We start from the raw sequence: 57,512 nt of genomic DNA, 5'->3' as shown, positions 1-57,512 counted from the left end.
AGCCCGCCCTCATCCGGCTCGGGAAGTGGTCGTACGCCTTCTACCTGGTGCACTTCACGATCCTGGCGGTCCTGTTTCACGTGTGGAGCGGGGGCGGGTACGTGGCGCCGATCAGCTTGGCTCTGGCCACGACCTTGCTCGTATCGGCCGCCATCTACCGCTTCGTCGAGTACCCCTGCTGTCGAACCACAGGCGCTGCCGAGGCTCGATGAAACGGCCGAGGCGGAGGTCGCGGTCAACTTTGCCGAGGAGATCCCGCAGCTGAAAGCAGTACTTGTCCCCGTCCAAGTGCTGCTGGTCCTCTTCGCCGCCCGTGACCAGGGGGGACTACCGAAGGGCGACTCGCTGCGGTCCGCGCCGCCCTTGCCGATCCACGTGCACACCTGCACGGTCCGCGGTCCGTCCGCGGTCGTGATCGTGCCGACCGCCAGCGTTCGCGGGGACTCGACGCTCGTGACCCCGTCGACCAGTGCGGCAATCCTCCGGATGAGCGCCAGGCTTGGGGGTCAGCCGGACGGCGACGTCCGGCGAGGGCGAGGGCGAGGGCGAGGGCGAGACGCCTCGCCACACCGCGGCCATCGTGCCACCGGCTACCGGTTCGAAGCCGTAGCCCGACGGCTGCCAGGTCTGCATTGCGTACGCCAGCGTGTCGCTCAGCAGCCGCTCGCTCTCCTCGGCCGACACAGCCGTCCATTCCTCCTGCCGCCTACCGCGGCGTCTTGGCCGGGGCCCGTGGGCCGTGCTGACCGTGTCCGTACAGGGCCGGCCAGAACGCCAGCCCTGCCATGGGCCAGGATGCCAGCACCGCGGCAACCCGCCGATCGTCCCGCGCTGTCCGGCCACCGCTGCAACACCGGACCGCGGCATCCGAGATGTGTTGCACCCATGGCCTGCCGAGTCAGGCCGATGGGGCGAGCCGCCATCACCGTGGCAGCCCGCTCTTCGCCAAGGGCTCCGTCAGTTGGCCAAGGGCACGCTGCAGTCGGCGCAGATGACTGCTCCATCGGCCAGCCCCACGTACCGCTGCATCTGCGCGTACGGGAGGTGCTGCTCACGCTCTACCCGCCGCAGCTCAACGGCCCGGACCAGGAACCGCGCGGGAGGGGCACCGGGGCGAGCATGTGGGGGAGCGGAATTGTCCAGTTCTCCCCTCGCGTGACGAACACGCGCCGGTCACCGGGGAGCTCGGTGACCGGCTGGTGATGGCGATCGTGGATCACCTCGTTGGCCGCCGCTTCCGACAGACCGAGCAGGTGCGCCCGCTCGGTCTCGTGGGCAGTCTTCCGCTGCTGCCAGATCATGGCCCCTGTGGAGACCCCCGCGCTGACCACTGCTCCCATGAGGCCCGCCAGCGTCTCTGCCGGCACTGTTACACCCCCCGATACTCAACTGCTCTGCCGAGCGTCATGTCGCGCCTCCCGTCTCCTCTCTACTAAAGCGTGTTGCAGAAGGCTGCGTAGCGGGCATTTCCCCTGTATGCGTGGGGTGTTGAGGTTTCAGCCGTTGTGGGTGGAGACGTTCACGGGACTGCGGATGCGGCAGTTCGAGCGCCTGCTGAAGGTAGTCCGTCAACGGGGTGGAGACGGGCCCGGTGGCGGCCGTCCATGGTGTCTGCCGCTGGCCGACCGCGTGCTGCTGGTGGCCGTGTACTACCGCACGAACCTCACCATGCGGCAGCTCGCCCCACTGTTTGGATGCTCGCCTGCGACGGTGTGCCGAGTCATCCAACGGCTGCGGCCGCTGCTGGCCATCGAGCCGGCAGATGCGGTGGAGCGGTTGTGGATCGTGGACGGCACCCTCATCCCGGTGCGTGACCGGAAGACCGGGGCGTCATCACGCAACTACCGGTTTTCGGCGAACGTGCAGGTCATCATCGATGCCGACACCAGGCTGGTCGTCGCCGCGGCCTGCCCGGTCCCCCGCAACACCCCGGACGCGAAGGCATGGCGCGACTCCGGTTTGGCCGCGCACTGCGAAGGGGTGACCGTCCTCGGCGACGGCGCGTACATCAACACCGGGCTCGTCGTCCCGCACCGCAAACGTCCCGGACGGGCCCTGCTGCCCGGCGAGGAGGAGGACAACGCAGAGCACCGCAAAGTCCGAGCCCGCGTTGAACACGCCTTCGCCCGCATGAAGCACTACAAGGTCCTCCGCGAGTGCCGCCAGCGCGGCAACGGCCTCCACCACGCAGTGCAAGCCGTCGCCCACATGCACAACCTCACCCTCGCAGCATGATCAGACCGCTCCCAGAGCGGCCCTAACCTGCCCGGACACGACCTTCTGCAACACGCTTTAAAGCGTGTTGCAGAACGGCGATCACGACAGGATCCGGCCACCCACGGCAAGGTCGACTGCCCGGTTGTGCGCCGATTTCTACCGTCCTGGCAGCGCCCTCGAAGCACCTTTTGCAAGATCGGTCCGCGTTCTGCAACACGCTTTAGGGTCCGTCTTCAAACGGATCTTGCCCAGAGCAGGACTGATGCGAGAGTGACCGCCGCTTCGTAGGAGGTGGCGGTCTTTTCGTATCGGGTGGCGATACCGCGGAAGCCTTTGAGTCGGTTGAAGCATCGTTCGATGACGTTGCGTTGGCGGTAGATCTGCCGGTCGAACGTTGGCGGTCGCCCGCCGCGGCGGCCGCGGTTGTGCCGGTGTCGCTGCTGGTCGGTCTTCTCTGGGATGGTGTGCGCGATGCCGCGTTTGCGCAGGTAGGCGCGGAAGCCGCGGGAGCTGTAAGCCTTGTCTGCGATGACCTGGTCGGGCCGGCAGCGGGGTCGGCCCGGGCCGGTGCGCGGGACACGGATGCGCTCCAGAAGAGGTCGCGCGCAGATGCCGTCGTTGCGTTGGCCGGGTGTCACCAGGATCGCGAGGGGGCGGCCCTTGCCGTCGCAGGCGAGGTGGATTTTGGTGGTCAGTCCGCCTCGGGATCGGCCGAGGGCGTGATCGTCCGGTTCGTCCGGGCTGTTGATCCCCTTTTTCGGCCGGTGGTGGCGGCGTGCTGGTGGGCGCGGACGATGGTGGAGTCGATCTGGACGAGCCAGTCGATGTCGCCGGCCGCGTCCGCGCCAGCTTGGATCTGCTGCAGGGCCCGGGTGAACACGCCGTCCAGGGCGTATCGGCGGAAGCGGGTGTAGACGGTCTGCCAGGGGCCGTAGCGTTCTGGCAGGTCACGCCAGGAGATCCCGGTCCGGATCTTGTAGACCATCCCGTTGATGACCTGCCGGTCCGACACCCGCGGCCGGCCTGTCGCAGCCCGCGGTATCAGTGGAGCGAGTAACTCCCACTCCTGATCGGTGAGTTCATGGCGGCGTATCACACCACCATGATCCACCACCCGGTGATCTTTGGAGACGGACCCGTGCCGTAACGGGCGGCACCGCCCGTCTATCCGGCCGCTCGGCGCTCCAGTCTCTTGCAGCGCAGCCTGAAGTGGAGCTGGTGCCCAAGTCTCGTTCCGCCGCATCTCTCCGGACCAGCTCATCGAGCACTCAGCGCTGCTGCGAGACGCCCACCGATTGGTGAGTAGTTTCATCCGACGAACGGGTTCGAACTGCACTCTTTCGGGGACATGTTTGCCCGGGCCTCCACGCATATCCTTGCACGATCGACGGCTCTGATTCCCATATGGGAACCACGTGCATCAGGGCTAGGTCAGCACTACCAGAATGGGCGAGGATGGCAATGGCGATCACGAACGGCGTTCCGGCAGACGAGATCACGGGGGTCACCTGGTTAAAAGCGCGGGCGAGCATCGGAGCCGGCGAGTGCATCGAAGTGGCGAAGCTGCGGGAGGGCGGTGTCGCCATGCGGAACTCAAGGCATCCTGACGGCCCCGCCCTGATCTTCACGGAGGCGGAAGTGCGCGCCTTCCTCGACGGTGCGAAGGGATCGGAGTTCGACCACCTCGCCGCTTAATGGCGCGACCGTGAGTCATGCTTAGGTCATAGTTTGTGGCGGCGGGCGTACGCAAGGCATTCTGGGGTCAATTTGTGTTACCTCTGAAGCTTCGGAGTGTGTGTATGCCCGCCGCTCGTAAGTCCCAGCGCGAGTCCGACGCATCGGTCGTCCGCATGCAAGCATCTGACGAGCAGCGTCCCGCCGGGCGACTTCTGGGCGATGAACTGCGCTTCCACCGTGAGCGCCTTGGGTACACCCTTTCCGACGCGGCTCAGGTAATCCGGGCCTCCACGTCCAAGGTGAGTCGCCTGGAGCGCGGGGAGAGCCCGGCCAAGCCGCGTGACGTCCATGACCTTGCCGTCTTCTACGGTCTTTCCCGGGAACAGCAGAGTCAGCTGGACCAGCTCCTGGCCCAGGCGGGCAACGCGGATCTCTATGCGCGTTTCGCTGACGTGACTCCCAACTTCCTGAAGCGCCTGATCCGTCTGGAGGCGACCGCGGAGACCATCTCCGTCTTCGAGCCGCGTGTAGTGCCCGGCCTGCTGCAGACCGAGGCGTACGCGCGGGCGCTTGTCCGGATGATGGAGGTCGGCCTGTCAGACGTAGGAATTGACCGTATTGTCGCGCTGCGGATGCAGCGGCAGGTCATGCTGGACAAAGGTGTTCCCACCCTGGCCGCTCTCATCAGCGAGGAAGTTCTCTACCGTCCGTACGGCATGGCGGGCGTCATGGCCGAGCAGGTGGGGTTCCTCCTGAAGGCAACGCTGACGAATCGAGTCAATGTCCGCATAGTCCGCAAGGAGGCCATGGTTCCGCCGTATCCGATCTTCCACTTGAAATTCACCGACGGCGACTGCCAGGAGTTGGCCTACGTGGAGCACCTCGACGGAGCCAACTACGTCACGCAAAAGCGCCAGCTCGACAAGTACCGCCACCTGCTGGACAACGTGCGCGCGAACACGTACGAGCGGGAGGACAGCACGGCCTCACTGAAGCGTGCGCTCGAACACTGGGAGCGGCGAGCCGCCGCAGAAGAGTCGGGCTAAGGACCGCAACTCCGGCTCTCCCGCGGCGACGTGGCCGCTGCGGCTACCCGAGGACGCGGCCGACGCCGCCCCACTCGACCCAGTCCGTGGGGCGTAGGTGTTTCGGTGGCGGCACGGAGTCGGGGCGCCAGTCGATCACGTCAACCAACCCGGGCGGTGATTCGATCTCCAGTGAGTCGAAGTACCGGCGGACCTCGTGGGGTTCGCGTACTCGTCCCCAGTTGCCGTGTGTGGCGTCTGCCATCAGTTGGGTGACGCCATCTCGTACGGAGGGATCGTCACTGACGAGCTGGCAGATGACCATGTAGCTGCCCGGGACGAGCTGGTCGGCTAGAGCTTTTACTACCGCTGCGGGATCGTGTTCGTCGTCGGTGTCAGGCAGGCAGTGGAGTACGGATACGAACAGTGCCGCGATCGGCTGGCTCCAGTCGAGGAATCCGTCGGTGGCTTGCCGGATGTCGTGTGTGTGCCGCATATCGCAGTCGACAACCATGGTGTTCGTGTTGTCGTCCAGGGATGTGCGTGCGTGGGCGAGAACCATGGGGTCGTTGTCGACGTAGGCCACTCTCGCGCCAGGATGGACACGCTGTGCAACCTCGTGGACATTGTCCTGGGTGGGCAGGCCGGAACCATGGTCGAGGAACTGATCGATGTGCTTCTCAGCAGCCAGATTGCGTACCACGCGCCTGAGGAAGTCCCTGTTGCTGCGAGCCAGCTGTTGAGTGCTAGGAGCGATCTTCAGAAGTTCACTGCAGGCTACGCGGTCGACCTCATAGTTTTCCGTTCCCCCTAGGAGCCAGTCGTACATACGTGCGGCACTGGCGTTGCTGGTGTCGATGAAGTGAGTTTGGGGTTTCTCCCCGTAGGCCATGCGCGCTCCCGTGAGCCCCGGCGCGGGCTGGTGATCTGAATGTAGGGGCTCATCCTAGGAGTACGGGAAGCGGGCGGCTAGTCGCTCAATGGGGCGTAAACCACGGGGCTGTTACGCTCCTGGGTTGTGCTTCCCCGCCGGTGCACGCCGGCTGCTTCTGGGGCAGGGCGTCGTTGTCACCCTCAGTTGGAGCCCGGTAGATTGTGGAGATCACGCTCGGCCCCACGTAGGAGGGCTCGGGCGTCGGGGCCTGCAAGGCCCATGAAGCCGGCGGCGTCATCGACGGGCAGCCTGAGGCGATGGTGCAAGAGCATGATGTCGGCCTGGTCATCCCGCAGGACGGCATGGAATTTCCCTGCCTGCTTCGCTGCACTGATCGTGTGACGGTCGGCCTCGGCGCGGAGATCTTCCCAGGCTCGGGCAGCGGGGCTCGCACTGCCCAGCGTTGCGATCCAGCGTGTTCCCAGGGCGCCGAGTACAGCATCCACGCAACGCCTTGCATCCGTCTGATCCCCCAGGCGCACTTGAGCGTAGCGAAGGTAGGTGTCGCGATTGGCCTCGCAGAAGGCTGCGAACTCCAGTCGAAACAGCTGTGGGCAGGGTGAGCGGCGGTCGTGCCCGGTCACTGTCAATGTTCTCCTGTCCGGATGGGACGCTGCGCAGCTCGTGTGGCCATCCACAACGATGCGAAGCGGGAGGGGTCCGCGCCCAGCCTCACGAGGAAGCCGCTCAGCAGCGGCCAGTCCGGCGCCGCTTCGCCAGCGAGTGCCGCGCAGGCTTCAGCCACGCTCAGGCCCGGCGGACAGCTTGCGGCGATATCCGGGAGCCCCGCCGCAAGCTGGGCGCCACGCAGCGCCGCTCCCAGACGTCCGGGGCCGGTCAGTGTCTCGGTGGGCCGCGGAACGCCCCGGGCGCAGTGCCACAAGAGCTGCAAGTCCTGCGGGTCGCCCCCCAGCGCGTGAGACAGCACGTAGGTCTCCGGCCAGGAGAGGACCCTGCAGCCGTCAAACATGGCGGTGATGACTGGCAGCGACAGGCCAGTGGTGTCCGAGACGAACTGGAGACTGACGCCTGAACGCGCATGAAGCGTACGCAGGGCAGTGCCAAGTTCCTGCACCGCACTGTCCTTCGACGCCGCAGCGGAGGGCGCGCCAGCCTGGTTGGAGGCTGCTGCCAGCGGGAGACTCCGGTCTGTCGGCTCTGACATGGACAGCGATGCCCGCTCGGAGACCAGGCGCTGAACACGTACACCGCCCCACCTGGCCCGCGCGGCTGCTGCGCTCAGCCCGGCCGCAGTGGCAACCTCTGTCCACGTCCATCCATTACGACGCGCGCTATCGACCGCCACAGCGGCCAGGCACTCTGCATCCTGACGGAGAAGGGCAGTCAGGTCCAGCGCTGTTGCCAGGTCCAGCTGATCACTGCCGGCAGCCAGCAGTTGCTGGGTGCGGACGAACAGATCACCGGTGATTACCTGCCACTCGGTATGCGACGGTTTGGCCGCGCGTCGTTCACGGTCACGCTGACGCTGTGCGCGACGCCGGCACACCGGGTCGCAGTAGTCCTTGGGACGCCCGCCCCGGCATGGTTGCCCGACCTCCTTGCCGCAGAAGGCGCACTGCGATCCTGGTGATGGCTTCGCCACCGAAGACTCCCTTCCCCGACCCAGCACTTGATTGCCCGCGCTAGCGGGCAGGAACAGTCCCGGGTGGGCGCCATACAGAGGCGCCCACCCAGGAGCCGGAGTCAGGCCCGGCGGAAGCGAATGACGCGGAGGTAGCTACGGCGGGACAGACCCAGCAGACCCAGAACCAGGGACACCAGGCACGGCCACAAGCCAGGGACCTCCTCCACGGCGGGCCACGCCACGATCAGCAGGACAATGACCGCCAACAGGGTGAGGACGGCGATCAGCAGGCTTGAGCACAGCCGAACATCGACCAGTGTGGTGATACAGGTTTCACCACCACCCAAGGCAGGGATAATTCCGAGGGGAACATCCGGGGGAGTAAAGGCCAGCTCCCGGTTTTCTCCGTGGGTCACGTTCAATCCTTTCTGCGGTTGTCGATGGCCTGACAGGTGGCCCTGGGATGCACCCCCGGGGCCACCGCTATGACAGCCCGCCATCGGTCGGCTGCCATGCGGTCACGACACCATATCGTCCTATCGGGACGATTCACTGGGCAGTCCGACCGGCTTCCCCTTATGCAAGCCGCTCCCGTCCTGCAACTCTGCCGCAGGGTGACAAGGATCGTTCATTCGCGCTCCATTTCTGACCTAATCACTTCGTCTGCCTGATGGCTATGGGCTGAAAAACTGCCCAGACGCCTCCAGAAAAGACTCAATGGTTGATAACTTCCCAGATGAGGGGGCATGTCTAAGGTGTCGCGGGAGGCGTCGCGAAAATCCACAAGAGGAACTCGGGCGTCCGCACTCATAAGCCCGTGCAGATGGGAAAATAGCAAAGGCGCGAAGGTGAATTTCCCTCTCGCAGGTGCGGCCGATCACGACCGAGATGCCTCAAGACATGCCGACGAGCAGGCAGGATTCCGCCCCCCTGCTCTGCCCATCGTCTTCACTCGGCAAAGATTCAGATTGATGCGCGGCACGTGAAGACATCGCACCCGTAAGTGACGCGGCGCTCGATTCGATCTCATGTTCTGCTTCATCTGCACATCGGCCTGAGGGTGGGTCTCCTCCTGCGACAGTGCCTTTTCATCATCCGCAGCCCGTGCTGCCCTCACGAGCTTGACGGCGTAGCCGCCGGCAGTGAACCGGGGAAGCTGGCGTTCGAAGCGGTCGAGGCCGTCGTAGCCTGTCGTGGTTCGGGCAAGGCTAAGGACTACGCGATAGCAGTGAGGTGTTGGGCGAGGCGGCTGGGATCGTCGTGCCACGGCACCCGTGCCAGGTTGGGGATCACGCTCTGTCGGGCCAAGCAGGTCGACCTCGCGTACCAAGGGGAGGCGGGCGCCGTGGTGCAGGAATGGGCGTGCGGTCAGGTCCGGGCGGAGGCGATGTACCCCGTCACCCAGTTCGAGAACTCGCATGCCAGGTGCCACTGGTGCTCGGCGAACATCCACGACGGCAGCGTCGCCGGGAACGCCACAGCGAGCTTTGCGCTGAATCCGCCGCTAGGGAAATCGCGGAACTGATGGCGGACCGCGCCAATCTTGGTGCCGTCGGGGGTGCGCGCCCATCCGGAGGTTCGAACCGGGTAGAGGGGGTCCTCTTCGATCGGGACGCCGACGGTGTCCGTGTAGTCGATGAGGAACTGGGCGGCCAGCATGGCGCCCCCGGTCACCTCGATCACTTCCCGGGGCGGGGTCACTGGACGTCATGGGTCCCAGGATGAAGCGCCGCTGACGGCGGCACGGCGCGAACTGGTCGAGGAGACCGGTCTGGACCCCGAGGAGGGATCGGCTCCACGTCACGCCACTTCTGTGTGGCGGTGTCCCACTGTGTGGGGGTGTCGGTGAGGCGGAATTGGCAGACGGCGATGCCGTCTTGGGTGAAGCGGACTTCCACGCCACCGGCGACGGTGCCGCTCACGTGCGTGACGGACGGAGCCATGCGAACACCTATTTGCAATAATAGTGTTTCTTGAGGGAGGGGCAACCCCCCCTGTCAGCACGTCCTGCCGCTGGGGACGGCGGTACGGCGGGTGAGACGCCGGCAGCGGGGCCTTCCATCCGGTCGGCGGTTGCAGGCACTGAGGATGGACGAGATGGGCGAGGATCAGTACGCCGCCGAGGAGGCGGTGATCGAGCGGAGCTGCCCCAGGCCCAGTTCCTGGAGTTCAACGAGTACTGCGGGTTCCTGGCGCACTATGGGGCGCGGAGCTGGGAGCTGACCCGGCGACACGACGACCCCGAGATCGCCCACCGGCATCGCATGAAGTACTCGAACGACTTCCTGGAGAGCTTCACAGAAAAGGGCCTGACGAGATCAGCCCCCGGCAAGGTGAGCAGTTGATGGGATCAGCCCTACGGGGTTGGTCCCGTCGGCATGATCTACCTGTGGACTCAACAGTGATGGCGGGATGGATCGGTGGCCTGTCCGGCCTTGGCGGCGCTGCCGTAGGTGCAGCGGGTGCGGTCTGGGGAGCATGGCGTCAGCAGAAGCACGAGAGGGATCAAGCACGTGCAGACCGCGAGCACGCTCAGCACGACTCGGCCTATGAAGGGGCGGTGCAAGCGCTCTTCTCGATCAAAGCGCTCTTCCGACGCCAGTGGAGACGTGACATCGATAAGGACTGGGAACCCCAACTCCTCAGCGAGCTGGACCGCCTACGTTTGGCTGCCCTGAGCTTCACGTCGACTGATCTTCGGACGCGCCTCGAAGAGGGGGTCGAGATCCTCACGTACTGGAAGAAAACCACATACACCGAGATCGACAACGGGAACCGGCCCCGCTTGGTGATCAAGGTAATTGAGCATCTCGTGACCGTCCTCGGTGAATACCGGCGGGGGACAGAGATCTCACAACCCCCAGTGGACTACCGCAGCGCGAAGGAGGGCGTCTTCCTGTACATCGAAGAGATGGAAGCCGAATTGGAAAGGGACCGAGAGAGCGGCGCTTGATCATGCAAGCAGAGGCGTTGGCGGCCTTGTTTGCCTTGGCGGCACTCTGGTGGGTGCAGCCGTCTCCACAGGGGCTGTCGTGTGGCAGCAGCGCCGGACAGTCCACGAAGCCGAGCGCATACACCTTCTGGGCCTTGGCGAAGCAGCGGCCGGCGAGGTCATCCAGCTCAACTACGCGCTCCAGGACCACTTCGTCGAAGCCATAGTGGCAGACCCGTTCAGCAGCGAGTGGACGGATTGGGCTTCTCGCCTGGACGAGCTGAATCGCCTCCTGGAACAACAGGCCCTCAGATTCGCAGATCCCGAGGTCCGCCACTTCCTGGAGCAGGTTCACACCAAGATTGACCGTGGCCCGGTGAGGCTCCGCGAGTGCGAGCAGCGGTTGCCCCATCCCTCGGTAGCTTCTCTGTGAAGACGTTCGGACCGTCAGGGGCACCGTGCTACGGCGCCAGTCCTTCCCCTCGGGCCTTTGGGGCAGCTGTCCAGACGAGTCGGCGTCGCTATGACGCCCGTCGTCGAAGTTGCCCGCCCAAGGCGCAAGCCGGTCACCGAGGACTTGAGTGGATCAGCCCCACGAGGCCGGTCCCGTCGGCATGATGACCGCGTGGGAGAACTTTGGAATTGGATAACGTCCGACTTTGGCACAGGTTTGATGGGCGCGCTCGTCGGTGGCGGCTTCACGCTCCTCGGGACCTGGTATCAGTCGCGGAAGGACGCCGCCGCCGCTCACCTGACCCATACGCGGGATGTGGCACAACGGGCAGTAGAAGCGGTGACAACGGTCGCAATCACCATTCAGCGGCAGACGTACCGAGGGCATGGCACGTTCGAGGACCGCGAGGGCTGGGGCCGCGAACTGACGGCCCACCAGTCGAACCTGACCGCCCTCCTGGCGCTGCTGCCGGATGACCAGCGTGAGACCCGACGACGCGTCTTCGACCTCTTGGAAGACGTCCGGCACTGGGACGGCACGCAGGTCTGGGAGCACTACCGCATTCGCACCACGCTCTTCCTCGGCGAGATGGCGCTCTGGCTCGCGGCGCTGGCCCGTGGTTCGGAGCTGCCCGAGTACAGGGCTATCGGCCTGGTGGCCGATGAGCGGATCTTGGACTACCGCCGAGCGGAGCTGGAGGACGAGCGGGAGACGTTGGTCCAACGAGCCGAGATGTACGAGCTGGACGAGGAAGAGCACGAACGGGTCCGGGAGATTGACGCCGAACTGGAGGAGATCAAGCAGGGCCTGAGTGCGCTCAGTCAGCCGGATCAGGCTCAACTAACCTCGTCTTGACGCCCGTCAGCGATAGCTTGCGTGTTGAAACACTGCGTCGATCCCTTACTCGGCGGCGGGGGCTTATGGGGGCATCGCCGCCCGATAGGTGCCCCACAACTTTTCCGCTGTGGTGCAGGTGGTGCTGTCGACCGCGCAGGTCTGGCACACCGAAGCATGGCGGGACACTCCCGTGGCCTGCACGCTGGGCGGTGCCGAGTTGGGCGAGCGCGCTGAGCAGTGGCAGCACCTGGTCGACAGGGCCGAGACGTGCCAGGAGATCCCCGACGGCGTACGCCTGTCCTTCCCCGCCGCCGCCAGGCCGGTCGGCGAGACCGCGCCGCTCGCCGCCGCCGAGCAGGGCTGCTGCGCCTTCTTCGACTTCACCCTGCACCTGACCCCGACCGCGCTCCAGCTGGGGGTGTGGGCGCCCGAACCCGCCGCCGGGATGCTGGCCGACCTCTTCGGAGCGCCCTCGTGACCACCCCCGCTTCCCGCCCCTTGGGCCCCGGTGGGCGCCGGCGTGGCCGCCCTGGCCGCCTGCGCGGTGTGCTGCGCCGTCCCGATCCTGGCCGTCCTCGACTCCATCGGCGTCACCTCCGCGATCGGCGTCCTGTGGGTGCCCGCGCTGGCCGTGCTGGCCGCGGCCGCCAAACTCGGCATCCTCGTTGTACGGTGCCGCCGCACTGCAAAATTTCCTGAGCCCGACATAGCCTCTCTGCTCAGCTATACCTCCCTCTCACGCCGACCGTCCGACGCGATGAAGAAGAGCCGAAGCCGCCGAAACGATCAGCACAGGCAAAGAGGTAATGGATCATGAGCAGCGACAGCGTGCTGGGCACCGTGGTGATTTGCACCGCTCTGGATATCGAGTACATCGCCGTCCGTGAGCACCTTGAGGGCCCGTTCGACGAACGGGAGGAACGCGGCGCGATCTATCAGATCGGCACCTTCTCCACCGACGGCGGCCGCTGGAGGGTCGCCCTGACCCAGACCGGTGCTGGCAACACCCAGGCCGGCGTCCAACTCGATCGCGCCATCGCGGTGTTCCACCCCACGCTCGTGCTGTTCGTCGGGGTGGCCGGTGGCCGCAAGGACGTCGCCCTGGGCGACGTGGTGATCGCCGACGCCATCTACGACTACGAATCCGGCAAGGACACCGCCGAGGAGTACCTGCCCCGCATCAAGACCACCGCGCCGTCCCACCGCCTGCTGCGCCGCGCCGGACAGCTCGCCCGCGATGGCGCCTGGCAGCACCGCATCCTGCCCGCCGAACCCGAGAAGCCGCCGAACGCGGTGGTCAAGCCGATCGCGGCAGGCGGCAAGGTCGTCGCCGATGAGAACTCGGCCACCGCACAGTTCCTTAACCGGCACTGCGGTGACGCCGCGGCGGTGGAGATGGAAGGCCACGGGTTCCTGCACGGCGCCGACGTCAACGACACCGTGCAGGCACTGGTCGTGCGCGGCATCTCCGACCTGCTCTCCGGCAAGACCGAGACCACCGACGCTCATTGGCAGCCGGTCGCCTCCCGCCACGCCGCCGCGTTCGCCGCCGAACTGCTGGCCCGCTACACCGCCCCAGCGGCCAAGACGACTGGTGCGGTTGCGCGCCAGCTGCTCGCAGCGCCAGCGGGGTTCGTCGGCCGCACCGATCAGTTCGCCGCTCTCGACCGCCTCCTGCCCGCCACCGACGGTGCGGTGAACATGCACGGCGGCCACGAGGCGGGGGCAACGGCGGTGATCTCTGCGATCGGCGGCACCGGCGGTATCGGAAAGACCTGGCTCGCCCTGACCTGGGCCAACCGCAACCTGCACCACTTTCCTGACGGACAACTCTCGGTGGACCTGCGCGGTTTCAGCCCAGGCGAGCCGCGCCACCCCGCCGATGTGCTGGCCGACTTCCTCGCCGCCCTCGGCGTTGACCGCGATCACCAACCCGCAGACCTCGACGCCCGTGTCGCGCTGTACCGCACCCACACCACCGGCAAGCGGATGCTCATCCTGCTCGACAACGCTGCCACCCCTGACCAAATCGTCCCGCTGTTGCCCGGCGGCACCACGTGCACTGTCCTGATCACCAGCCGCGACCGGCTCCGTGGCCTCATTGCCCGCCATGGCGCCCGCCCCGTGCACGTCGACGTGCTTACCGACACCGAAGCCCGCACCCTGCTCAACACAGCCCTCGGGGACACCCGCCCCAGCAATGACACGATCGGACCGATCACCGAGCTGATCGGTCTGTGCGGCGGATTCCCGCTGGCGCTCGGCTTGATCACCGCTCGTATACGGACCCACCCCGAACTGCTGGAGGACCTCGTCGCCGAACTGCGCGACCTCGGCCTCGACGCTCTGGACTCTGACGACCCCGAGTCCAGCCTGCCCACCGTCCTGTCCTGGTCCCTGCGCCACCTCGCTGACGAGCAACGCACCTTGTTCGGGCTGCTCGGCATAGCCCCCGGACCTGACGCCACCTTGCCAGCCGTCGTCTCCCTCGCGGCCCTAGCCCCGGCTCGCGCACGCAGGGCATTGTCCGCGCTAGAGGAGGCGTCTCTTGTCGAACGGCGTCCGGGCGATCGCTACTTCATGCACGATCTGGTCCGCGACTACGCCGCCACCGCCGCCCGCGAACTGCCCGACGACGTGCGGCAGTCGGCCCTAGTCCGGGTGACGGACTTCCATCTGCACACCGCCCACGCCGCCGACCGCCTCCTGAATCCCCACCGCCAGCCCGCGCAGCCCGAACCGCCCGCACCAGGCGTCCACCCGCAGCCGCTGCCCAACGCCGCGGCCGCGATTGCCTGGCTGGAGGCCGAACACGCCACCCTCCTCGCCACCCAGCGCACCACCGCCGTCCTCAGCCGCTACCGCGTCGTCTGGCACCTCGCCTGGGCACTCGAAACGTTCCACTACCGGCGGGGACATCGGCGCGACGCGCTCTCCTCGTGGCAGGCCGCGCTGGACGCCGCCGCTCACCTACCCGATCCCGGCATCGGCAGCCGCACTTATCGATTCCTCGGCCGCGCGTATTCCCGACTGGGCCGGCACGAGGAAGCCACTGGATACCTGGACCAGGCCCTCGAACTGGCCGTGTGCCACCACGACCTCACCGAACAGGCACACACCCACCGGGTCCTCGCGGCCGCCTGGGAGCTCCGGGGCGAGGACCAACAGGCCCTGGACCATGCCCGACACGCCCTCGCCCTCTATCGCACCCTCGGCCAATCGACAGGAGAAGCCGAGACGCTCAATCAGGTGGGCTGGTACTCCGCGCGCCTTGGCGACTTCGACACCGCTCGCGACCACTGCAGCGCCGCCCTCACCTTGCATCGAGACAGCCACAACTACACAGGCGAGGCAGCCACACTGGATAGCCTCGGGTTCATCGCCCACCGCACGGGCGAGCACCGACAGGCCCTCGACCACTACCGCCAGGCCCTCACCTTGAGGCGCACTCTCAGCCATACGTACCAAGTCGCGGACACCCTCGATGGTGTCGGCCATCCGTACACCACCCTCGGACAACACGACCAGGCCCGGGCGGTATGGCGGGAGGCTTTGGACCTATATCAGGAGCAAGGCCGCGACACCGACGCTCAGCGCGTCCAACGGCAACTCGACAAACTCGACAACCCGAAGGGCGTCATAGATTCCCACAAATGACTGGTCGGGTCGTGCCGCGGCGTGCACCATCATCACGCGCAAACCCTTTCCACGCAGCGAGATTCCCCGCTAGCGTACCGAATCCGATCAACGTCGGATCGAGCAATCCCATGCGACTGGCCCAGTCCACCACCGGGCTCGTAATTGGGTTCTGACGCCACCGGCCGCCCCACTGATGCGGTGCGCATCATTACGCAGAGTCGGTGTTCGCGGGGCACTCGTCGGTGAGGACGAAGCGGGAGCACTCCAGCGACTCGACGTAGGGAGCCTTCTGCGCATCGGTGGACGTGGATCTCCCAGGTCACTGGGTGTTCTACCTGTGGGCCAACGATGTGATCAACCGGATGGTCATAGTTCAAGTGCCGAGTGGCTCCCGTGGGCCAGACCTCGTCCAGCTCGGCGTGCAGGTCGGTCAAGGGGCAGCAGAACGTCGCGAGGATGGCGAAGAAGACCAGCGAGCGGGGGCGGGACGTGCTGGCCCTCCCGCACCCCCGCTTCTCGCCGTTGTCGATTGAGGCGTTTAAAGGGTTCCCATACCTGACTCCACCATGAGTAACCGTCTCTCAACCTGGGCCCGTCCTGAGGGCTGAGAGCTATCCGCGGGCATGTCAGGTCCTCTGGGGGATGGCAGTTGAGAAAGGCGACTGCAGGGGACGTGAGACGCCGATGGATCGTGAAGCCGCTGACGTACTGAGGCTGATGCCTGCCGGAATCCGGAGGGCCCGACTGCCGTGTCGGGCTTCGACGAGCATGCCGCCGAGGCGGCGGACCGCAATGAAGAGCGCGGTGAGGGCGACAGGGTCAGGGCGGGGGTCAGCGGCGCAGGGTGAGGGGCAGCGCTTCCAAGCCGCGCAGCATCATCGTGTTGCGCCAGCGCAGGTCGCGCTCCTGGCAGGCCAGGGTCATTCCGGCATCCGGCCGATCCGAGCATCGCAGGCCGAGGCCGTCAGTCAGCAGTGCCGTCGGCAGCGCAGGCCGACTGACAGGCTCGCCCCTGCGTCAGGCGGGCGCCCGTCACGACCTCCTTCTCCCAGTCGTCGGGCAGCCGGTGACGGGTTGTAGCAGCAGCACGCTGTCAAGAGCAGCCGCCGGAAGACGTGATCTGCCGCTGCTCGTACTTCAACAGCCGATCGGCGCAGCGAGGTCCCCCCGATGTCTCGACGGTCGCCCACCCGCCTCGGCTGTCCCCGGGCGGAACCCGGCACCGGCGCACAGGCGGTGACCTGCCCACATCCCGTCGGCGACGAAACCACGGTTGGGCCTGCCATGGCCGGCTCCCGCTCTGCAGGTACGGCCGCCCCGGCATGGTCGCAGCGCTGCCCGACTCCCGCTGGCCGGTCAGCACCGTGAAGAGCTGAGGCGTCCGCTACAAACCGTGGACGGTGGTGAGGTCGGTGAGGCCCGAGATCGTCAGTAGGGGGGCGAGGAGAGGAGTGGCCACGAGTTCGACGCGGTCGGCGCGGGAGAACAGCACGTTGAGGCCGGCGCTGTCCAGGTATTCGACGCCGGTGAGGTCAAGGACGACGGGGCCGTGCGTGGTGTCCAGGGCCTCGGCCAGGGCCTCGGTGTTGGTCATGTCGATCTCGCCGACGGCCGTCAGCAGCGCCGTGCCGTCGGGCCGCCGACCAGGGGTCAGGGTGAGCGGAGTAGTCATCACACGATCCTCATGTGCATGTCGACGGTGGTCCCGGCGGCGCCGGAGGTGATGGTGACCTGGTGCATCATCGCCTTCATCAGGGCCATGCCACGGCCGCGGTGAGTGTTGGCATCGGGTTGCGGGGTCTTCCACCGACCAGTGTCGGCGACGATCAGGCGCAGGCCGCTCACGTACGCCTCGGCGCGCAACCGGACACGGTCGCCCGGGGTGTGGCGATGGCCGTGCTCGATGGCGTTGGCGCAGGCTTCGCCGACGGCGACCAGAACGTGCTGCGCCGTTTGCGGCGGAAGCTGACACCGTTCGAGCCAGGTGCGCAGAGCCTTGCGGACCGGCGCGAGCTGCGACGACTCGGCAGGGAAGGTCATCTCCAGCGGTGCGGGGTGGCGGTAGAGCACCAGGGCAACGTCGTCGTCGAAGCCGTTCTCGGGAGCGAGGCGGGTCATGACCTGGGTCGCGAGGTCGTCGACGGCGGCTTCCCTGCCGTCCTGGACGGCTTGGCCTGCCTGGTCGATGCCCTCGCTGAGCGGGCGGCGACGGCGCTCGACGAGGCCGTCGGTGTATAGCAGCAGGGTGGCGCGGGCGGGGATGGTGCATTCCGCCTGGGGGCGTGGTCTGCCGGGGCGGACGGCCAGCGGAAGGGACCGCCCGTCTTCCAGGAGTTTGGTGGTGCCGTCGCGGTGGGCGAGAACGCCCGGCGGGTGGCCGGCGCTGGAGTAGGTCAGGCGGCCGGTTGCCGGGTTCAGGACGCCGCAGAACACGGTGGTGCACAGGGCACCGGGGATGCCGGCGGCGAAGTGGTCCAGGGCCATGAGGGTCTGGGCGGGGTTGGCGTCCTGTAGGAGCAGGGCACGGCAGGCGTTGCGTAGCTGTCCCATGACGGTGGCCGCTTCCAGTTCTCTACCGACGCAGTCCCCGACGACGATGCCGATCTGTTCGTCGGGCAGGGCGACGGTGTCGTACCAGTCACCGCCCACTTCCAGGGGCTGGGTGGCGGGTTCGTAGCGGACGGCGAAACCCTCGGGCAGATGGGACGGGCCCAGGATGGCCCGTTGCAGGGCGATGGCGGTTTCGCGCTGTTGGTCGATCTGGCGGACGCGGACCAGGCCCTGGGCCAGGTGTCCGGCCAGCAGCGACAGCAGCAGCTTGGCCTCGTCGGTGAAGGGCCGGCTCTGCCCCAGATCCACCCAGAGCACCATCGGGCCGTCGGGGTGCTCCATGGTGATGCCCGCACTGGTGTGGTCGGTGACCGGGGTCAGCAGCGGTCGCTCGCGCAGGGCAGCGAGTGCCTCGCGCCGGTTGGCGGGCAACTCCTGCCAGTCCGGTGCGGCTTCCGCAGCGGTCAGTACGGGCTCCGCTCGATCGCGGAAGACGACGGCCAGGACCTGCCGGGCCCGCCAGAGGCCCTTCAGTTCCCTCAGGGCACCGGTCAGCGCCTCGGGCAGACTAGTGGCCTGGGAGAGGCGCAGGCTCAGCGCCGCGAGGGCGCTGTCGCGCTGGATGGCGTAGCGCTCGGCGGTGACGTCACGGAAGGTGCCGACAATGACGTGGTGTCCAGTGTGGGGTTCCTGTACCTGGTTGAAGGCGGCATCGATCCACAGCCGATGTCCGTCACGGTGGGTGACGGGAACTGTGTAGCGGCTGTGTCCCTCGCCCATCAGACCGGCGAATGCGTCGGCGACCTGCTGGTGGGCATCCGGATCAGCGTCGGCGTCCGGCCACCAGGGGTGAATGGGTGTGTAGGGCAGCTCCTCGGGACCGTAACCCAGGATGTCGGTGAACGCGGCGTTGATCTCGATGACCGCACCGCCCTCGTCGCAGACGAAGAACGCCTCCTGCATCGAGTCGACCAGCGCGGTGCGCCAGCGGGCGTGATGCGTGCGCAGGCGGGACAACTCCACGTTGGCCCGCACCCGGGCCAGCAGTTCCGCCGCCGCGAACGGCTTGACGAGGTAGTCGTCGGCGCCAACCTGAAGGCCCTCGATCGAGGCCTCCTGACCGGCCCGGGCGGAGAGCAGCAGCACGGGCACGGCCGCGGTACGCGAATCCGCGCGCAGCGCTCTCACCAGGGAAAGCCCGTCGAGCCGGGGCATCATGACGTCGCTGATCAAAAGGTCCGGGGCGTCGGCGCGGACGGCCCGAACGGCTTCGTGCCCGTCGACGACCGTTTCGACGTGGTATCCGGCGCCCCGCAGGATGCGGGTGAGGCACTGGCGAATGTCGGCGTTGTCGTCCGCGATCAGCAACCGTGCCGGTACCACGGGTCCGGAGGTGTAGGGCGCGCCGTGGTCGGACATCGGCATCACGGGCATGTCCGTGTCGGACGTGCCGGTGGGCAGCCAGCGCAGCGCTTCCAGGACGTACGGCTCGCGGCCGTGGCCGAGACAGCCGCGGCGGACGCGCTCGGGGCGAGGGTGCCAGCGGGCAGGTGCTCGGAGCCGAAGGGCAGCCGGATGGTGAAGCGGGTGCCCTTTCCCACCGTGCTGTCGGCGCTGATGGTGCCACCGTGCAGGCCGACGAGCTCCTTGACCAGGGCGAGGCCGATGCCGCTGCCCTCGTTGGAGCGGGAACGGGCCGTTTCGATGCGGTGGAAGCGTTCGAAGAGCCTCGGCATCTCCTCGGCGGGTACACCGATGCCGGTGTCGGCGACAGTGATCACCGCGTGGTCGCCCTCGGCGCGGACCGCGACGCCGATGGAGCCGTCGAAGGTGAACTTCAGCGCGTTGCTGAGCAGGTTGAGGACCACCTTCTCCCACATGCCGCGGTCGATGTACACCGGCTCGTCCAGTGCGGGGCAGTCGACCTCGAAGGCGAGGCCGGCTTTGTCCACGGCCGAGCGGAAGACACTGGCCAGCTCCGCGGTGACCGCCGACAGGGCCACCGGCTCGTACCTCGCTTGCATCCGTCCGGCTTCGATGCGGGAGAAGTCCAGCAGGCTGTTGACGAGTTTGCCCAGCCTGAGACCGTTGCGGTGGATGGCTTCCAGCTCTTCGCACACCGGGACTTCGGCACCGTCGAGCCGTGCGCGGAGCTCTTCCAGCGGCCCCATGATCAGCGTGAGCGGGGTGCGGAACTCGTGGCTGATATTCGAGAAGAAGGTGGTTTTCGCCCGGTCCAGTTCCGCCAGTTCCTCGGCCCGGCGCTGCTGGGCCTGGTAGCTGCGCGCGCTGGCGATCCCGGCCGCGATGTGTCCGGCGACCAGCTCGACGAAACCGCGGTAGCCGGGTCCCAGGGGTCGGTACCGGTTGAGTCCGGCCACCAGGAAGCCGTAGGGGTCGCTGCCCTGTTGCAGCAGGGGCACGACCAGGGCCCGGGTGGGCGGCTTCGGCCACTCGCCGACGAGCAGCGCGGTGAATGGGGCGCTGTCCAGAGCCAGGACCGCGGACTCGCCCCGGGCCGGCGCGGCGGTGGGCCACAGGGTGTCCCCGGCGTCCGTCGGCAGGGTGACGGGCGCCGCAGGGTGCCCTGCCGGCAGCCCGGTGGACCCCGCCAGTCGCGCGGTGCCGTCCGGCTGGAAGAGGTATGTCAGCGGGCAGGTCACGGGGGTTGCGGCGGAGTTGCTGACCGACGAAGGCAAGCATCTCCTCCTCGGTCCGTACGACGCCGGGGTCCGAACCGAGGTCCCGCAGCGTCGCCATCCTCCGTTCGCCGATGACCCGCTCGGTCTCCTCGCTGACCACGCACAGCATCCCGACCACCGCGCCGGAGTCATCGTGCAACGGGCTGTAGGAGAACGTGTGGTAGCTCTCCTCGGGATACCCGGATCTCTCCAGGAAGAGCAGCAGTGCCTCGTCCCAGGTGGCTCGGCCGGTCGTCAGCACCGCTTCGATGCGCGGGCCGATGTCGTCCCAGATCTCCGCCCACACCTCGCTCGCAGGTCGACCTTGATCCCGGTCTGCGGCCGGCGTTGCTGGCACTCATGGGGTAGCGCTCGTGCTTCGGCGCTGTGCCAAACGATGGCTGGGCGCATGGTCAGCCGCAGGCAGGCTGGTTCTCCCAGGGCCAGTAGTGCGATTGCGGTCTGGTGGAATACCCCCGCGTCCGCGGGGGTGAACCGGGACCGGTCTCTACCTATGAGCGCCCTCGGTAGTGCTCCCCGCCTGTTGCCCACGCCACGACCGTGGGAGGTCGTTCGCAGGCCCGGTGGCGGTCGGAAGCAGGCCCGTCCCAAAGGTTCCTCGCCGACCTCCAACTCGTCTACGCCCTTGCGGACCGTCGTTGCGCAGGCGTGGCGAGAGGGCCTGCCTTGGCGCGCTCGATCTGGTGGGGCTGAACGTGTTGCGGGCCCTATTGAGCGCTGTCGGTGCCCGTGGCTGTGAGGTGTGTCTGGAACCGACGGCTGTCCAGAGGGATGGGACGGTCCCGTCTTCACGGGCTGGGGCTCGAAGCTGCGGGCTTGGAGGTTATCCGAAGCGTCAGTTCGTGAAGGCGGCGGGCGGTGGTGGCAATGTCGTATTGGCGGGCGTTATCGAGGGCCGTCTTGTTGAGGGCCTTGCGCCGGTGAGGGTTTCGGCCTGTCTCGTCTAGGGCCACGGCCAGTGAGTGCGGATCGCCTGGGGTGTAGGGGATGCCGGCGCCTCCGAGGGTTTCTCTCACGCCGGGGAGATCGGAGTAGATGACCATGAGGCCGAGGGCTTGGGCCTCGATGAGGACGAGACCGAAGGCCTCGAGGCCTGTGGTCGTGAAGACGAAGGCGTCAAAGTCTGGCAGGTGGCGCCATACTTCCGCGCGGGGCAGGAAGGGTTCAAATCGGGTCCGGACCTGGAGTCCGAGTTCGACAGCCCGTTGTTCCAGCGGCTCCCGTAGGGTTCCTCTTCCGATCACGGTCAAGTGGTGCGGCTGATCAGTTAAGGCAAGGGCTTCGACTGCGGTGATCGTGGATTTGTTGTCGTCCAGCCGACCGGTGTGCACCAACTGGAGCGGTCCGGTTGGGGAAGGCGGTTGATCGCGTGGCCGAGTGTCGCTCAGAGGGATACCCCATGGGATGACGGTGAGGCGATCGGTGAAGCGGCGTCCCGTGAGATGGTCGATGCGGTCGGCGAGAACGCAGGTCGGAGCTACGATCGCGGCGCTTGCGGCAGCGACCTCGTTCATGGTCTGTCGTTCGGATGCGCTGCGCTGGGCCGCCATCACCTCGGGGCCGTGGGCGATGGCGATGATCGGGATGCTGTCGGCGGCTCGGATGAACGCCAGGCTGAGAGCGAACCCGAGGTACTGGGCATGGATGGCGTTCGGCTGGATCTTCTCAACGAGCCCCCGGACCTCGCGCGTCAACTCCTCGACGTAGGCGTCGAAATCCGGGCCGTGAGGGCGCTTCGTCGTGGACAGGGTGATCAGCTGATCGAACGCAGCCTGCCACGCCTGATCGACCGGCGACCTGCCCAGGAAGGTCATGTGGATGTCAGGCATCGCGCCGTAGAGGTCGTTGACGAGGATCATGCTCCCGGACGATGGCTCGCAGGGGCGGTTGATGCCGGTCAGGATGTTCAGGGGTTTGGTGGCCATGCGGAACTCCGTTAATGGATGTCCGTTGGATGGGAAACCAGGTTGAGTCGTGGTTCTTCGGTGGTGTTCTGTGTCTCGCGTTGACAAGGTGGTGCCCACCACGAGGCCAGGTGCGGTGTGAGGATGGCCGTGAGTTCCTCGGTCGGGTGGAGGTAGCCCCTGGCGTCCCGTTCAGCCGCCCATGCTCTGACGGCCGACCGGGGATAGGTGGGGTTTATCCCTATTTCTCCCTTGGGGAGGATTCCGTTGAAGGGGGTGGGGATGCCCTCGTTGTTCCAGTAGTCCCATGCCTCCAGCGCCTTGGCTTTCTCAAAGCAGTGGTACAACTGCCGATAGCGCGGCATGCACCGGATCTCGCGGAAGATCATTTGGCCGAGCAGTCCGGGCGCGGCTTTCCGGAAGGTGTTGAGATCGGCGCCTTGGAAGGTGACCGATGCCGCGTCCTGAGAGGGGTGCAGTGCGGTCCGGGCGAACAGGTGGGACAGCCGTCGCCGGACGTACTCGGCGACGCCCGGGCCCAATGCCGGTTCCATGCCTTCGATGAGCTGGACGAGCCGGTGATGGCGCGGACGGAAACGGGCCAGGTCGAACAACTGCTCCATGCCGTCCACGGCGGCGAAGGCGAGTCGTTTGTAGAGCCAGTTGTTCAGTTCTCCTGCCTGGGCGTAGGTCTTGGTCTCCGGAGTAGCGGAGTGGAGCATCAGGTATTCCGATACGACCTCGAAGTACAGGTAGCCGAGGAACGGCACGTGGAGCACCGCGTCGGACAACTGGTCCAGGAACTCGGATGCCGAAGTGGCGTGGCCGACGGCGTTGCGCAGGGCGATGTCGAGGAACACGGCCGCGGCGCGCAGCCCGTCCAGAACGGAACGGTGGAGCTGGTCGTTCTCGGCCGGCGTGAGGAAGCTCTGGTAGCGCAGGTAGGTTCGCAGGTGGATGGCGCCGAGATGCAGGTAGTCGACACCCTTGGGACGGATTGCGGCATCCGGGGTGACCTCGAAGACCATGGGCGTGGTGGAGGGTTTCGTCTGCATGAGGTAGGTGCCGAGGTTGTGGGGGCGCAGCCCTTGGGGCTGGCTGGCGAGCGGCGAGCAGTACAGGGCCCCGATCAGGCATCCGGTGGAGACGTGCAACTCCCCGCTGGTGCGGATGGCGTCGATGTCCTTGGTGGTGTGCAGCAGGTACATCGGCTGTCCGCTGACGAGCGCCGCCGTCATGGCGTTGTGTCGTATCAGCCAGCCGTTAGGGGTTGAGCACTCCAGGTAGCGGCGCCAGTCGCTCTCGCTTTCGGCCAGCGAGGTAGGAATGCGACGCTGCGCGGGCGTGGTGTAGTCCGTGTGGGCGTGTTCCCATTCGTCGCGCAACACAACTCCCGGGCATGGACGAGTGGAGGCGGGGCTGGCGAGATGTCGAGTGACTAAAGAGTTTCGACATTCGCTCCGGAAAGTCGATTTCGGCAGTCGAGGACATAGGTCGCGCATGTCTCGATCATCGGGAGGTCGAATTGCGGGTGATCCATGAGAAGGACCACTGCATCAGCAGCAGCTACCTCGTGCGGGCTCGCATCGACCCGGAGCACGTTCAGCTTGGTGTCGTCGCCGTCCGGGAGGTTGGGTTCGGCGCCGCGAACCTCAGCGCCGAGGTCGATGAGGAGTTCGGCGACACGTGCCGAAGGGGAGTTACGCAGGTCAGTGGCGTTGTACTTGTAGGTCAGGCCGAGCAGCAGAATCCGGGACCCCCGGACGGGCATGCCGCGCGTGCCGAGTGCCTCCACGACGCGCCGGACGACGTAGTCGGGCATGTGCCGGTTCACGTCGGCGGCGAGTTCCGCGAACCGGAACGGGACGCCAAGCTCCTGCTGGGCCTTCCACGAGAGGAACATCGGGTCAACGGGCAGGCAGTGCCCGCCGATTCCTGGCCCCGGGGTGAACCGTGTGAATCCGAAGGGTTTGGTGGCGGCGGCGTCGATCGCCTCCCAGATGTTCACACCGAGGGCCGTGGCCAGCATCGCCATCTCGTTGATCATGGAGATGTTGACGAACCGGAAGGTGTTCTCGATCAGCTTGGCCAGCTCGGCGACCTTCGGCCCGGACACCGGCACCGTGGTCTGAAAGATGCCGCCGTAGAAACCCTTGATGGCACCGAGTGACGTGGCGTCGATTCCGGACACTAATTTCGGCGTCTCGAACGACCAGCGCTTGTTTCCGATCCGCTCGGGACTGAAGCCGGCCAGAAAGTCCCTCCCACCCTTGAGGCCAGACACCTCTTCCAGGATCGGCACCAGCAGCTCCTCGGTGGTGCCGGGATAGGTCGTGGACTCCAGAACCACCGTCGCACCGGAGCGAAGGTGCTCGCCCAGCGTCCGGGCGCAGGACTCGATGCAGGTCAGGTCGGGCACACCGTCCCGCAGCGGGGTCGGCACGGTGATCACCGCGATGTCGAAGCCGGCCAGCGCAGAAGCATCCGCGGTCGCACAGTAGGCCCCGGCCTCCAGCACCGCGCGCAGCCGCGAGGAGTCCACGTCCCTCACGTAGGACCGGCCGGCGGCGAGCTGCTGGACGCGATACAGGTCCACGTCGTAGCCGACGACTCGGTGACCCACCTCTGCGGCGCGTACGGCCAGGGCAAGCCCCACATAGCCCTGACCAGCGACGACTATCTGCATGGCAGCTCCTACTCGGTTGCGGTGCTTGAATGGACCGTCGTTTCCTGATCTGGCAAGGAGAAGTGCTGTGCCCCTGGTGTCTGTCGTGATGCCCGTGTACAACTCGGCAGCGACTCTCGGCGCAGCCGTCCGATCGGTGCTCACCCAGACCCACAGCGACCTGGAGCTGCTGGTCACCGACGACCAGTCCTCGGATGGCTCTATGGACCTGCTGCGCGAGTTCGCGAAGCAGGACGAGCGGGTCCTGCCGGAATCGGCACCCGAACGGGGCGGTGCGGGCCGGGCCCGCAACCTCGCGATCGAGCGGGCCCGCGGCGACTACATCGCCTTCCTCGACAGCGACGACATGTGGCTCCCGGAGAAGACCGAGAAGCAGCTCGCCTTCGCCGCGGAAGGTGACGCGCCGTTGACGTTCACCTCGTACTTCAAGATGGACGCCGACTACGACGGCGAGAGCACCGACTGGGTCCCGAACGGGCGGGTGGTCCGTGCGCGAGAGCATGTGGATTACCGCGCGATGCTGGTCCGCGACCACATCGGCGCGCTCACCGCCATGTACGACCGCAATGTCCTGGGCACGAGGATGATGCCGCACATGCGCAAGCGCCAGGACTACGCCCTGTGGCTGTCGATCATGCGGGACGGCTTGGACGCCCGGGGCCTGGCTGAGCCGCTTGCGGTGTACAGGGCGCACCAGGCGGGATCGCTGTCCTCCAACAAGCTGTCGCTCGTGCAATACAACTGGATCCTGTACCGCGAGCACGAGCATCTGTCGCTCCCGCGGGCGACGCGAGCACTGGCCGGCGCTGTGTGGCAGTCGCTGAGCAACGCGCGCATTTAGCTCCGAGCACGGGACCGTAGCGCCCGGCGCGCAACCGAATCCGGGGGTTGCCGGCACGGTCCTGCCCTCTGGCTGTGCCACGCGCTCGGAGGCTGGAGCCGGAGCCGGAGGAGGGAGTCGGTGGGGCACCGGTGCCATCGGCCGGCTACGCGGCCGTTCCGTCGCCGACCCTCGCGCGCAGAAACAACTGCAGGAGCAGCCGTCGGTCGGCGACCGGGACGGTCTCCTGACCGCCGTGGAGCGCCTGGCGCCCGTGCAGGAAGCGGCGCTGGTTCACGATGAGGTAGTCCCCGGGCTGGAGCATGAAGGAGACCTGACCCCGGACGAGCTCCTGCGCGAGCTCCCTGGCAGCGTCGGCGTGCGCCTGGCCGAGCTGGGACCTCTTCAGCATTTTGGCGGTGAACCGGACGAACCCCTCGCCCGGGTCGGAGCCGTCCAGGATCGGAAACGGCTTGTACTCCTCGCCCACGCCGAACAGATCGAAGAAGGTCCCGTAGTGGTAGGCCGACTCGGCCAGCAGGGCGCGGCTGTCCTCCGACAGCCGCGCCACCGCCGCGTGGGCGTCGGAGAGGATGCTGGGGCCGCCGTCGAGCGGGTCGGGGCGGACGCACAGCAGCGTGGTGAAGTCCGGGGGCTGGGTCGCGTTCACCAGGTCCATGTGGAACGCGTTGTACCCGATGCCGCTGGACTTGCCCGGGTCCTTGTCGACCTTGACCCCGATGTCCTTCCACAACGGCCACCGTGGGAAGGGTGAGAAGGGGACGGCCACCTCGGCCGCGAAGCCCGTCACCAGCCGCAGGAACCGGTCATGGTGAGTCCCCAGGGCCTTGGCGAGATTTCCCAGGTGCAGCACGGCGTATCCGCCGCCCTCTGCGTTCAGCGCGTGGCGCAGGATCGCGGTGGTCTCCTCGAACCGCGGGGTGGCCGTCAGCGAGGCCTGGTACTCCGCCATGGTGGACTGCGCCAGGAACGAACCGTCCAGTTCCCAAGGCGGGAGAGAACAGTCGATCAGAGAGGCTTCGAGTTCGCTCGGGATGTCGATGAACACGCGGAGCTTCCTTCTCTCTTGAGGCTCTCGGGGCAGATGTTCCTGCATCGCGAGAGCGTGGGGCCCGGGTGCCGGGGCTGTGCGGGGGAGGGCAGTCCCGGCACCCGGGCGTGGGTCCTTGCCCCCCGGATCGCCGACCTCCCGGGGGGACCAGGGGTGAGGCCCTGGCGCCGGCCGTGGGGGAACGGAATCGACGCCAGGGGGCTTTCGGCCCGTGCACGGAGCAGGGTCGTGTCAACTGGGGGCTGCGCGCGGAGGCTCGTGCGGCGCCGGGGCTTGCCTCGAGCCGCAGCGGCGGGGGCGGGGGCGGTTATCGGCTCGATCTGGCCGATTGAGGATGCGGGGCGGTTACGCCGTCATCGGGCCGCCCTCGGGACTGGTCAGGGGCGTGCTGAAGGCGGGACGGGAGGGGGTCTTGCTGGCGACGATGATGGCGAAGCGTTCCGAGCGGTGATCATGCGTGCTGTTCCTTCAGACAGCGTTGGACGGCGGTGTCGATGGCGTGGGTCTGGTTGTCGGGGTCGCTGGTCACTCGCTGGTGGGGGATGGCGTCGTTGGCTAGGAGGCGGTGTACGCGTTCGTCGACGAGGCGCCGGAAGTGGGCGTCGTAGTCGTGGCTGGGGTCGATGGGAAGGGTTTCGTCGAGCATGGTCGCGAACAGCAGGTCGTATTTGGGCAGTTGAGTGGCGGCAAGGGTCAGCAGGCGCTCGCGTTCGAGCCGGGGCGGGGTTTCGGCCCGGTGCGCCATCGCGGCCTCGAAATGGGCGATGGCGTTGTGGGCGGCGCCGTCGATGAGTACGACGTCGGCGCCCTGGGTGGTGGCGGTGGTCTCGTTGAGGATGCCCTGGGCGATGATCTGCTCGGTGGACTGGGCGGTGGGGTGTTGGAATGTGGGCAGGCCGGTAGCGGCGGCGCGCCAACCGAGCTGACCGGTGCGTGCCACGGTCAGGCCGTGGCCGCGTAACTCCCTCTCGATCTGCTTCAGGAGCGTTGTCTTGCCGGTGGAGTGGGTGCCGAGGACGGCGATCCGCAGGGGTGGGGAGGTTGCCACGAGGTGGGGTCCTTTCAGGTTCACCGGTGTTGGGCAGGGCGGCGGTGCGGGCCGCACTTGTTCGTCACCACGGGGAGCGGCCCTCGTCTCCTGGACCGTTGTCCGGCCCGGGGAACGAGGGGGCTGGCGGGAGGCGGCACCGGGGAAGAGGAAGGCGGGATGGTCGGGCTGCACCGTGGTTGTCCTTCAGCTGCGTGTGGTGGGTGATGGGCCCGGTGCAGGGGCCGTTCGGCGTGCGGTGGGAGTCGTCGAGGCTCCCGCACCGGGCTGGTTTTCCGCGCCTGGCAACGGGGGGTGCCTGGCGTGGAACGCGAAGGCCCGCGCACGGTCATGCGGAGGCACGGGGAGTTGACCGTGCGCGGGAGCTTTGAGGAGTCGGCGGATCGATGAGTAGTTGCGTGCGAGGCCTCTTGGAGGTCGGGACGCGGACTGCGTGGTGTGGCTTTGCGTGGGTGGCGGGGGCCCGGTGCGGCGCGTGTTGGCCCAGGACGTGCGCCGCACCGGGGTTCCGGGCGGGTTCGCTTCACCGGGGCGATCCCGGCCGGAGGGGCCCGGTGCGGCATCGGCCACCACAGCGGGTGCCGCACCGGGGTGTCCCACAGGCGGCGCGTGGAGGAGTTGCCGGGTGTGGGACGGGTCCGTGCACGGTTCACGGGGGGTTGCCGTGCGTGGGCGTTGGGGTGAGTGGGTGTGTGGTTGTGGTGTGGGGTGGTTGGCCGCGGGCGGCGTGCTGGACTGACCAGGGCACGTGCTGTGTTGGGTCGGTGGTGTCGTGCAGGAGGGTTTCGGCGAGGCGTCGGCGTTGGACTTCGCCGGTGCCGGCGGGGGCGTAGGTGGTCTGCATGTCACGCCAGACGCGGGCGAGGGGTTGTTCGGTGTCCAGGCCGTGCGCGGCGTGGAGCTGCATGGCGTCATTGCCGCTCTCCGCGGCGAGGTCGTGGCCGAGCGCTTTGGCGGTGATGAGTTCGTCGTCGCACGCCAGACCGCGGTCGAGCATGTCGACGGCGTGGTAGGCGAGGATGCGCGCCATGATCAGCCTGGCGGACATGCGCCCCAGCCGGTCGCGGACGACGCCGATGTCGGCGAGGTGTCCTTGGTAGCGGGGCCGGTTGCTGAGGTAGTTGGTGGTGAGGGCGAGGGCTTGTTCGTGCAGGCCCAGGGAGAGTGCGGTGAGGTTGGGGCGTCCGTAGAGGATGCTGCTGGACTGGGCGACGGCGTAGCCCTGGCCTACCTCTCCGAGGACGTTGGCGGGTGGGATGCGCACGCGGTCGAAGGTGATCTGGCCGAAGCTGAAGCCGTGCAGACCCAGCTTCGCCGCGTGCCGTACGAGGTTCACGCCGCGCTGGTCTGCGTGCACGAGGAACGCGGTCAGCGCCTGTGAGGTGCGGGTGCCGGCCGGTGCGGTGCGGGCGATGACGATGTGAAGGTCGGCGAGGTGGCTGTTGCCGACATGTGCCTTGATGCCGGTGAGGATCCAGGCGGTGCCGTCCCATTCGGCCGCGCTGACCGTCCCGCCCAGATGCCCGCCCTGGTCGGGTTCCGTGACGGCGATCGACAGCCGTACAGTCCCGTCCGCCACCTGAGGTAGCAGGGTGGTGTGCTGTTCGGGGCTACCGTAGTTGAGCAGGCCGGCGACGGGGATGAGACCGGCCTGAAGGATGGCCGCGGCGGCACCGGAGATGCGGGCCAGACGGTGGATCAGAATGCTTTTGGCCACGTGCCCTGCTGCCATGCCGCCGAAGGCTTCCGGCACCGTCACGCCGAACCAGCCGCGCCGTGCCAGCAGCCGCACCAGGGTGCGGTCCACCTTGTGCGGGGCGCTCTCCATGGCGTCGATGAGCGGCTGGACCTCTTGTGCGGCGAAGGTGTCGGCGGCTTCCCACAGAGTGTGGTGGGCGGGGGTGAGGAACCGGTCGAGGCTGGGCGGGATCGATTGCGGCGGCGTGGCCAAGGGGCGGAGTCCTTCCTGGTGTAGCAGCAAGGTGCACTGGCAGTTCAGGTAGCGGGTGGTGCAGGGATGCAGAGGAGATCGGCGGCGGTGTGGGCGGTGTCGCGGACGATGCTCTGCAAGCGGGTTGCGTCGGCCAGCGTGCGGGGTTCGGGGTCGACGATGCAGACGGTGAGCAGGGCCAGGCCGCTGGTGGGGTCGAGGAGGGGGGTGCCGAAGTAGGACTGGATGCCGATGGCGTCGACGACGGGGTTGCTGTGGAAGCGGGGTGCGGCGGCAACGTCCGGTAAGGGCAGGCCGCGTCTGCGCTGGATGACTTCGGGGCACCAGCCGTGGGCGCGGCTCATGGTGCGGCCCACGATCGGATAGCCCGCCTCGGGCGGGGGGTTGTGCAGGCCCAGGAAGGTCTGCTGGTCGCCGAAGGCGTTGACCATGGCGTAGACGAAACCGCTGCGCGCGGCCATTTCGCTGGCCAGGTCGTCGAGGATCTCTGATCCCTGCAGGGGGATGCCGAGTTCGGCCAGGCGTGTGATGCGGGTGGCCATCTGTGCCAGCTCGTCGGCGGGATCGTCGGTGACGGCCTGGATCTGCAGCTGCCGGCCGCGGGCGGGGGTGGGTGAAGGGGATGTCATCACGCTTCCAGGACGGTGGGATTGGCGGATTTCGTGTGCAGGGCGTGCTGGAGGAGGGTCAGCAGTACGCAGGCGATGGAGTCGGCGTCGCGGGCGTCGCAGAACATCACCGGCACGCGTTCGTCGACGTCGAACGCTTCCCGGATTTCGGTAAGCGTGCGCGGGGTCGCATCCGGGAACTGGTTGACGGCGATGAGGAAGGGCAGGCCGTACTGTTCGAAGAAGTCGGCGGCGTGGAAGCTGACGTCGATACGGCGGGTGTCGGCGAGCACGATGGCGCCGGCCGCGCCGTGGGCGAGGTCGTGCCAGAACGACCAGAACCGCGGCTGCCCGGGGGTGCCGAACAGATAGAGCTCGATCGGCTCGGGCACGTCCCAGCCGACCCGGCCGAAGTCGAACGCCACCGTCGTCGCCTGCTTGCCCTCGATGCCGTGCAGGCTGTCCGTGGCCGTGCTGCGCTCGGTGAGGAGTTCCTCGGTGCGCAGGGGCGGGATGTCGCTGATCGCGCCGATCGCGGTGGTCTTGCCCACCCCGAACCCGCCCGCGACCACGATCTTCACGATCGCCCGCGCAGCGGCCGGCGTGGGGTGTTGCGTCATAGCGGCGTCACCCTGCCCTCGCGCTGGCGTGCGGGAAGCGGGACTTCAGTGCGGCGGTCAGCCGCAGCAGCACAGCCGCGTCGCGGTCCTCGCCGGGCAGATCCGGTATCGGCAGGCTCAGGGCGCCTGCGTCGATCAGGTCCGACACCAGCACCCGTACCGCGGTGACATGCAGGCCCAGAATCCCGGCCAACTCGACCAGGGGCCTGCTGCGTTCCCGGCACAGGGCCAGGATGTGCCTGCTCTCCTCGGACAGGTCGCGTGGTGTGCGCGGGCCTGCGGCGAGGACAGTGTGCAGGGTGAGGGTGTGCCGGGGCTGGGTGCGGCCGTCGGTGACCGTGTACAGCCGGACGATGCCGGCCCTCTCCTGGGCTGGAGAGGCGGGTTGGGGGCGGGAGGTCACTGGACACCGGCGTCCTGGCCATCGCGGGTGCGGACGGGGGTGGTCATGAAGGGGGCGAAGCGCTGGATGAGGCGGCCCGCCGCGAACGCCACCGCGCCGACGTTCGCGTCGGTGCGGACGATGACCACCAGGATGGTGGCGACGGTGCTGCCGTTGCTGGTGAAGGCAGTGCCCGCTCCGGCCTCTGTGGCGAGGAACAGCGCGTCGTCGCGTTCGATGAGGACCTGTCCAGCAGGTTCTTGCTTGCTGCTGGGGCCGGTGACGCCTTTGGCCAGTCCCGCGATGCCGGAGAACGCGGCGGCGACCTCATCGGCCCAGTCGGGGTCCATGTGTGAGACCACGGCTTGTTTGAGGCCGTCGCGGGATGCGAGCAGGGCGTGCGTGACGCCGACGGTGTCGTCGACGAACTCCTCCAGCAGACGGGCCAGTTGCCCCTTCACCTCCGTGGGTGAGGTCGGCGGGGGTGTCGTGTCGTAGGGCATGGTCAACGCTCCAACGCGAGACAACAGGTGGGGATATCAGGGCTGGGTGGGGGAGGGGCCCGACGTCAGGCCGTGGTGCAGGCCGGTACGCCAGTCGGCTGCCGTGTGAGGGTTCGCCGCCGGGGCTGGCACGGCGGGCGCCTGGGGTGTGGGCATGGGCCGCTGGGTGCGCTCGCGTCGCGGCAGCCGGCCCGCAGGCGCGCCGTCGTGTGGCGAGGGGCCGGGTGCCGCAGCAGTGGTGGGCGTGGGGGCGGCGGCCGCCGCGGGCTGGATCGCGGCCGGCGTCCCGGAGCGGGCCGTAGGGGGCACGATGGCGGGCACGGTGAGGGTGCCGATCGCCGGCTGGCTGGGCACGAGGTAGTGGTTGGGGACGATGACGTTGGCGGTGGTGCCGCCGGTGGGGTTGACCGTCAGCCAGACCCGCAGCCCGTGCCGTTCGGCGATCTTGGCTGCGGTCACCAGACCGAGACTGCCCTTGCGGACCTGCTCCGCGACGTCCACGGAGCCGGGGTGGGCCAGCAGGGTGTTGAGTCTCTCCCGTTGGCCGGGGTCCATGAGCAGCATCGCGCGGTCTTCGACCTCAAGGTGCAGGCCCGCGTTCACTTTCTCCGCGCGCACCATGACTTTCGTCGCCGGGTCGGAGTGCTCCAGCGCGTTGTCGATCAGCTCGGCCAGCAGATGCGTGATATCGGGGTGCACATGCGCCGGCAGAGCGTAGGCCGAGCCGACCCGCCCGCTGGCGGTGGCCACCCGCGGATAGCGCAGCACTTCCGACTTCGCTCCGCGCAGGACCGTGCTGACAGCGACAGGGGCCCGCGTCTCCCGCAACGAGCTGCCACCCAGGACGACACAGACGCTTTCCACCATGCGGCGCAGCCGGGTCGCCAGGTGATCGATCTTGAAACTGTGGTCCAGCAGGACCGGGTCCTCGGTGGCGTGCTGCAGCTGGGTGAGATGCTCCAACATCTGCCCGATCAGAGCGTGCTGGCGGCGGGTGAGCGTCTGATGCATGCTGACCAGCACCGCTGCCTGCGACTCGTCATGCACCCGCAGCAACGAGGCCGCGCCCTGGATCTGGAGGTTGCTGATCAGCTCCAGCACGCGGATCAGGGAGTCGGAGCCCTCCCAGCCCGGCTCGGCCGGCAGCGGGGGCCGCATGCCCCGGCACAGTTCCTCGGCCGTCCACAGCAGACTCTTCTCCGCCGCCTGCGCGGCCTCGGCAATGCGCTCCAACTCGGCTTCACGGGCCGCGTGCAAGGCGGTGGCCACCGCCTGAATGCGCAGATGTCCGACGAGCACGCTGACGAGCAGGCTCGCGACGAGGCACGCGGCGACCTGGCCGGCGCTCAAGATGAGCACCCAGGTGCACAGTGCCGTCACCGTGTTGAGAACCGCCAGGGATAACAGCGGCCACACCACGATGTCGTGGAGCTGATGGAGAAGGTATGCGGGGGCTTGCACCCGGCGGCCATGACGACCACGAGGGGAGGGGGAGCGCTCCAGGGGCGGCGAGGACAACATCAAAGACTCCGGGAAAATAAGGGGGGAAGGGTCAGCGCAGTGAAGCGCGATGCGGCGCCCTGTCTCCGGGGGCGAGCCGGACGCAGGCCCAGACCCGGCTGCCTGACGCGCGGGTGGCCGCATGCCAGCGGGTGGCGAGAGCGTCGACGAGAAGGAGCCCGCGCCCGTCCTCGGCACCCTCACCCGCCACGCGCGCGGCGATGGGGGCGCGGGGGCTGCCCTGGTCGATGACGCTCACCCACACATGCCGTCGCGACAGCATCACGTCGACGGTGATGCGCGGGCCGCGGGCATGCATGACGGCATTGGTGACCAGCTCGCTGGTGATCACGGCGAGAACACCGGTGACGTCCTCGCCGAGCTGCCAGACCTGGCACACGTCGGCCACATGGGCACGGGCAAAGCCCGCCGAGCGCGGGCTGCGCCCCGGCAGGCTCCGGGAGATCGCCCGATATCCCTCGTAGTGGGGGTTCGCCGTGGCGCGCCGGTACAGGGGTGTCGCGGTGGTGAGGGGGCGCCAGGCGAGGGGGCCGGTGCGGGTGCGTGCGGGCGGGATCACGGAGCATCCTCCGGTTCACTGGCTGCGGGCTTGGATCCGGGGTGCTGGTGGACTTCCGCCCACAGCAGCGAGGGGCCGTTGCTGCGGACGTTGTGTCCGAAGCGGTCGGCGTTGGCGGTGAGGAAGTCGAGGATCTCTAACCGGGTGACTTCGCTCAGGGCGGGCGGTAGTTGGGTCCACACCCGGATCTGGCTGTCGGCCTCCTCCATGTGGACCGGGTTTGGTGCGTCGGGTCCGGTGACGGCAGGGTGGGCCGTGCTGAGGAGGGAGGCGATCGCGATTGCCCTGGTCTTCGGCGAGCTCACGGATCCTCCCGTACCCAGTCGGTCACTTACCGTACTTCTAATGCATTAGATTGAACCTGATGCATTAAATTGTCAATCGAGAGCAGAAAAACGGCAGTTGAGCAGCCCCGACCAGTACGGAGTCCGCGCATGGGCCACGACGCACCACCCCCGTACCAGGTCGTCGCAAACGACCTACGCCGCAGACTCAGCGACGGCGAATGGCCCGCCGGCGCCAAACTGCCCTCCCGCGCCCAACTCGCCCGCGAGTACGGAGTGGGCACCAACGTTCTGCAAAAGGCACAGGAACGTCTGATCTCCGAAGGGCTCCTCGAAGGCCGTGCCGGATCGGGCACCTACGCCACTGAGCCCCGCGAACGCCGCCGCATGATCCGATCCCGTCACCGCGAACGCCGCGGCACCAGCCCCTTCCGCGCCGACATGGCCGACCTGGGCCGCACTGCCACCTGGGAAGCCAACAGCCAGGCCCGTGTTCCCGCACTCGACGACATCGCCCACCGCCTCGGCATCGAAGCTGGCGAGCTGTGCGTGCGCACCCACTACGAGTTCCTCGCCGACGGCCAACCCACCCAGCTCTCCACGAGCTGGGAACCCATGACCATCACCGCCGACACGCCCATCCTGCTCCCCGAAATGGGTCCCCTCGCCGGCCAGGGCGTTGTCGAACGCATGCACTCCATCGGGGTGCACATCACCCGCGCCCTCGAAATCCCACGCCCCAGCCGCGCCACCCAGGAACAGGCCAACCTCCTGGGCATCAGCGTTGGTGATCAGGTTCTGATCATCGAACGGACCTACTACGACAACACGGGTCGCCCGGTGGAGACCGCGGACATCGTCGTTCCCGCCAACCGCTGGGAGGTCGCCTACGAGTTCAGCGTCGAGACACCAGTAACACCGTGATGAGCAACCGTGGCTACCGCAATGAGGCGTCAGCACGGCCCCAGTTGCTCGACGCGGTCCCGCACAACAGCTGGTAGGCCGGCCAGCGACGCCGGACATCCGACTCCCGCCGCAGCGGAGAAGTGCGATTTTGCCTGTACGCCGCTCTTGGTACGCCCGCCCGCTGCTGTCTGCGGTCAGCAGGAGCCACATCTTTACGGCGAGCGCGCTGTCCTGGCAGGTGGAGGAGACAGCTTCCGCCCGTGCTGAATCCTGTTGGCGGTTGCTGGAGGCGTGCACGAGCAGGCCCAAATGGGCCTTGATGGGCTCCGCAGCCCGGCGGTTGCCATCGCACGTCATGCTCGCACCCCCAGGGTGAAGCGGTAGAGCAGGCGGCATGGTGCCGTAATCCGTGTACGTCCCGTAATCACATATGGATGATGGATGGGCACTGCGACGAGAGAATAGGTCGTCCCGCGGCCATGCACGGCCACGTGGCGGCCATGTCCGGAATCAGGCGCGATGACACCTCACACTGATGCCATGAGCCGCAATGACGCCCTACGAGCCGCCCGGCTCCGCATCGGCTGGCGGACGATCGAGCAGGCCGCCGCCCGGCTTACTGAGCACGGCCAGGAGCTGCTTGACGACCGACAGTTCACCGTGTCGGCCCGAACGTGGCGGCGGTGGGAAGGCCAGCGTCCGGGCTGGCCGTCAGAGGAGACAGCGATAGTAATTCATGACGCGCTCGGCCAGTGGCCTGAGGACCTGGGGTTCACATCGCCACCAGGATGGATCCGCGCCGAGCACCACGAAGAGGAGCAGGTGAAACGCCGCGTCTTCGTCTCCGTCACTGCTGCCGCGCTTGTTGCTGGACCAGTAGCACCACAGCACGTCGACCCTGCCCTGATTGACTACTTCCAGACGCAATTGGAGGGCCACTACAGGGCAGACATGTTTCTGGGCCCGCACGACCTGATCGGAACCGTCTCGGCGCAGTATCAGCTGATTGACAAGCTGGTGCGTTCCGCCAAAGGAGAGACGCGTCGTGGCCTTCTGCGAGTAGGTGCGGCGTACGCCGCGCTCGTCGGCTGGCTTTACCAGGACGCTGGGGACATGGACGGCGCCAGTTTCTGGCGCGGCGTAACGCAAGAAATCGCCATGCGATCCCGGGATCCGCACCTGATCGGCTACTCCTTGGTGAACCAGGCGCAGGTGCGCACAGACCTCGGCGACGGCCACGCCGTCGTCGACCTGTGCCAGGCAGCACTCGAAGACTCCAGGCGGCTGGTCCCCAAGGTACGCATCATGGCCATGCAACAGCAGGCCCATGGCGAGAGCCTGAACGGTGACCGCGGCGCGGTCGACGCGCTCATCAATCAGGCCGGCCGACTACTGGACCGCGTCGATGACGACCTGCCCTGGGGGAACGCCTGCAGGCGCACGCCTGGATATCTGGAGATTCAACGGGCCACCTGTTACGGGCGCCTTGGTCTCGGCTCAGAGGCGGTCACATTGTGGGACCAGGTTCTGCAGATTGTTCCTGCGACTGCGCGCCGTGACCGCGGCGTGTACCTGGCGCGCCACGCTACAGCAGCTGCTGGCGCAGGCGAGCCGGACCAGGCCCTGGAGCTCGCTCGCAGTATGGCGGACATTGCCGTCGAGACGCGATCAGCCCGCATGCGGAGGGAGTTGGCCACGCTTCAGAGGGCGATGCGCCCGTGGCAGGATGCTCCGGTCGGCCGGAACCTGATGGAGGTGCTGGCGCCTGCGATGGAGGGGATCTGACCTGTGGCTGATGCTCTGGTGCCGCTGACGGAGGACGCGATCCAGGCGGCTTTGCGGGATCTACCGGGCTGGCGGCGTGAGGGAGACGAGATCACGCGTACGTTCGGGATCCGATATCACGGCGGCGTGGCGATGATCGTGCACGTTGCCGATATAGAGCGGCTGATCAGTCATCACGCGGACATCGACTTGCGGTGGGGGAAAGTGCGGTTCTCGATCACCACACACGACGCCGGGCATAAGCTGACCAAGGCAGACTTCGATCTCGCACGACGGATCGACTCCATCGCTCAGGCGCATATGGCCGAGCCGATAGACGACTGACGCCGGGTATAAGTAGGAACTGTGAGGGCCTCCTCCGAGTGGTGGATAGCCTCCCGTTTCGGTGAACCCTCCAGGTCCTCCGAGGGGGTCACGGTCGAGGACGTCGATGAAATGTTTGCGATCTCCGGCAGCCAAGAGGCAACGGAGCACTTGTGCTGCGAGCCCCGCGCCCGCGCACAGGTCTCCGACCTCGAACGAACTGGCTACATGCGCCGCGAACGCGACGGATGGCGCACGCGCTACATCCTCTGCCTGGACGGACCCTCCGCCACCCAGCAGAGGCACACGTCCCCGTTCCAGGAGCTGCTGGACGCCCTCATTTCTCGCGACGGCCATCGCTGAAGCCGCAGCTCACCCCCTACCGCACCGCGGGGTCGCCGAGCCGCACTCGACTACAGCGCGTATTCGACGTGTCGTCGCTGCATTAGAAACAGCTACTGAACGCTCTGTTCCGGCTGGCGCCGTCTTCGACGTACGCCCATGACTGGGCAGACCGGAGGCGAGAAAAATGGAGTCGAGCGTGACAAACGTGATCGACCTACGTCATTACGGACAGGGAGGTCTTCCCGAGGGCTTCAGGCAGATGCTTATCGACGTACACGCTGACGCCTACGCCGATGCGATGGACAACGAATTCAACCAGCGATTTCCATGGTTCGTCGATCACTGGTCCGCAATGCACGGCTTCACCTGCGTCGTAGCCTTCGACGGGGATGAGCCGACCGGCTTCGCGTACGGCGCCCCACTCCAGCCGGGTCGTGAGTGGTGGCGCTCCACAGAATTCGAGCCGAACAACAGGTGCACCGCCACCTACGCCGTCTCGGAAGTCATGGTGCGCCCACGATGGCGAAAAGCAGGGCATTGCAGATCGCCTGCACGAGGCACTACTCAAGGAGCGCAGCGAGGACCTCGCCGTGCTCCTCGTTGACGTGACCCGCCCAAAGGTGCAGCACCTCTACGAGACCTGGGGCTACCAAAAGGTGGGCGAACAGCAACCATTTGCTGACTCCCCACCTGCGCGGTCATGGTCAAGAGACTGCGCCCGTGAACAATCCCGCCCGTCTGTGAAGGAGCGCAGGGGCGGGCCTTTCGCGTCAGACCAGGCGGGAGCCCTCAATGAGAACCTCGTATTGGTGCTCCGGTCAGATGACTGGCCTGCCCCTGCGGCTGCACTTCACTGGCTGGCCGTAAAATTGGATGTAACGATCGGCGAAACAAGTGTGTAATCCTCGATTGTGGGCTCCGAGCAAGCGTTTGGGGGAGGTTGGGGCTCGCTGGTAGCTCTGTGTGCTTCCGGGCACGGGTGAAGCCCGGACCGTCATGATCCGGGCCTCGCCTTTCCAGAAGATCTGTAATCGCTCGGTGCGGAAAAGGGGTGGATGCGCTGCGCACCTGGTCGCAGAGCCGGTGATGTCACGGACGGGAGATCGTGATCCGTGAGACCCGGCCTGCGGGCACTTCGTCGGGTGTTCCGGTCGGGGGGACCTCGATGCGCGCCCGGTGGCCGCGGTGCACCCGGTTCCACCTCTGGTTCTCTGCGACCAGCCGCTCGGCGATTTCCCCGGAAGTCGTGACGCTCTACCGCGTGAGTAGAGTCCGCGTCATGTACCCGGTCAAACGGTCCAGCCAGCGACTCGTCCTCCGAGAGGTCACGGTCGAGGACGTCGACGCAGTGTTTGCGATCTATGGCAGCCAAGAGGCAACGGAGCACTTGTCCTTCGAGCCCCGCACCCGCGCACAGGTCGCCGAGATCGTCGCCAGGTCTGTCGCCTCCGCCGCAGCAGAACCGCGAACCGAGTACGCCCTCATCGTAGTTGAGCGTGCAACCGAGGACCCGATCGGCTTCGGCCGGGTCGCGCTCGACCCACACCAGCAGCGCGGAGCCACCTTCGGCTTCGCGCTGCGCCCGGATGTGTGGGGGAGCGGGTACGGCCTCGAAACCGTGAAGCTGCTCCTCGGCTTCGGGTTCGACGAACTCGGCTTGCATCGAATCTGGGGGGCGAGGTCCCCGCTCAACGCGGCATCGGCAAGGACGATGGCTGCTGCGGGCATGACGGAAGAAGGCACGATTCGGGAGCACATCCTGAAGGCCGGGCAATGGCGGGACTCTGTCGTGCACTCCATGCTCGACAGGGAATGGGCCACCGTCGCGCCCATCTCTGCCTAATCGTTGGTGGCCTTCCCGAAAGTAGCTTTGTGCGACCACCACGCCGCCCTCACCGGTGTGACGATGTGCCTGGCGTGCGATGAGCCGATCGTCGGCGGCGACGAGTCGATGTCGTACGACGTGCTCAGTCCCTCCGGCGGCGCGGCGCTGTCCGGCCGCATCCACACCTGCTGCACTCACATCATCCGGCGCAGCCGATGAGCCCCGCCGCCCCGCCCCGCCCCGCCCTCCAGGCGGGGCCGGCCGATGAGTGCAGGGTCAGGGGCACACCTCGTATGCGCCCGCCCTGCCGCAAGGCCGCAGGCCTGCGGCGGGACGGGTCCCACATCTCCCGCCCCGGGTTCCTGGCAACCCTGGACAGGTCGAGCGCCCGGGGCGGGCCCCATGCTCCAGCCCATCAACCGGAGGCTTCCGTTGACGACGGCGTTATCCCCTCACACCACCGAGCCGGCATTCGCTCGGTCGAACTGGAGCTCACCGGCCGGTGCCAGCTGACATGCGGTCACTGCTGCACCAGCTCCGGACCGAAGGCCTCCGCTGGCGCGATGACCCGCCAGGACTGGCAGCAGCTAATCGCGGACATCGCCGACCTCGCCATCCCTGCCGTGCAGTTCATCGGCGGCGAGCCGACGCTCACGCCCTACCTGCCCCAGTACATCGATCACGCCCTCGCCGTGGGCCTGCGGGTGGAGGTGTACTCCAACCTGACGCATGTGAGGCCGGGCCTGTGGGCTGCGTTGCAGCGGCCCGGCGTGTGCCTGGCCACCAGCTACTACAGCGACCAGGCCGGCCAGCACGAGCAGATCACCCGTGGGCCGGGCAGTTATAGGCGGACCCGCGCCAACATCGCCGAGGCCGTGCGCCGCGGTATCCCCTTGCGCGTGGGCATCGTCGAGGTCCTGGAAGGCCAGCGCGTCGCCCAGGCCCAGGAGGAACTGCGCCTGATGGGGGTGACGGCCATCAAGGTCGACCGGGTCCGCAAGGTGGGCCGCGCGGCCGACCCGCGGATAGCCCTGCCGAGCACGGGCGAGCTGTGCGGGAACTGTTTTCGCCACCGGGTGTCCGTCGACCCCGACGGCCAGGTCTCCGGCTGCATCCTGTCACGGTTCCTGGTCGCCGGGAACGTGCGCGCCCAGCGCCTGGCGACCATCTTGCACAGCGACCGGTGGCGGCAGCTGACCGATGGCGTTCCCCTCCCGCGGGGCGCCTGCACTCCGGATGACTCCGGCGACTGCGACCCAGCCAGCACCGAGGCGTGCAATCCTGCCTACGACGACATCGCGCCCGCCCCCGCTGCTGGCCTCGGAGGGACTGCGTGATTTGGGAAACCGCCGCCGCAGCCCTGGCCGACAGCGTCACACACCGTTCGTCCCGGTGGCGGGGCCCCCTCGCCCGAACGCCGCGCCACCTCTTCGTCCCCAAGTGGTGGGAGAGCGACGACGGACAGTGGACGCTGCGCGAACCGGTCAGCGACCAGGAGTGGCTGAGCGCGGCCTACCGTGACCGCTCGCTCATCACCCGTATCGGACCGCTACACGCCGACCGTGCCAAGGCCGACGAGCATCCCACGGGTAGGCCGACGTCCTCGGCCACCCTGCCCAGCCTGGTGGTCACCATGTTCCAGCACGCCCGGATCGATGACGGCGCAACGCTCCTCGATGTCGGGACGGGAAGCGGCTACGGCACGGCGCTCGCCGCACACCGGCTCGACTCCCAGGCGGTCACGAGCGTGGACATCGACGGCTACCTGGTGCAGGTCGCCCGCGAACGCCTCGATGCGATCGGGCTGCACCCCACCGTCGAAACGGTCGATGCGACCGGCCCGCTGCCCGCCGATGCCGGGCAGTTTGATCGCATCGTGGCCACGGTTGCCGTGCGCAGCATCCCAGCGAGCTGGCTGACCGTCCTCAGCCCCGATGGACGGCTGGTGGCCACCATCGCGGGCACCTCGCTGCTGGTCACCGCGAACAAGGCCGCTGACGGCGGCGCCGTGGGCCGGGTGGAGTGGGACCGGGCCGGGTTCATGCACGCCCGGCACGGCGAGGACTATCCGCCCGCCCTGTCCGCGCTGCTCGCTGCCGCGCACGATCAGGACGGGGAGCAGGTGACGATCGGCCCTTACCCGGTCGTGGACGTGGCGAACGCGTGGGACCTCGATTCCATGCTGGGCATCACCGCGCCGGGCATCGAGCACGCCTACCGCCAGGCGGGGGACCGGCGTACGGCCGTCATGGCGCACGCGGACGGATCGTGGGCCCGCGCCACCGCTACCGGCAGCGAGCGGCCGACCGTCCACCAAGGCGGTCCCCGGCGGCTGTGGGACGTGCTGGACGAGATCCGCGCCTACTGGCTCCAGCACGGTGAACTACCGGTGCGAGGCGCCCGCGTGCGGATCATGCCCGACGGCCGCACCCGACTCGCCCGCGGCACGTGGCACACCACGCTGTGAGCTTGTCCCTTGAGCGGCCCCACTCATCTGCTGCCCCCGTAGTGGTTGAGTGGGGCCTTCCGCATCGCACGGTCGTCGTCCTGCACGGCGCGTAAACCTCTCCCGCCGCCCCGGCTGTGCATGACAGAGTGTCATATGTTCGCTAGTGCGATCGAAGGGGGAGTAGGGGTGGCTGCGCCGTTACAGCTGACACGCACGCACCGGGTACTGATCGGCGTGGTTGTGTGCGGCGCAGTGATCATCGCGGGTATCGGTTTCGCAGGCTCGTACGCGGCCGTTCGTGAGCTGGCGCTTGAGAAGGGCTTCGGGAACTTCAGTTATGTCTTCCCGATCGGAATCGACGCGGGTATCTGTGTCCTGCTGGCCCTGGATCTGTTGCTGACGTGGATCCGTATCCCGTTCCCGATGCTGCGGCAGACGGCGTGGCTGCTGACGGCGGCCACGATCGCCTTCAACGGCGCGGCCGCCTGGCCGGATCCGCTCGGTGTGGGCATGCACGCGGTCATTCCCATCCTGTTCGTGGTCTCCGTCGAGGCCGCCCGCCATGCGATCGGCCGGATCGCCGACATCACCGCCGACAAGCACATGGAGGGCGTCCGCCTCACCCGCTGGCTGCTCTCCCCGCTGCCCACGTTCCTGCTGTGGCGCCGCATGAAGCTGTGGGAACTGCGTTCCTACGAGCAGGTCATCAAGCTGGAGCAGGAGCGGCTGGTCTACCAGGCCAGTCTCCGTTCCCGGTTCGGCCGCGCCTGGCGCCGCAAAGCGCCTGTCGAGGCGCTGATGCCCTTGCGGTTGGCGCGCTACGGGGTCCCGCTCGCCGAGACGGCGCCTGCCGGTCTCGCTGCCGCCGGCATCGTGGAGCCGCCGATCGACTTCACCTTCGTTGTCCACCGGGCACCCGCCCCAATACCCGCTGAGGATCCCGAACTCGAGCCCGCGCCAGACGCCGAGGGGGAACCGGCCGAGCTGAGCGGTGAGGCACCACGGACCACAGATCAAGCCCCGCTCATGGGGGCGGGACAGGCTCCTGAGGTAGTGCAGACGGACGAGGCCGAGGGGTTCGCCGCTGCCTATCAGGCCTGGGTCGCGAACTTCCAGACCGCGCCCACGGCCACCCAGTTCGCGTACTGGCTCCAGGACCACGGCATCAGCACCGCCGCTGGCGGGCTTCTCACCGACGCTCAACTGCAGCCCTTGCTCCAAGTCCTCAAGCAGCGCTACGGCCCGACACCCCAGGCCGCCGCGGAGCAGCAGGCGGACGACGAACCGTCCTGGCACGACTACTTCTACACCTCCTGGCTTGCGTATGCGCAGGAACGCGGCGCATACCCCGAGGCCGCTGCCCTCGCCTCCTACGTCTACGAACGGGACCAGATCGACGGCCCCGGTGGCCGCCCTCTCGCGGGCGCAGATCTGGAGCCCTTCGTTGAGGACTTCCAGCAGCGCGAGTTCACCGAGACGGACCCGCACACCGGAGGCCCAACCAACGACTCCCGTATGCAGCAACGCGATGACCTTGCGTCGGACGACGAAGAGACGACCGAGTCCGCTTCCGTCGGTGCAGGTGCACAGGCGGCCAAGGACCAGCGAGGCCCTCGGGTCAGCGCCGCTATCGATGAACCGGCGCCCCACGAGGACCCGTCAACCCAAGAGGTCGTTGGGCTCACCACCGTTGACCGCTACTACCTGGCGTGGGCGGAGCACCAGGCGCAGCGCAGTGAAGAACCTTCGTCCTCGACGTCGGAGGCTGAGGAGCTGTCTGCCTATCTTGCCGATGAGAAGGGGATGCGCGGCCGCGGCGGTAAGTCGGTCAGCGCCAGCAACCTGCGCCGCTACCTGCTGCCGTTCCGGATCTACCACCTGTGGGCCGAGGAACGGGTGCGCAGCGCGACACCCTCTCTGGATGCCGTTGCGCAGGAGTGCGCTGCGCAGGGGATCACTGCGCAGCACAACCGGCCCATCACCACCACCTACATCGCCGACCAGGTCGACGACTTCGAACGGCGCTGGCAGGCCCTCACCCGCCACGATGCGCAGACACGGCAGTAGCACAAGCCGGGAGCGGAGGCGGAGGTCGACTTCGGCGACTTGATGGTGCGGCTGGCCGGCGAGCTGGTGACGTGCTACTTGTTCGCATTCAGGCTGTCCTGCCCGGGGTAAGGCCGTTCACTGGATCTTCGCCTCGGCAGATCAGGAGGCGTTCGTCGGGGGCCACGTCCAGGCTCTCAATGTGCTGGCGGAGTGCCGACCGGGAAGGTCCGGTATGACAACCTTAGGGCGGCGGTCGCCCAATGCTGGGCTTCTCCCGGCATCGCGTCGAGGCCGAGCGCTGGACCGCGTTCCGCTCCCACTACGGCCTGGAAGCTCTCTACTGCCAGCCCGGAATTCGCGGCGCCCAGGAGAAGGGCGGTGTCGAGGGCCAAATCGGCTGGTTGCGCCGCAACCACCTCGCCCCGGTGCCCGAGGTCGCGACGCTCGCCGAACTCAATGCAGTGATCGACCGCTGCGGCGCTGAACTCCTCTTCCACCTGACCGACCGCGAGGAGAAGAACAGCGTCGTTCGTTGCCATCGTCTCCAAGGACCAGGACCTTCACCGACCCCCGCCTCTGCGCGACCATCGTCGACCGCCTCACCTTCGGCGGCAACATCATCGAGACCGGCACCGACTCCTACCGACTCGCCACCACCAGCGCCCGCGCCGAACAGCAGGCCACCGGCTGACCTCGATTCATCGGGGCAGGGCCCCGATCCGTCGTCTCGCAAGCGTGGGGCAGGATGGCACTATGGCAGAGCAGATCTTGCCCCCGTCGGAATCCTGGAGTCGGATCGACGCCTGGCTGGCGACACACGCGGCGTCCGATTTCGCATTGCTCAATCCCCCTGCGGCATGGGACGACATCCAGCAGGCGGAGCGGCTTCTCGGCACCCCGCTGCCCGGTGACCTTGCTGAGTCTCTGCAATGCCATGACGGGGTGAGCGCTTGGGCTACCTTCCTGCCGGAGCAGTCACCGCTCACGGTGAGCGGCATCGTGGACCATTGGCAGACCTACATGGATGTCGCGGCGGAGAACGACGGGCTGACCTGTCGGCCATGGGACGACGAGCCGTGGTGGCACCCTCTCTGGATTCCCTGGGCCGAGAGCGGCGATGGCGGGGCACAGGTGATCGATCAACGTCCTGGCCCGGACGTGGGCCGCCTCGGTTGGGCAGGCCACAGTGGTGGCGGCGACTTCACCGATTCCTGGCCCGATCTTGCGAGCCTTCTCCACGCGGTCGCCCATGTGCTCCACGAAGGCGGTGACGTGCGCGGACTGCATCCCTACCTCACCGCCAAAGGCGAGCTTTGGTGGGACGACGCTGACTGCGAGGAACTCAACGGTCAACCGCTTAGGGCAGCACCCATCGGACTGCCCTAACTATCAGCCTCGCAGATCTGCCGCCGAGCCGACACGGGGACAGTCGACCGCTACCGGCTGCCGGGCGAAGGTCCCGGACCGGGAGGCCCGGTCTGTCAGAGTCGATTTCTGGGGTGGACGGGCCCTGTACCGGGTCAGCTGACCGGTGTGCAGCCGGGACTCAAGCACACCACGGCCATCAACGCCCTGTTCGTCGGCTGGAACTGCGAGATGCGGGGAATATCCCATGTCTGTAACGTAGTTGACGTTCTCAATCGCTCTCACCGGCAGGAGCGCCTAGTCTTCCCCTATGGCAGGTGAAGAACCCCCTGATCCACTCCCTGATGGGCACTACGACGTGCGCAAAGGGGCTGCTGCCTACGCGCCGATTGTTGGCGCGTTCGGGGCCCTTGCCATCCCCACGGTCATGGTCCTCTTCACCTCGCCGAATCCAGGCGATAAAACACTCGTCACCTTGGCGACGGGGCTGCTCGTGATCGCCACGATGGCCAGTCTCACGGGATCGATCGGCTTGGCGGCTATAGGCGCGGAACAGCATGAAACCGCAAACCTGCCAGCAGCAGTGATGTACATAGCCGTGGCCGTGGTCGTGTCGATCGTCTCCGTTCTCGGTGCCTTCGAAGTCCTTGCGGCGATCTATGTGCCCGAATCCCGACTGCTCTTTTCCCTGATCACTGGAGCAGGCGGAATCGTGGGCGCATACTTCACGTCATTTGCGGTGGGGGACAGTTGGCGCACAGGTCCCACAGACCACGCCGTGCGTACTCCCTGGTTGGCCAATCAATGGATCAAGACACCCGAGGATGCCTACCGGCAGGCTTACCGGCTGGCCATGTTGGGGGCGATTCCCCCCGTGCCTGCCATGGTTCTTCGAGTCTTCGAAGTTCACTTCAAGCCGACCGCGCTGAATGTCAACATCGTGGTCGGGGCTGGACTCCTCCTGGCCATGGCGTGCATCTTCCTGGGAGTTCAGCGAACCGCGCACGCATTCCGGAACGATCAGCAGAAAGCGATCCGGTGGCCCGAGGCGTATGGCACCACCGTGGCTGTGAGCCTTTACACGGCCGTCTTACTCCTCTTCCTGCCGTGAAATAGAGGGGGAGAACCGGGTCACACGCAGCACAGCTGCCCTGCGGATACTGAACCGACGCGGTCCCGCGCGATGAGCGGTCTTGAGGACCGTGACGTCCTTCGTCCACGTCTGACTGCCCCCCAGCATTTCAACTCGAAGTGGTGTGCTTCGTGGACGAGTTCCACGTGCCGGGCCCCGTCTGTTGGCGGCATCGGTGACCGCGATGACGGTGGCGCTGGGGCGCCTCTAAAATGCTTCTGGGCTATGGCGACGTGGCACCGGCCGGGCAGGGCCCGACGTCCAGGCAGTTGCGGCACTCCAGTAGCTGATCGTTTCAGAATGAGGCTTGGAGTCGCCTCAAGCAGATGATGTTGCCAGGGGAGTTGGAGCACTGCGAGGTGAGGTCGTCGCGTATCGCGTGGCAAATCCGGAGTCGTTTGAACTGGTGGAGCCAGGCGAAGGTCCGCTCGACGATTCAGCGGTCTTTCCCAGTCCGGAGCCGTGCGCGGTGCCCTTGCCCCGCGCTTGGCCACCGGTTCCGCTGCCATCCGGAAGCCCCCCCGCACGCACACGACCACGGACAACTCGACCGTAGTGCAGGCCAGTTCGGTCCATTCGGCGCGCTCGCAACTGCCTGCATGTGACAGCGAGTCACCAGCTCACCTGTGCACGCGACTTCGGAAACTGACGGTTGATCATGTTCGACGGCGGCCGTTTCCGAGCCTAGCGCCGGCCAAGGTCGTCACCTCATGTGACACCAAACTGGCTGGTCCGTGCTTGATCTCCAAATTGCCAGGCTATAGGCAGGGGTTGGCGGTGTCAGCGGACTCGCCCGGTGAGACGAGTCCTGTCTCGTAGGCGAGGACGACGGCTTGGGCCCGGTCGCGCAGGGTCAGCTTGGCGAAGATCGCAGTGGACTCGCCGGGGCCAGACGTCGGCGCCATCGACATCACCATCGCCCGCCCCGGCAAGTGATCTGCCGGGACGGCCACCTCAGCGCATGCAGGCCGCTCAGCGGCGGTCCCATTCACGACCAAGATCACGATCTACAGCTGCAGTATTAGCGTGGTCCATGCGCACGCCAGGCAGTAGCGATAGTTTCCTCCAGCGCGGAGTCGTCGGTGCCGGGTGTCTCGGTCAGGGCTGACAGGTGGCGCAGGGTGGCCAGAGCATCAGCGGCGTCGGGGTGTTCCGAAGTGAGGAGGTCGACGAGGTCGTCTTCGGACAAGGGCTCGTCGAGTTCGGACAAATCGTGCAGGATGCCCTGCAAGGCCGGACCAGTGAGGGCGGCTGCTTCCAGAAGTTGGTTGGCACCGGCGGGTGTGGCGAGGGCGTCGTGCAGGGTGCGGCAGATGTCCGGTGCGCTGTGCCTCGTGGCGGCCAGCTCGGCGGCTTGATTGAGCAGCATTGGCCAACCACCGGTCGTGGCGAAAAGACGGCGACGGTCTTCCGGGGCGTTGAAGGCGGTCAGGACGTCGGTGGGGGTAACCCAACTGCGAATGCCGTCGGTGGTGGCGCGCTGCAGGGGGACAAGAATGTCCTCTTCCGCGTATCGGGACAGGACCTCTAGGTGTTCGCGATTCCCGGCGTCAATGAGGGCGATGACGCAGCGGGTAACACCAGAGGAGGGTTGGCGTGTGATGGCTTCGCGCAGAGCGGTATCGACGGCGTCGGGCTTGAAGCCTCGCATGTCACTGACGATCAGCCGGTGAGGGCCGCGAGCCTTGCCTGCGAGTAGCGCCTGGCGGTAGGCGTTGAGTGAGGCCGGTTGAATCAGGGGTGCCAGCTCGCTGGGGGTGCGTTGTTGCTGGTCGGCCAACGCGGTGGTGACGTCATCGAGGCAGGTGGCGTCGGTGCCGAGTACGATGCGCAGCGCGTTATTGCGGCGTACCAGACCTGCGATCTGCTGTTCCGTCAGGGGACTGATACGGGCGCCGGGAAGCGGACGCCGCGCCTGGCTGATGGACAGACGGGTGGAGGTGTCGTTGGGGTCGTGAGCATGCAGTTCTTCCTCAATGGCGTCTGGGGTACCCAAAAGCCGCAGGACGTTGGAGGAGCGTAGGCGCCAGCCGTCACGTTCGCCGGCCAGGATACCCAGGCCCACCATCTCTTCCAGCAGGACACGGAACTCGTCGGCCGTGTGGTGGGTGAAGCTCTCGGGCCACCATTCGGCGCATTGCTGGCGCAGGGCGCGCGTGGTCATGCTGTGTTCGACGCCGTTTGTGTGGGCGTTGTGTGCGATGAGCAGTGCGATGACCTTGTAGCGGGGGTCGAGGTTGAGGTTGAGCCGTACGGTGTCGCGGATACGACGTCGCAGGTCCGGGGAGCCGATTACGCGTTCGAGGATGTCGTTGTCGATGGTCCAGGGTGGTCCGCCGGGTGTGCGGCTGGCCAGTGCTTCGCTGACGAGGGCCTCGCCGGCGACCTGCAGGAGTTTTGGGTGGTAGTTGCAGTAAGCCAGCAGGCGGTGGATGAGGCTGTCGTGCGCGAAGTTGATGCCCAGGACTTCGGCGGGCTCCTGCAGCAGGCGGTAGGCAGGGCCGGGGGAGAGGGGGCCGATGCCCAGGGCTCTGCCGAAGTGCGCCTCAGCGAGGGGTTGGTTGGGTAGGCCGGCGAACCGCTGGACCTGGTGCAGGCCGGCGAAGACGGGTTTGAAGCGGCGTTCCGTCGCGCTCATCAGGTCCCGTAGGCGGGTGGTCTGGGGGAAGCCGGCGTCGGCTTCGGCGTCGAAGAAGGAGTCGCACTCGTCGAGTAAGAGCAGCAGCCGTCGGGTCCGGTCTTGATCGAGCCAGGCCGTGACGGCGTCCCGGACACGCCTAAACGCAGTGGAGGCGCGTCGGCCGGGGGCCAGGCCAATCCCTTCCCGACCCAGCTCGGTGGAGATCATGTCCCAGATTTCCTCTGTGCCTGAAGCCAGGCTGCTGGGCAACGGTAGGTAGAGCGCGATATGACCTTCGGTGAGGGCGTGGCGGCGACCAGCGGCCCGTAGGAGGGCCGATTTTCCCAGCCTGCGCCCGCCGTACAAGAGACTGACACCGTGCTGGTCAGTGACGGCGGACAGTTCCTCGGCGCGACCGTAGAACATCTCCTCCGGCACGGCTTCGTTGGCGTCGGGGGTGTAGGGATTGATGGCGCTGAATGGGGCCAGGATGCGTTCAGTCAAGGTGAACTGGCCGCTGCCGCGGGAGGCCAGGTAGGCCAGAGCAGCAGCGTCCAGTACCAGGACGGGTTTGGCGGGATGTTCGGCGCACGCGGCGGCCAGGGTTCTGCGTTGAGTGGGAGACATTGTGCCGATGAAGGCGATCATGACGGGGATGGAACTGGGATCTTGCTGGACCCAGGCGAGGAGCTTGGCTGCATCGGTGACCTCGGATGTCATCAGTAGCCGCAGCCGGCCGTCCGCCTGCGTACCGAACGCCGGCAGGCGAACCTTGCCGATCAGCGTCACGTCGCGAAGGTCGACCCACCGGCGCAGGTTTGAGGCGACCGGCAGACCGGGATCGGCCTCGCGCTCATATTCGATGCCGGCCAGACGCAGTGCCGGGCTCAATACGTAGGTGTTGGTGCGGACTTGGGCCCACCGGGTGGCAACGTGGTGCCAGGCAGTCAGTGCGGCCACGGCGATTTTGCGATCCCCGGGGGACAGGGGGCCGAAGTCCAAAGGGCCTAGGGTGGTGCCGTTCTCGACGGCGGTGATCACCGCGGGGGTGATGCCGTCGGCCAGGGCTTGTGGGACCGCAGGGAAAAAGGCGTCGAAGTCGGCCAGCGCGGCGTGCTGCGCACGCGGCGGTGTGTTCCCCTCACGGGCTGCCAGCAAGTACTCTTCGGCCGTCGCGAGGTCACCCTCGACGATCAGCTGTCGCACAGCGTCGGTCAGTTGGGTAGGCGCGTCAGCCTCGTTGAGCTCCACCGTGGCCCGCTCCTGGAGGGACCGAGCGGCCTCGGCACCCAGAACGGTGAGTTCCTCGCGAATGGCCTCACACTCGCGGCGGACAGCACCGAGAGCATCGCCGGCCAGCGCGCTGTGCGCGGCTTCCATCCGGGCGCTGATCCGGGCGCGCCCGGGCTCGGGCACCCGGCCCAGCCGGGTAGCGGTGTCGATATCGCGGGTCAGTTCGCCGTGCAGGGTTCTGATCGCGCTGCCACTATGGGCACGGCGGGTGTGCAATGTGGCACGCAGTTCGTCTGTGAGTGTGGGGGAAGTAGTGTCCGCTTGCTCCAATGCGTCCAGAGCGATCCGGGCGATGGCGTAGTTCTCCCGGTCGATACTCGAGCGCACCGCCTGGGCCCAGTCGGCGCGGTCGGCAGCTGCGACGTCGTCCAGTGTCGGGGTACGGGAGGGGACCAAACGGGAGTTGAGCTCCAAGTTGGGGGCCCTCAGCAGGTCACTGTTCAGGACGGTGGACGGTTCAGGCTCGGTGCCGGTGAGAGTTCCACCAGCCAGAAGTCGAACCGTTGTTTCAAGGCTGGCCAAGCAGCTCCGTGCAGCGGCCGCGGTGAGGGACTTTGGGTCGGTCTCGGTCAGGGCGGTCAGTTCACCGGTCATGCGTTGGTGGTGCGGCTGGATTGCCTCGTGCAGGAACGAGAGAGGGTCGGTTGCACGGGGTTGGGCCTGGGCGATGAGCACTAGCCACTGTTGGACTATGTCGAGGGAGTTGGCGGCGTACTGCAGGATTCGCGAGCGGGCAGCGTTCTTGAGTTTGCGGGATGTGCCTCGGGCTGCTTTGTCGTCAGCGTCCATGAAGGTGGACAATGCCCCGGGTGCCCCCAGGTCCCGCAACTGCTGTCGGGTGCTGGTTGCCAGGTCCCGTCGGTCATCGGCGACTGTGTGCAGCAGGGCGCCGATCCTGCCGTCGGATGCCCACCACTGTTCGGCGAATTGCTTTGCCCGCGGGTTGCTGAGGTTGGGGCCGGTGCGCAGTTCGGCGCGGGCGGTGTCGCAGATGACGGCGAGGTCGTCACCAGTCTCGGGGCGGGCGGCCAGGACGTTGAGAGTGGTTCGTCCAGACAACTGTCCCCGGGCGGACGCATGACCGATCGCGGTAGCGACCGCGCTGGTTCCGGGCAGGTTGTGCCACTGCGCAGCGATCTTCAAGGCGAGTTCGCCACTGTCGGGATCTCCTGCGAGCAGACCGGACCGGACGGCGGCGGCCAACACGATCAGCTGATCGGCCAAGGAGTCCGGCACCCCGTGTTGCAGCTGATCGGTCACCGCCGCACGTAGTTCATGGGCACAGGCGCCGGTGTCCGAGCGCATGGCCTCGGCCAGGGCCAGGGAGCGAAGCGCCGAGGCGGTGGTGAAGTGGCCGAGAGCGTTAGCGGCGTGGTGAGCCAGAGCTAGCTGGCCTCGCGCGGTCAGATCGGCAAGGAGGGGAGAGGCAGCAGGAGTAGGAGGACTAGCAGCTGTATCTGGCTCTGTAACTGCAGGTTCTGCCGTGGTCTGGGCCGCTGGTTGCACTGGTGTGCATTCCCCGACGGTCACCGTGCGGTCCGCCGACGCTGCCGCTGAGGGCTTGGACGAAGCAGCCGCCAGAGCTCCTGGCTCGACGTCGAACCCATGACGGGGGATTGGGATCAGCGATGCATCAGCGTCTGGGGACTCCGAGTTGTCGCTGGGCGGGATGTCACCTGGTTCCTGGAGGGGCGGGAGTTCGACTGAAGCCGATCCTTGTGGTGCCGGTTCGTGCACGCCTCCTGGATCGTTCCCGTTTGTCGGGTCGGCGCTGGTGGGAATAGACGGAACGACGGCCTTGCCGCGCAGTATCAAGGTCAACACAGGCGCGATGGCCGGGGGCAGTGTCTGACGCAGTCGTTCGGTCAATGCGTCGGCACCATCGTCATCGTCCGACTCCACCGCGTACGACAGTCCCGCGACCGTGGCCAGACCTTCAGCTTCCTGAACCTGTTGAGGCGTCCACTTGCCTACGGTCAACAACGACTCTGCGGTTGTACGAAGTTTTGCGATGGCTGGGTGCCCCACTGGGCCGGTCGCCGCTGCGACGCGCTGCAGGACTGCCCGTAGTGCGTGATCCTGGTCAGCCGCAGCTCCCAGTGTCTCCAGCGCATCCAGCAGGCCCGGAAGGTCCTGCTCCGGATACGGTCCGGGCTCGCGTAGTGCCAGCGCTACTGCCGCGTGCACCTCATCGACAACCTGCCCTACCTGTCCGACAGGTTGTAGCAGCTCAGGGGGCACCACTCTGCCTGATATCAGCAAGGTCGCAGCCTCGGATACGACTTGCGCGGCCGACGCAAAGGCATCACGCAATCGATCGGCCTGGGTCGTACAGGCTGCTGCGGTACTCAGATCGATGGTGCTGACAGATTCATCCGGTACCGCGGGTTCCTTGCCATCGACCGGCGGCTCCACCGGACGAGGGACTGGTTCGGACGGCGTGCTGTCGATCGGACGGCTTCGATGGGCTTCCTCGAATGCCTGACAGGCCCGCACAATGGCGTCGGCATCCTCGGCAGGCCACGACGACAGGGGATGGTCGCGCAGCACCAAGTGCAGCAATGGGACCGCAAGATGTGTGAACCTCCACTGCACCAGGCCGGTAAGCAGCAGTACGGTCCGGTCCGGAGCCAGCTCTTCCAATCTGGAGAGGCCTTGGTCAGACCCCTGTTCCAACCAGGTGGACAGCCCGTCCCGCATACCGTCGAGCGTGGGCTGAGTGAGCGTGCCGATGGTCTGTGTCTGCTGAGCCCCATCGCTGCGCCGCAACGCTCCCAGCGCCTGCCGCACCGCGTGGATGCTCGGTTGCCCGACCGATGGAGTGCGCAACTCCTGCAGAACCGCAGTGCGGCTCTTACGGCTGAGTCGTTCCAGCATTGAGGAGAGCTGTTCCTCGGTGACCAGTGCCAGCACATCCCCGACGGGGTTAGGCAGTTCTGCGACGGCCTGCTCTAGGGCCAAGTATTGGGTGCGTTGCGGCTCAGGAAGGGTGTGATGCGGGGTACGCGGCGTGCGGCGTGCCACAGGATTCCTTTCAGTAGTTCAGCGCTGCAGATGCTGGTGCCACGCAGGGGCCTGTCCCTCGCCCCTGCGATGGCCGCGTACAAATGTGTGTCCCTCGGGCAGCTCGGTGTCAGCTTCAGGGCCGTCGACCTCGATACGCCACTGGGCATATCGCGCACGTGCAGCGGGGGTGGCGTTGTGCCCGTCCGGCAGCCTCCGTTCCCAGGGGCGCCGCCAGTGCCGTATTTGCCGCACGGCCGTATCGGCGCCCAAGGCGATTCGCTGTGCCTCCCGGGCCTCTTCGGTGTTGGGCCACCAGGTGAACACCTCCGGCAGCACGCCGTCGTAAGCGACGATCGTGCGGGTAAGGAGACCAGCCACCGCCATGTCCTCGCAGGTGTGGATCACCGTCCACAACAAGGGCGGCGTGACGACATCTGGGCCGAACATTGCCGCACTCAACTGCTGGCCGTCCAACGACCGGGAGCGGGCCGTACCGATCCTTCCATCACGCAACAATGCCGCCACGATCAGTACCTCCAGTGCCGTCACCGGCGGCCGATGCCCCCCACCGGTCGGCCGCTGCGTCGACGATCCGGGACCCAACGGCGGGGGCGGGATATCCAGCAGCCCCCACGCCTCGGCCAGCAGTGCCGGGTCGAAGCACCAGGCCAGGAGAGCGTCTCCCAGCCGCACGGGATCCGGTAGGAGCGTCGTGGTGACTATCAACTGCCGGCCGGAGCGTGCAGCAGCCACTGTGACTTTGATGCCGGGGTAGAAGGTATCCGGCCATTTCACGGATACCAGCCCACCGGGCCCTCGTTGCGTATGTTGTTGTCGGGCAAGATCACGATCCAACAGTTGGCCGCTGTGATGTACCTCCAGCATCAAAGGCCCCTTGCCCAACAGCGACGGCACCGCATCCGGCAACGGCAGTCGCCCGGCCGACAGGTCCGCCTCTGATAGAGCCACCGAAACCACCAGCAGTGCTTCGTCCAGATGCTCCACGTACACCACAGAGTCGGTCTGCCTAGGGCTGGAGCTGCCCGTGCGTTTGGCAGCACCAGATAGGAGATGCTCCAGATGCCCCAGGCCGGCTGGCGTCAACGGGTCGCAGTCCGCCAACACCTCGTCGACCGGCAGCGTTTGAGCCCGCCAGATGCCGCCCTGCTGCCAACTGTCATCGATCCGCAAGTCTACGTTGCGGCGCAGACCGCCTGCGGTGGCCTGGAAGGCCAGCGCAAGGTTGGCATCAACCACTGCCGACGCCGCCGCGGTGAGCTCCAACGCGTGCTCATCACCTACTTCGCGTTCCCAGCCAGCCAGCACCGGCCATACCGCGGTGTAGCGTGGCGAACCTCCCGGGGCCGGTCGTGTGAACCGATCCACCATCTCTGCTGCCACCGGACCGGACGCGAACTGTTGGTGCCGGTCCACAGGCTGCGCATACAGGTCCCATACAGCCAACCCCGGAGCCTGGCGCAACAACTCCTCCAAGGTTCTGAAGCACTCCTGCAGAGCACGCTCCGCCGCCACGGTGTCCGTAGAATCCTGGAGTAACGGGCCCAGGGCTCCCGCCGCCAGCAACCCCTGTCCCGGGCCCACGAGGAACTGCCGGTACAGCCCGCTGTGGTCCCGCCCCGACATCAGACCGCTCGTGTCGGCAGTCCCCACCAAGTGGCCCCACCGGTCCACTACCCCAGCAGGGGACCTACGAATTCGGGCAAGTTCCTTGTGCTCAGCGGACGTCAACGCTCCAAGAGCGTCCCAGTCAATTACCGCACGCGCGTGCGCGACCTCCGACCCACCCGAGAACGGCGCTCCCGACAGCGCGCCCGGAGTCCATCCGTCTTCCTCGACATCAGGCGAGGCACCGAACGAAGCGCAGACCTCTCCCCACAATGAGTGCGCTCCACGCTCTATTCGCACAAATGAACCCACCGGTGGCAGCGGATTCCGGATATCGGAGCCCAGGAGAGTGAACGCCTCCGGGTCAAGGATGCCTGTGCTGTAGGCGCCAGCCTCAAGGTCATATCCGAAGTAGACGGCGTTGAAAGCGGTGCACACGTGTAAAGGCCCACGCCGCACCTGCGCCACGTCTTCGAGGAAGGCGATCAACTCCTCCTTCACCTCACCTGGCAGCGCGTCGCAGCCCAGCGTCAGCTCATGGAAGAATAACGGCGCACTCGCCGCTGGCAGCCCCATCACCGGTGGCTCCGTATCCGGCACACGGCTGCGACCCAGCGACGACCACGGATCGCAGTACAGGTGATTGGCAACATCACGTCCCCCCCGGCGCCTTCTGTCCCCTACTGATTTTTAGCGCACTACTCGGACATCCACCCCCCACTTGGTGCTCTTTCCTGTAAAAACGTGGCCGCGCTGCCCACCTAGCCTCGATCTTGCATGACGGTCCGCCGACGGAGTCGGTGGACCGTTTCGCTTTCTATGGTTGATGGCGGGCACGCTGGCGGCCCGAGTGTCGCGTCGGGTGGGCGCCGGGTTCCACTGCTCCGGTCTGTGCTGGCTTCCTCGTAGGGGCGGGAAGGCTGCTGGTCAGCCGGGGTTCGGCAGGAGTGCAAGACGTTCGAGGGCGCCTGTGACCTCGCCGGTCCAGGGCCAGTGGCGGGCGAGGCGGAGGATCCGTCGGCGCCCGGTGGTCACGAGCTGTCCGGCCGCGGTGAACAGGCGGAGCCGTAGTCGGCGGGGTTCCCAGAGACGGGCCTTGCCGGTCAGGGCGAGCATGGGCATCCAGGCCAACAGGTCGAGAGCGATCTGGACGATCTCCAGCCAGATCCGGTTCTGGGCGGTGTGGTGCAGGGGCAGGTTGCGCAGGCCGGTGGTCCGGGCGGCGCGGATGCGGTCCTCGGCCCGGGCCCGCAGCCGGTGACGGAGCTCGAGTGCGGCGATCGGCCGGCCCGAGGTGTTGGTGGCGAAACAGGTCAGCCGCATGCCGTCCGCATCCGTGAGCCCCAACTGGGCCCCGGGGTGCGGCCGTTCCTTCCTGACGATCAGCCGTATGCCCTTGGGCCAGCCGTCCAGAACGTCGCCGGTGAGTTCGGCGACCCAGGCGCCGTCGCGGATCTCGCCGTCCGCCTCGACGGCCGCCGTCCAGGCTGATGCTGGAACCTTCAGCACCTGCTGGTGGATCGCCTCGGTGATCACCATGCCGACCGAGTAGGACAGCCACCGTCCCCGCCGGGTGAGCCAGGCGACGAAGTCGTGGGTGCCGCCCCGCGGAGTCGGTGCGGATCAGGGTCCGGCGGCCGCGTCGGTACTTCTTCGGCAGTTGGGCCAGGGCCAGTTGGGCGGCGGTGATGTGGTCGGCGGCCGTGTTCGAGCCCGCGTTTCCCGGCCTGAGCAGGGCCGCGACCGGTTCACCCGTGCCGCCCGGTCCGTGGTCGACGAACCCCATCAGCGGGTGGTGGCCGTAGGTTCGCTTCCACGTGGGTGCGGCGTCCTCCTTGTCCGAGTGCGCGATCACCAGCACCCCGTCGAGGTCGACGGTCACCGTCCCGCCCGCATCAGGCGCTTCCCGGTCGGCCAACCGCCAGACGTGTCGGCGAACTTCAGCCCGCGCGGCACGGATGGCCCGCAGGGCTTTCTCTCCGGAGGCTGCGAGGGTGTCGATGAGGCGGGAGACCGTCGGATCGGAGACCACCGGCCCAAACACGGCGGGCTCGGCCCGCAGCATGGCGACATCCGCGAGGCAGTCCCCGCCCAGCGCGACCGCCAGGGCCACGTCCAGCAGGATCTTGCCCGGATCGTGCACCGCCCGCGCCTTCCGCCACGGCGTCAGCGCCGCTGATATCGCGGTGTCTAAGAGGTCCTAACAAAGGCGTTGGACGTGGCGGTGTGTGATGAGGCAGGTGGCGAGGCCGAGGAAGGCTTCGTGGATGTCGTCTCGTCTTTCCCAGCGGATCCGCA

The 57,512-nt window shown here is 67.1% G+C and carries 43 protein-coding genes and 8 pseudogenes; 24 read left to right on the top strand and 27 right to left on the bottom strand.

Annotation, left to right across the window (positions count from 1 at the left end):
* Positions 1-212: pseudogene (locus tag ACZ56U_RS38840) on the top strand (hypothetical protein); the annotation flags it as partial.
* A gap of 846 nt (positions 213-1,058) precedes the next feature.
* On the opposite strand, the gene ACZ56U_RS38835 reads toward ACZ56U_RS38840, so the two are convergent.
* Positions 1,059-1,340 (bottom strand): hypothetical protein, encoded by a 282-nt coding sequence (locus ACZ56U_RS38835; RefSeq protein ID WP_469088650.1) that lies wholly within the window; start codon positions 1,338-1,340, stop codon positions 1,059-1,061.
* Positions 1,341-1,476: 136 nt separating this feature from the next.
* Between ACZ56U_RS38835 and ACZ56U_RS38830 the strand changes: the two genes are divergently transcribed.
* The gene (locus ACZ56U_RS38830; RefSeq protein ID WP_469088649.1) at positions 1,477-2,235 is read left to right on the top strand and encodes a transposase; all 759 of its coding nucleotides are present in this window, start codon (positions 1,477-1,479) and stop codon (positions 2,233-2,235) included.
* 215 nt (positions 2,236-2,450) lie between these two features.
* Here ACZ56U_RS38830 and ACZ56U_RS38825 read toward each other — a convergent pair.
* A protein-coding gene (locus ACZ56U_RS38825; RefSeq protein WP_469088652.1) for an IS5 family transposase occupies positions 2,451-3,310 on the bottom strand; the annotation gives its coding sequence in 2 pieces (ribosomal slippage) (positions 2,451-2,944 and positions 2,944-3,310; 861 coding nt in all).
* 368 nt (positions 3,311-3,678) lie between these two features.
* Here ACZ56U_RS38825 and ACZ56U_RS38820 point away from each other — a divergent pair.
* Together ACZ56U_RS38820 and ACZ56U_RS38815 are read left to right on the top strand one after the other, a co-directional pair.
* Positions 3,679-3,912, top strand: a complete 234-nt coding sequence (locus ACZ56U_RS38820; protein WP_469088648.1) for a DUF397 domain-containing protein — start codon at positions 3,679-3,681, stop codon at positions 3,910-3,912.
* A gap of 104 nt (positions 3,913-4,016) precedes the next feature.
* Positions 4,017-4,940, top strand: a complete 924-nt coding sequence (locus ACZ56U_RS38815) for a helix-turn-helix domain-containing protein (protein ID WP_469088647.1) — start codon at positions 4,017-4,019, stop codon at positions 4,938-4,940.
* A gap of 43 nt (positions 4,941-4,983) precedes the next feature.
* Here the strand turns inward: ACZ56U_RS38815 and ACZ56U_RS38810 are convergent, their stop codons facing one another.
* The 5 genes from ACZ56U_RS38810 to ACZ56U_RS38790 form a co-directional block, all read right to left on the bottom strand.
* Entirely contained in the window at positions 4,984-5,811 is an 828-nt protein-coding gene (locus tag ACZ56U_RS38810) for an SAM-dependent methyltransferase (RefSeq protein WP_469088646.1), read from the bottom strand.
* 182 nt (positions 5,812-5,993) lie between these two features.
* Complete coding sequence (locus tag ACZ56U_RS38805) at positions 5,994-6,437, bottom strand: hypothetical protein (RefSeq protein WP_469088645.1); 444 nt, start codon at positions 6,435-6,437, stop codon at positions 5,994-5,996.
* A 2-nt stretch (positions 6,438-6,439) separates the two neighbouring features.
* A complete protein-coding gene (locus ACZ56U_RS38800) occupies positions 6,440-7,456 on the bottom strand; it encodes a hypothetical protein (protein ID WP_469088644.1) in 1,017 nt (338 codons plus the stop codon).
* Between the two features lie 101 nt (positions 7,457-7,557).
* The gene (locus ACZ56U_RS38795) at positions 7,558-7,854 is read right to left on the bottom strand and encodes a hypothetical protein (RefSeq protein WP_469088643.1); all 297 of its coding nucleotides are present in this window, start codon (positions 7,852-7,854) and stop codon (positions 7,558-7,560) included.
* Positions 7,855-8,806: 952 nt separating this feature from the next.
* Complete coding sequence (locus ACZ56U_RS38790) at positions 8,807-9,121, bottom strand: hypothetical protein (protein WP_469088642.1); 315 nt, start codon at positions 9,119-9,121, stop codon at positions 8,807-8,809.
* Between the two features lie 706 nt (positions 9,122-9,827).
* Between ACZ56U_RS38790 and ACZ56U_RS38785 the strand changes: the two genes are divergently transcribed.
* The 6 genes from ACZ56U_RS38785 (at position 9,828) to ACZ56U_RS38760 (ending at position 15,318) form a co-directional block, all read left to right on the top strand.
* On the top strand, positions 9,828-10,391 hold the full coding sequence (locus ACZ56U_RS38785) for a hypothetical protein (protein ID WP_469088641.1): 564 nt from the start codon (positions 9,828-9,830) through the stop codon (positions 10,389-10,391).
* A 79-nt stretch (positions 10,392-10,470) separates the two neighbouring features.
* A complete protein-coding gene (locus tag ACZ56U_RS38780) occupies positions 10,471-10,803 on the top strand; it encodes a hypothetical protein (protein WP_469088640.1) in 333 nt (110 codons plus the stop codon).
* 192 nt (positions 10,804-10,995) lie between these two features.
* Complete coding sequence (locus ACZ56U_RS38775; protein ID WP_469088639.1) at positions 10,996-11,679, top strand: hypothetical protein; 684 nt, start codon at positions 10,996-10,998, stop codon at positions 11,677-11,679.
* Positions 11,680-11,788: 109 nt separating this feature from the next.
* Positions 11,789-12,139, top strand: coding sequence for a hypothetical protein (locus ACZ56U_RS38770; RefSeq protein ID WP_469088638.1), 351 nt, complete (start codon positions 11,789-11,791; stop codon positions 12,137-12,139).
* A gap of 42 nt (positions 12,140-12,181) precedes the next feature.
* Positions 12,182-12,478 carry a hypothetical protein gene (locus ACZ56U_RS38765; RefSeq protein ID WP_469088637.1) on the top strand — a complete coding sequence of 99 codons (297 nt, stop codon included), beginning with the start codon at positions 12,182-12,184 and terminating at the stop codon, positions 12,476-12,478.
* A complete protein-coding gene (locus ACZ56U_RS38760) occupies positions 12,475-15,318 on the top strand; it encodes a tetratricopeptide repeat protein (protein ID WP_469088636.1) in 2,844 nt (947 codons plus the stop codon). The genes ACZ56U_RS38765 and ACZ56U_RS38760 overlap by 4 nt, the downstream gene beginning before the upstream one ends.
* Positions 15,319-16,684: 1,366 nt before the next feature.
* On the opposite strand, the gene ACZ56U_RS38755 is transcribed toward ACZ56U_RS38760, so the two are convergent.
* The 5 genes and pseudogenes from ACZ56U_RS38755 to ACZ56U_RS38735 all read right to left on the bottom strand — a co-directional run bounded on the left by ACZ56U_RS38755 (position 16,685) and on the right by ACZ56U_RS38735 (position 25,142).
* Positions 16,685-16,972, bottom strand: a complete 288-nt coding sequence (locus ACZ56U_RS38755) for an STAS domain-containing protein (RefSeq protein ID WP_469088635.1) — start codon at positions 16,970-16,972, stop codon at positions 16,685-16,687.
* Positions 16,972-20,856, bottom strand: a pseudogene (locus ACZ56U_RS38750) (SpoIIE family protein phosphatase); the annotation flags it as partial. The gene ACZ56U_RS38755 and the pseudogene ACZ56U_RS38750, both read right to left, overlap by 1 nt.
* A gap of 484 nt (positions 20,857-21,340) precedes the next feature.
* Entirely contained in the window at positions 21,341-22,477 is a 1,137-nt protein-coding gene (locus ACZ56U_RS38745) for a glycosyltransferase family 4 protein (protein WP_469088634.1), read from the bottom strand.
* Positions 22,478-22,488: 11 nt separating this feature from the next.
* Positions 22,489-23,841: a hypothetical protein gene (locus tag ACZ56U_RS38740; protein WP_469088633.1), complete on the bottom strand. Its 1,353-nt coding sequence runs from the start codon at positions 23,839-23,841 to the stop codon at positions 22,489-22,491.
* Positions 23,842-23,894: 53 nt separating this feature from the next.
* A complete protein-coding gene (locus tag ACZ56U_RS38735; protein WP_469088632.1) occupies positions 23,895-25,142 on the bottom strand; it encodes a nucleotide sugar dehydrogenase in 1,248 nt (415 codons plus the stop codon).
* 67 nt (positions 25,143-25,209) lie between these two features.
* Between ACZ56U_RS38735 and ACZ56U_RS38730 the strand changes: the two genes are divergently transcribed.
* Positions 25,210-25,983, top strand: a complete 774-nt coding sequence (locus ACZ56U_RS38730; protein ID WP_469088631.1) for a glycosyltransferase family 2 protein — start codon at positions 25,210-25,212, stop codon at positions 25,981-25,983.
* Between the two features lie 145 nt (positions 25,984-26,128).
* Here the strand turns inward: ACZ56U_RS38730 and ACZ56U_RS38725 are convergent, their stop codons facing one another.
* The 10 genes from ACZ56U_RS38725 to ACZ56U_RS38680 all read right to left on the bottom strand — a co-directional run bounded on the left by ACZ56U_RS38725 (position 26,129) and on the right by ACZ56U_RS38680 (position 34,531).
* Entirely contained in the window at positions 26,129-27,031 is a 903-nt protein-coding gene (locus ACZ56U_RS38725; protein WP_469088630.1) for a TauD/TfdA family dioxygenase, read from the bottom strand.
* 454 nt (positions 27,032-27,485) lie between these two features.
* Positions 27,486-28,082 (bottom strand): AAA family ATPase, encoded by a 597-nt coding sequence (locus ACZ56U_RS38720; RefSeq protein ID WP_469088629.1) that lies wholly within the window; start codon positions 28,080-28,082, stop codon positions 27,486-27,488.
* A 649-nt stretch (positions 28,083-28,731) separates the two neighbouring features.
* Entirely contained in the window at positions 28,732-30,033 is a 1,302-nt protein-coding gene (locus ACZ56U_RS38715) for an acyl-CoA dehydrogenase family protein (RefSeq protein ID WP_469088628.1), read from the bottom strand.
* 44 nt (positions 30,034-30,077) lie between these two features.
* On the bottom strand, positions 30,078-30,662 hold the full coding sequence (locus ACZ56U_RS38710) for a GAF domain-containing protein (RefSeq protein WP_469088627.1): 585 nt from the start codon (positions 30,660-30,662) through the stop codon (positions 30,078-30,080).
* The gene (locus ACZ56U_RS38705; RefSeq protein WP_469088626.1) at positions 30,662-31,261 is read right to left on the bottom strand and encodes a GTP-binding protein; all 600 of its coding nucleotides are present in this window, start codon (positions 31,259-31,261) and stop codon (positions 30,662-30,664) included. The genes ACZ56U_RS38710 and ACZ56U_RS38705 overlap by 1 nt, the downstream gene beginning before the upstream one ends.
* 7 nt (positions 31,262-31,268) lie before the next feature.
* The gene (locus ACZ56U_RS38700) at positions 31,269-31,664 is read right to left on the bottom strand and encodes a DUF742 domain-containing protein (RefSeq protein WP_469088625.1); all 396 of its coding nucleotides are present in this window, start codon (positions 31,662-31,664) and stop codon (positions 31,269-31,271) included.
* The gene (locus ACZ56U_RS38695; protein ID WP_469088624.1) at positions 31,661-32,146 is read right to left on the bottom strand and encodes a roadblock/LC7 domain-containing protein; all 486 of its coding nucleotides are present in this window, start codon (positions 32,144-32,146) and stop codon (positions 31,661-31,663) included. The genes ACZ56U_RS38700 and ACZ56U_RS38695 overlap by 4 nt, the downstream gene beginning before the upstream one ends.
* Positions 32,147-32,182: 36 nt before the next feature.
* A complete protein-coding gene (locus ACZ56U_RS38690; RefSeq protein ID WP_469088623.1) occupies positions 32,183-33,505 on the bottom strand; it encodes a sensor histidine kinase in 1,323 nt (440 codons plus the stop codon).
* A 193-nt stretch (positions 33,506-33,698) separates the two neighbouring features.
* Positions 33,699-34,226: an ATP-binding protein gene (locus tag ACZ56U_RS38685; protein ID WP_469088622.1), complete on the bottom strand. Its 528-nt coding sequence runs from the start codon at positions 34,224-34,226 to the stop codon at positions 33,699-33,701.
* On the bottom strand, positions 34,223-34,531 hold the full coding sequence (locus tag ACZ56U_RS38680; RefSeq protein WP_469088621.1) for a hypothetical protein: 309 nt from the start codon (positions 34,529-34,531) through the stop codon (positions 34,223-34,225). Before ACZ56U_RS38680 ends, ACZ56U_RS38685 begins: the two co-directional genes overlap by 4 nt.
* A 129-nt stretch (positions 34,532-34,660) precedes the next feature.
* Between ACZ56U_RS38680 and ACZ56U_RS38675 the strand changes: the two genes are divergently transcribed.
* The 13 genes and pseudogenes from ACZ56U_RS38675 to ACZ56U_RS38615 all read left to right on the top strand — a co-directional run bounded on the left by ACZ56U_RS38675 (position 34,661) and on the right by ACZ56U_RS38615 (position 46,648).
* Positions 34,661-35,434: a GntR family transcriptional regulator gene (locus ACZ56U_RS38675; protein ID WP_469088620.1), complete on the top strand. Its 774-nt coding sequence runs from the start codon at positions 34,661-34,663 to the stop codon at positions 35,432-35,434.
* Between the two features lie 522 nt (positions 35,435-35,956).
* Complete coding sequence (locus tag ACZ56U_RS38670; RefSeq protein ID WP_469088619.1) at positions 35,957-37,201, top strand: Twin-arginine translocation pathway signal; 1,245 nt, start codon at positions 35,957-35,959, stop codon at positions 37,199-37,201.
* Between the two features lie 3 nt (positions 37,202-37,204).
* Positions 37,205-37,525: a 4a-hydroxytetrahydrobiopterin dehydratase gene (locus ACZ56U_RS38665; RefSeq protein ID WP_469088618.1), complete on the top strand. Its 321-nt coding sequence runs from the start codon at positions 37,205-37,207 to the stop codon at positions 37,523-37,525.
* Positions 37,526-37,732: 207 nt separating this feature from the next.
* Positions 37,733-37,867 carry a hypothetical protein gene (locus ACZ56U_RS38660; protein WP_469088617.1) on the top strand — a complete coding sequence of 45 codons (135 nt, stop codon included), beginning with the start codon at positions 37,733-37,735 and terminating at the stop codon, positions 37,865-37,867.
* 166 nt (positions 37,868-38,033) lie between these two features.
* Positions 38,034-38,573, top strand: a pseudogene (locus ACZ56U_RS38655) (GNAT family N-acetyltransferase).
* 555 nt (positions 38,574-39,128) lie between these two features.
* Entirely contained in the window at positions 39,129-39,692 is a 564-nt protein-coding gene (locus ACZ56U_RS38650; RefSeq protein WP_469088616.1) for a GNAT family N-acetyltransferase, read from the top strand.
* Positions 39,693-39,719: 27 nt separating this feature from the next.
* A complete protein-coding gene (locus tag ACZ56U_RS38645; protein WP_469088615.1) occupies positions 39,720-39,893 on the top strand; it encodes a hypothetical protein in 174 nt (57 codons plus the stop codon).
* A 227-nt stretch (positions 39,894-40,120) separates the two neighbouring features.
* Positions 40,121-41,011 (top strand): radical SAM/SPASM domain-containing protein, encoded by an 891-nt coding sequence (locus ACZ56U_RS38640; protein ID WP_469088651.1) that lies wholly within the window; start codon positions 40,121-40,123, stop codon positions 41,009-41,011.
* Positions 41,008-42,141, top strand: coding sequence for a methyltransferase domain-containing protein (locus ACZ56U_RS38635; RefSeq protein WP_469088614.1), 1,134 nt, complete (start codon positions 41,008-41,010; stop codon positions 42,139-42,141). Before ACZ56U_RS38640 ends, ACZ56U_RS38635 begins: the two co-directional genes overlap by 4 nt.
* Before the next feature lie 168 nt (positions 42,142-42,309).
* Positions 42,310-42,996: pseudogene (locus tag ACZ56U_RS38630) on the top strand (DUF2637 domain-containing protein); the annotation flags it as partial.
* Positions 42,997-44,636: 1,640 nt separating this feature from the next.
* Positions 44,637-44,863, top strand: a pseudogene (locus tag ACZ56U_RS38625) (ATP-binding protein); the annotation flags it as partial.
* Positions 44,864-44,925: 62 nt separating this feature from the next.
* Entirely contained in the window at positions 44,926-45,558 is a 633-nt protein-coding gene (locus ACZ56U_RS38620) for an SMI1/KNR4 family protein (RefSeq protein WP_469088613.1), read from the top strand.
* A gap of 289 nt (positions 45,559-45,847) precedes the next feature.
* Positions 45,848-46,648, top strand: a complete 801-nt coding sequence (locus ACZ56U_RS38615; protein WP_469088612.1) for a hypothetical protein — start codon at positions 45,848-45,850, stop codon at positions 46,646-46,648.
* Between the two features lie 779 nt (positions 46,649-47,427).
* Here ACZ56U_RS38615 and ACZ56U_RS38610 read toward each other — a convergent pair.
* The 5 genes and pseudogenes from ACZ56U_RS38610 to ACZ56U_RS38590 form a co-directional block, all read right to left on the bottom strand.
* Positions 47,428-47,538: pseudogene (locus ACZ56U_RS38610) on the bottom strand (DNA-binding response regulator); the annotation flags it as partial.
* A gap of 152 nt (positions 47,539-47,690) precedes the next feature.
* Positions 47,691-53,606 carry an ATP-binding protein gene (locus ACZ56U_RS38605; protein ID WP_469088611.1) on the bottom strand — a complete coding sequence of 1,972 codons (5,916 nt, stop codon included), beginning with the start codon at positions 53,604-53,606 and terminating at the stop codon, positions 47,691-47,693.
* 18 nt (positions 53,607-53,624) lie between these two features.
* The gene (locus tag ACZ56U_RS38600; protein WP_469088610.1) at positions 53,625-55,790 is read right to left on the bottom strand and encodes a hypothetical protein; all 2,166 of its coding nucleotides are present in this window, start codon (positions 55,788-55,790) and stop codon (positions 53,625-53,627) included.
* Positions 55,791-56,141: 351 nt separating this feature from the next.
* Positions 56,142-57,408, bottom strand: a pseudogene (locus ACZ56U_RS38595) (IS1380 family transposase); the annotation flags it as partial.
* 6 nt (positions 57,409-57,414) lie between these two features.
* A pseudogene (locus tag ACZ56U_RS38590) lies at positions 57,415-57,512 on the bottom strand (IS5/IS1182 family transposase); the annotation flags it as partial.

It is taken from the genome of Streptomyces sp. NPDC034103 (assembly GCF_055575395.1).
The sequence above is the reverse complement of the archived record's forward strand: the minus strand, read 5'-3'. Positions and strand labels throughout refer to the sequence as shown.

Coding starts and splice junctions, on each gene's coding strand:
- ACZ56U_RS38835 (WP_469088650.1), bottom strand. CDS start 1,340: ATGGGAGCAGTGGTCAGCGCGGGGGTCTCCACAGGGGCCATGATCTGG.
- ACZ56U_RS38830 (WP_469088649.1), top strand. CDS start 1,477: ATGCGTGGGGTGTTGAGGTTTCAGCCGTTGTGGGTGGAGACGTTCACG.
- ACZ56U_RS38820 (WP_469088648.1), top strand. CDS start 3,679: ATGGCGATCACGAACGGCGTTCCGGCAGACGAGATCACGGGGGTCACC.
- ACZ56U_RS38815 (WP_469088647.1), top strand. CDS start 4,017: ATGCCCGCCGCTCGTAAGTCCCAGCGCGAGTCCGACGCATCGGTCGTC.
- ACZ56U_RS38810 (WP_469088646.1), bottom strand. CDS start 5,811: ATGGCCTACGGGGAGAAACCCCAAACTCACTTCATCGACACCAGCAAC.
- ACZ56U_RS38760 (WP_469088636.1), top strand. CDS start 12,475: ATGAGCAGCGACAGCGTGCTGGGCACCGTGGTGATTTGCACCGCTCTG.
- ACZ56U_RS38755 (WP_469088635.1), bottom strand. CDS start 16,972: ATGACTACTCCGCTCACCCTGACCCCTGGTCGGCGGCCCGACGGCACG.
- ACZ56U_RS38745 (WP_469088634.1), bottom strand. CDS start 22,477: ATGGCCACCAAACCCCTGAACATCCTGACCGGCATCAACCGCCCCTGC.
- ACZ56U_RS38735 (WP_469088632.1), bottom strand. CDS start 25,142: ATGCAGATAGTCGTCGCTGGTCAGGGCTATGTGGGGCTTGCCCTGGCC.
- ACZ56U_RS38710 (WP_469088627.1), bottom strand. CDS start 30,662: ATGACATCCCCTTCACCCACCCCCGCCCGCGGCCGGCAGCTGCAGATC.
- ACZ56U_RS38705 (WP_469088626.1), bottom strand. CDS start 31,261: ATGACGCAACACCCCACGCCGGCCGCTGCGCGGGCGATCGTGAAGATC.
- ACZ56U_RS38695 (WP_469088624.1), bottom strand. CDS start 32,146: ATGCCCTACGACACGACACCCCCGCCGACCTCACCCACGGAGGTGAAG.
- ACZ56U_RS38675 (WP_469088620.1), top strand. CDS start 34,661: ATGGGCCACGACGCACCACCCCCGTACCAGGTCGTCGCAAACGACCTA.
- ACZ56U_RS38670 (WP_469088619.1), top strand. CDS start 35,957: ATGAGCCGCAATGACGCCCTACGAGCCGCCCGGCTCCGCATCGGCTGG.
- ACZ56U_RS38660 (WP_469088617.1), top strand. CDS start 37,733: ATGCGCCGCGAACGCGACGGATGGCGCACGCGCTACATCCTCTGCCTG.
- ACZ56U_RS38650 (WP_469088616.1), top strand. CDS start 39,129: ATGTACCCGGTCAAACGGTCCAGCCAGCGACTCGTCCTCCGAGAGGTC.
- ACZ56U_RS38620 (WP_469088613.1), top strand. CDS start 44,926: ATGGCAGAGCAGATCTTGCCCCCGTCGGAATCCTGGAGTCGGATCGAC.
- ACZ56U_RS38615 (WP_469088612.1), top strand. CDS start 45,848: ATGGCAGGTGAAGAACCCCCTGATCCACTCCCTGATGGGCACTACGAC.
- ACZ56U_RS38600 (WP_469088610.1), bottom strand. CDS start 55,790: ATGGGGCTGCCAGCGGCGAGTGCGCCGTTATTCTTCCATGAGCTGACG.